This is a genomic window from Corynebacterium frankenforstense DSM 45800 (genome assembly GCF_001941485.1).
GTDB classification, from domain to species: domain Bacteria; phylum Actinomycetota; class Actinomycetes; order Mycobacteriales; family Mycobacteriaceae; genus Corynebacterium; species Corynebacterium frankenforstense.
The window spans coordinates 969,705-1,027,375 of record NZ_CP009247.1 but is presented as its reverse complement, the minus strand read 5'-3'; the positions used below and the strand labels follow the sequence as shown (position 1 = coordinate 1,027,375).

At 71.5% G+C, this 57,671-nt stretch carries 46 protein-coding genes and 4 pseudogenes (2 of these 50 cut by a window edge); 18 read left to right on the top strand and 32 right to left on the bottom strand.

The annotated features are described in order from the left end of the window. From CFRA_RS04500 to CFRA_RS04480, 5 genes and pseudogenes are all read right to left on the bottom strand, one after another. Positions 1-460: the 5' end (the start) of an ATP-binding cassette domain-containing protein gene (locus CFRA_RS04500; protein ID WP_075663641.1), read on the bottom strand. The gene continues 998 nt to the left of window position 1, outside the view; 460 of the gene's 1,458 nt are visible here — the first part of the coding sequence; its start codon is at positions 458-460; its stop codon lies beyond the left edge, outside the window. 56 nt (positions 461-516) lie between these two features. Continuing rightward, on the bottom strand, positions 517-1,242 hold the full coding sequence (locus tag CFRA_RS04495) for a hypothetical protein (protein ID WP_075663640.1): 726 nt from the start codon (positions 1,240-1,242) through the stop codon (positions 517-519). Then, entirely contained in the window at positions 1,229-2,125 is an 897-nt protein-coding gene (locus CFRA_RS04490) for a glycosyl transferase family 9 (protein ID WP_075663639.1), read from the bottom strand. The genes CFRA_RS04495 and CFRA_RS04490 overlap by 14 nt, the downstream gene beginning before the upstream one ends. Positions 2,126-2,259: 134 nt before the next feature. After that, positions 2,260-3,309, bottom strand: coding sequence for a nucleoside hydrolase (locus CFRA_RS04485; RefSeq protein ID WP_083666832.1), 1,050 nt, complete (start codon positions 3,307-3,309; stop codon positions 2,260-2,262). Positions 3,310-3,683: 374 nt separating this feature from the next. Then, positions 3,684-4,418: pseudogene (locus CFRA_RS04480) on the bottom strand (DNA primase); the annotation flags it as partial. A gap of 527 nt (positions 4,419-4,945) precedes the next feature. Between CFRA_RS04480 and CFRA_RS04475 the strand changes: the two are divergent. From CFRA_RS04475 to CFRA_RS04465, 3 genes are all read left to right on the top strand, one after another. Further along, entirely contained in the window at positions 4,946-5,776 is an 831-nt protein-coding gene (locus CFRA_RS04475) for a shikimate 5-dehydrogenase (RefSeq protein ID WP_075663637.1), read from the top strand. A gap of 246 nt (positions 5,777-6,022) precedes the next feature. After that, a complete protein-coding gene (locus CFRA_RS04470) occupies positions 6,023-6,889 on the top strand; it encodes a hypothetical protein (RefSeq protein ID WP_075663636.1) in 867 nt (288 codons plus the stop codon). 624 nt (positions 6,890-7,513) lie between these two features. Next, positions 7,514-11,284: a multifunctional oxoglutarate decarboxylase/oxoglutarate dehydrogenase thiamine pyrophosphate-binding subunit/dihydrolipoyllysine-residue succinyltransferase subunit gene (locus CFRA_RS04465; protein ID WP_245797683.1), complete on the top strand. Its 3,771-nt coding sequence runs from the start codon at positions 7,514-7,516 to the stop codon at positions 11,282-11,284. Between the two features lie 116 nt (positions 11,285-11,400). Here the strand turns inward: CFRA_RS04465 and CFRA_RS04460 are convergent, their stop codons facing one another. Then, the gene (locus tag CFRA_RS04460; RefSeq protein WP_075663634.1) at positions 11,401-12,159 is read right to left on the bottom strand and encodes a type 2 periplasmic-binding domain-containing protein; all 759 of its coding nucleotides are present in this window, start codon (positions 12,157-12,159) and stop codon (positions 11,401-11,403) included. Positions 12,160-12,185: 26 nt separating this feature from the next. After that, on the bottom strand, positions 12,186-13,022 hold the full coding sequence (locus tag CFRA_RS12005; RefSeq protein ID WP_342743173.1) for a general stress protein: 837 nt from the start codon (positions 13,020-13,022) through the stop codon (positions 12,186-12,188). Positions 13,023-13,402: 380 nt separating this feature from the next. Between CFRA_RS12005 and CFRA_RS04450 the strand changes: the two genes are divergently transcribed. From CFRA_RS04450 to CFRA_RS04440, 3 genes are read left to right on the top strand one after another with little or no spacing between them, the layout of a single operon-like run. Next, positions 13,403-14,860 carry a magnesium transporter MgtE N-terminal domain-containing protein gene (locus tag CFRA_RS04450; RefSeq protein ID WP_083666831.1) on the top strand — a complete coding sequence of 486 codons (1,458 nt, stop codon included), beginning with the start codon at positions 13,403-13,405 and terminating at the stop codon, positions 14,858-14,860. Beyond that, the gene (locus CFRA_RS04445; protein ID WP_075663633.1) at positions 14,853-15,395 is read left to right on the top strand and encodes a DUF1003 domain-containing protein; all 543 of its coding nucleotides are present in this window, start codon (positions 14,853-14,855) and stop codon (positions 15,393-15,395) included. The genes CFRA_RS04450 and CFRA_RS04445 overlap by 8 nt, the downstream gene beginning before the upstream one ends. A 53-nt stretch (positions 15,396-15,448) precedes the next feature. Beyond that, a complete protein-coding gene (locus tag CFRA_RS04440; RefSeq protein WP_075663632.1) occupies positions 15,449-16,579 on the top strand; it encodes an Mrp/NBP35 family ATP-binding protein in 1,131 nt (376 codons plus the stop codon). Positions 16,580-16,759: 180 nt separating this feature from the next. On the opposite strand, the gene CFRA_RS04435 is transcribed toward CFRA_RS04440, so the two are convergent. The 6 genes and pseudogenes from CFRA_RS04435 to sigE form a co-directional block, all read right to left on the bottom strand. Continuing rightward, positions 16,760-17,290 carry a NifU family protein gene (locus CFRA_RS04435; RefSeq protein ID WP_075663631.1) on the bottom strand — a complete coding sequence of 177 codons (531 nt, stop codon included), beginning with the start codon at positions 17,288-17,290 and terminating at the stop codon, positions 16,760-16,762. Between the two features lie 10 nt (positions 17,291-17,300). Continuing rightward, on the bottom strand, positions 17,301-19,424 hold the full coding sequence (feoB, locus tag CFRA_RS04430) for a ferrous iron transporter B (RefSeq protein WP_075663630.1): 2,124 nt from the start codon (positions 19,422-19,424) through the stop codon (positions 17,301-17,303). 3 nt (positions 19,425-19,427) lie between these two features. Beyond that, complete coding sequence (locus CFRA_RS04425) at positions 19,428-19,754, bottom strand: FeoA family protein (protein WP_169842165.1); 327 nt, start codon at positions 19,752-19,754, stop codon at positions 19,428-19,430. A 649-nt stretch (positions 19,755-20,403) separates the two neighbouring features. Further along, positions 20,404-20,743, bottom strand: a pseudogene (gene tatB, locus CFRA_RS11585) (Sec-independent protein translocase protein TatB); the annotation flags it as partial. A gap of 170 nt (positions 20,744-20,913) precedes the next feature. Continuing rightward, positions 20,914-21,324 carry an anti-sigma factor family protein gene (locus CFRA_RS04415; protein WP_075663628.1) on the bottom strand — a complete coding sequence of 137 codons (411 nt, stop codon included), beginning with the start codon at positions 21,322-21,324 and terminating at the stop codon, positions 20,914-20,916. Between the two features lie 114 nt (positions 21,325-21,438). Then, positions 21,439-22,089 (bottom strand): RNA polymerase sigma factor SigE, encoded by a 651-nt coding sequence (sigE, locus tag CFRA_RS04410; RefSeq protein ID WP_075663627.1) that lies wholly within the window; start codon positions 22,087-22,089, stop codon positions 21,439-21,441. A 260-nt stretch (positions 22,090-22,349) separates the two neighbouring features. Between sigE and CFRA_RS04405 the strand changes: the two genes are divergently transcribed. After that, positions 22,350-23,033: an O-methyltransferase gene (locus tag CFRA_RS04405; RefSeq protein ID WP_415684242.1), complete on the top strand. Its 684-nt coding sequence runs from the start codon at positions 22,350-22,352 to the stop codon at positions 23,031-23,033. A 223-nt stretch (positions 23,034-23,256) separates the two neighbouring features. Here CFRA_RS04405 and glgC read toward each other — a convergent pair whose 3' ends face one another. After that, the gene (gene glgC, locus CFRA_RS04400; RefSeq protein ID WP_075663625.1) at positions 23,257-24,483 is read right to left on the bottom strand and encodes a glucose-1-phosphate adenylyltransferase; all 1,227 of its coding nucleotides are present in this window, start codon (positions 24,481-24,483) and stop codon (positions 23,257-23,259) included. Positions 24,484-24,685: 202 nt separating this feature from the next. Between glgC and glgA the strand changes: the two genes are divergently transcribed. The 3 genes from glgA (at position 24,686) to CFRA_RS04385 (ending at position 28,509) form a co-directional block, all read left to right on the top strand. Then, a complete protein-coding gene (gene glgA, locus CFRA_RS04395; RefSeq protein ID WP_075663624.1) occupies positions 24,686-25,882 on the top strand; it encodes a glycogen synthase in 1,197 nt (398 codons plus the stop codon). Positions 25,883-26,048: 166 nt separating this feature from the next. After that, positions 26,049-26,789 carry an acetolactate decarboxylase gene (budA, locus tag CFRA_RS04390; protein ID WP_075663623.1) on the top strand — a complete coding sequence of 247 codons (741 nt, stop codon included), beginning with the start codon at positions 26,049-26,051 and terminating at the stop codon, positions 26,787-26,789. A gap of 217 nt (positions 26,790-27,006) precedes the next feature. Beyond that, positions 27,007-28,509: a GH32 C-terminal domain-containing protein gene (locus tag CFRA_RS04385; protein ID WP_075664866.1), complete on the top strand. Its 1,503-nt coding sequence runs from the start codon at positions 27,007-27,009 to the stop codon at positions 28,507-28,509. Positions 28,510-28,526: 17 nt separating this feature from the next. Here CFRA_RS04385 and CFRA_RS04380 read toward each other — a convergent pair whose 3' ends face one another. From CFRA_RS04380 to dapE, 7 genes and pseudogenes are all read right to left on the bottom strand, one after another. After that, on the bottom strand, positions 28,527-29,396 hold the full coding sequence (locus CFRA_RS04380; protein ID WP_075663622.1) for a methyltransferase domain-containing protein: 870 nt from the start codon (positions 29,394-29,396) through the stop codon (positions 28,527-28,529). Between the two features lie 341 nt (positions 29,397-29,737). After that, the gene (locus CFRA_RS04375; protein WP_075663621.1) at positions 29,738-29,905 is read right to left on the bottom strand and encodes a DUF3117 domain-containing protein; all 168 of its coding nucleotides are present in this window, start codon (positions 29,903-29,905) and stop codon (positions 29,738-29,740) included. Between the two features lie 126 nt (positions 29,906-30,031). After that, positions 30,032-30,493 (bottom strand): DivIVA domain-containing protein, encoded by a 462-nt coding sequence (locus CFRA_RS11845; protein ID WP_075663620.1) that lies wholly within the window; start codon positions 30,491-30,493, stop codon positions 30,032-30,034. Positions 30,494-30,496: 3 nt separating this feature from the next. Beyond that, complete coding sequence (locus CFRA_RS04365) at positions 30,497-31,246, bottom strand: glucosyl-3-phosphoglycerate synthase (protein ID WP_075663619.1); 750 nt, start codon at positions 31,244-31,246, stop codon at positions 30,497-30,499. After that, positions 31,243-32,055, bottom strand: a complete 813-nt coding sequence (gene folP, locus CFRA_RS04360) for a dihydropteroate synthase (RefSeq protein WP_075664865.1) — start codon at positions 32,053-32,055, stop codon at positions 31,243-31,245. The genes CFRA_RS04365 and folP overlap by 4 nt, the downstream gene beginning before the upstream one ends. Positions 32,056-32,342: 287 nt before the next feature. Then, positions 32,343-33,116, bottom strand: a pseudogene (locus CFRA_RS04355) (LOG family protein); the annotation flags it as partial. 17 nt (positions 33,117-33,133) lie between these two features. Further along, a complete protein-coding gene (gene dapE, locus CFRA_RS04350; protein ID WP_075663618.1) occupies positions 33,134-34,249 on the bottom strand; it encodes a succinyl-diaminopimelate desuccinylase in 1,116 nt (371 codons plus the stop codon). Positions 34,250-34,326: 77 nt separating this feature from the next. On the opposite strand from dapE, the gene CFRA_RS04345 reads away from it, so the two are divergent. The 4 genes and pseudogenes from CFRA_RS04345 to dapD all read left to right on the top strand — a co-directional run bounded on the left by CFRA_RS04345 (position 34,327) and on the right by dapD (position 39,907). After that, the gene (locus CFRA_RS04345) at positions 34,327-35,730 is read left to right on the top strand and encodes an amino acid permease (protein WP_075663617.1); all 1,404 of its coding nucleotides are present in this window, start codon (positions 34,327-34,329) and stop codon (positions 35,728-35,730) included. A 190-nt stretch (positions 35,731-35,920) separates the two neighbouring features. Then, positions 35,921-37,258: pseudogene (locus CFRA_RS04340) on the top strand (amino acid permease); the annotation flags it as partial. Positions 37,259-37,489: 231 nt separating this feature from the next. Next, on the top strand, positions 37,490-38,896 hold the full coding sequence (locus tag CFRA_RS04335; protein WP_075663616.1) for an amino acid permease: 1,407 nt from the start codon (positions 37,490-37,492) through the stop codon (positions 38,894-38,896). A 24-nt stretch (positions 38,897-38,920) separates the two neighbouring features. Continuing rightward, positions 38,921-39,907, top strand: coding sequence for a 2,3,4,5-tetrahydropyridine-2,6-dicarboxylate N-succinyltransferase (gene dapD / locus CFRA_RS04330; protein WP_075663615.1), 987 nt, complete (start codon positions 38,921-38,923; stop codon positions 39,905-39,907). A gap of 126 nt (positions 39,908-40,033) precedes the next feature. On the opposite strand, the gene CFRA_RS04325 is transcribed toward dapD, so the two are convergent. From CFRA_RS04325 to typA, 8 genes are all read right to left on the bottom strand, one after another. Continuing rightward, positions 40,034-40,360, bottom strand: a complete 327-nt coding sequence (locus CFRA_RS04325) for an SdpI family protein (protein ID WP_075663614.1) — start codon at positions 40,358-40,360, stop codon at positions 40,034-40,036. A gap of 76 nt (positions 40,361-40,436) precedes the next feature. After that, the gene (locus tag CFRA_RS04320; protein WP_075663613.1) at positions 40,437-41,003 is read right to left on the bottom strand and encodes a GtrA family protein; all 567 of its coding nucleotides are present in this window, start codon (positions 41,001-41,003) and stop codon (positions 40,437-40,439) included. Between the two features lie 288 nt (positions 41,004-41,291). Further along, positions 41,292-42,452: a succinyldiaminopimelate transaminase gene (gene dapC, locus CFRA_RS04315; protein ID WP_075663612.1), complete on the bottom strand. Its 1,161-nt coding sequence runs from the start codon at positions 42,450-42,452 to the stop codon at positions 41,292-41,294. 77 nt (positions 42,453-42,529) lie between these two features. Next, entirely contained in the window at positions 42,530-42,853 is a 324-nt protein-coding gene (gene fdxA / locus CFRA_RS04310; protein WP_075663611.1) for a ferredoxin, read from the bottom strand. 77 nt (positions 42,854-42,930) lie between these two features. Next, positions 42,931-43,455 (bottom strand): hypothetical protein, encoded by a 525-nt coding sequence (locus CFRA_RS04305; RefSeq protein WP_342743172.1) that lies wholly within the window; start codon positions 43,453-43,455, stop codon positions 42,931-42,933. Next, positions 43,452-44,345: an N-acetyl-1-D-myo-inositol-2-amino-2-deoxy-alpha-D-glucopyranoside deacetylase gene (gene mshB / locus CFRA_RS04300; protein ID WP_075664863.1), complete on the bottom strand. Its 894-nt coding sequence runs from the start codon at positions 44,343-44,345 to the stop codon at positions 43,452-43,454. Before mshB ends, CFRA_RS04305 begins: the two co-directional genes overlap by 4 nt. A gap of 32 nt (positions 44,346-44,377) precedes the next feature. Beyond that, positions 44,378-46,042, bottom strand: a complete 1,665-nt coding sequence (locus CFRA_RS04295) for an ABC transporter family substrate-binding protein (protein WP_169842163.1) — start codon at positions 46,040-46,042, stop codon at positions 44,378-44,380. A 199-nt stretch (positions 46,043-46,241) separates the two neighbouring features. After that, positions 46,242-48,155: a translational GTPase TypA gene (gene typA, locus CFRA_RS04290; protein WP_075663609.1), complete on the bottom strand. Its 1,914-nt coding sequence runs from the start codon at positions 48,153-48,155 to the stop codon at positions 46,242-46,244. A gap of 506 nt (positions 48,156-48,661) precedes the next feature. On the opposite strand from typA, the gene CFRA_RS04285 reads away from it, so the two are divergent. The 3 genes from CFRA_RS04285 to CFRA_RS04275 all read left to right on the top strand — a co-directional run bounded on the left by CFRA_RS04285 (position 48,662) and on the right by CFRA_RS04275 (position 51,829). Beyond that, the gene (locus tag CFRA_RS04285; protein ID WP_245797681.1) at positions 48,662-49,522 is read left to right on the top strand and encodes an Rv1157c family protein; all 861 of its coding nucleotides are present in this window, start codon (positions 48,662-48,664) and stop codon (positions 49,520-49,522) included. 6 nt (positions 49,523-49,528) lie between these two features. Next, the gene (locus tag CFRA_RS04280) at positions 49,529-50,062 is read left to right on the top strand and encodes a ribonuclease FAU-1 family protein (protein WP_075663608.1); all 534 of its coding nucleotides are present in this window, start codon (positions 49,529-49,531) and stop codon (positions 50,060-50,062) included. A gap of 198 nt (positions 50,063-50,260) precedes the next feature. Continuing rightward, a complete protein-coding gene (locus tag CFRA_RS04275) occupies positions 50,261-51,829 on the top strand; it encodes an alanine/glycine:cation symporter family protein (RefSeq protein WP_075663607.1) in 1,569 nt (522 codons plus the stop codon). 7 nt (positions 51,830-51,836) lie between these two features. Here CFRA_RS04275 and rraA read toward each other — a convergent pair whose 3' ends face one another. Next, the gene (gene rraA / locus CFRA_RS04270; protein ID WP_075663606.1) at positions 51,837-52,343 is read right to left on the bottom strand and encodes a ribonuclease E activity regulator RraA; all 507 of its coding nucleotides are present in this window, start codon (positions 52,341-52,343) and stop codon (positions 51,837-51,839) included. Between the two features lie 167 nt (positions 52,344-52,510). Next, a complete protein-coding gene (aceA, locus tag CFRA_RS04265; RefSeq protein ID WP_075663605.1) occupies positions 52,511-53,803 on the bottom strand; it encodes an isocitrate lyase in 1,293 nt (430 codons plus the stop codon). A gap of 509 nt (positions 53,804-54,312) precedes the next feature. On the opposite strand from aceA, the gene glcB reads away from it, so the two are divergent. Then, a complete protein-coding gene (glcB, locus tag CFRA_RS04260; RefSeq protein ID WP_075663604.1) occupies positions 54,313-56,523 on the top strand; it encodes a malate synthase G in 2,211 nt (736 codons plus the stop codon). Between the two features lie 166 nt (positions 56,524-56,689). Here the strand turns inward: glcB and CFRA_RS04255 are convergent, their stop codons facing one another. Further along, a protein-coding gene (locus tag CFRA_RS04255; protein WP_083666824.1) for a dipeptide ABC transporter ATP-binding protein crosses the window boundary here: on the bottom strand, positions 56,690-57,671 show its 3' portion. 779 nt of this gene lie beyond the right edge of the window; only the last 982 of its 1,761 coding nucleotides appear in the window; its start codon lies off the right edge, out of view; its stop codon occupies positions 56,690-56,692.

Sequence of the window (57,671 nt, the reverse complement as noted above, 5' to 3'; positions counted from 1 at the left end):
CCAACCCGGCGAACGAGTCGTCGAGGACCAGTACGTCCGGATCCGTGGCCAGCACGCAACCGACCGCGAGCCTGCGTGTCTGCCCGCCGGAGAGCCGCGCGGGGTCGCGCTCCGAAAGCCCGGAGAGCCCCAGGCCCTCCTCAGCCAGCAGCCCGGAGACACGCGCCTCCATCTCGGCGCGCTCCACGCCGCGCTGCTCGAGGGGGAAGGCCAGCTCCTCGGCCACGGTCGCTCTAAGCCCCGTGACGTGCAGGTGCGCGTCCTGCTCGACCAAACCAACCGCGCCCCACCCGGTCGGCGGCTGCGCGCGCAGCCGGGTGCCCAACCGGCTGAGCCCCGACCCGGACGGGGCGACCAGCTGCAGGACCTCCCCCGCCGCAAGCTCACCGGCCACGGCGTCCACGAGAGCGTCGACCCGCATGCCGTCCACGCCGTCGTCTGCCAGAGCGTCTCCAGCCACAGGGTCTCCTGCCGCAGCATCTCCCATCGCAGCATCTCCTGCCTCAGCATCTCCCATCACGGCAACCACCCCGCACGCGCCGCCCACACCGCGGCGACCACAAGCGCCGCGCACGGGACGGCGAACAGGCGCAGCACGCGCTCGCCCGGGACGTCGTCAATCGGGCGGAAGGTGGTGCGTTTTCCCGCGAGCCCCACGCCGGCGGCCTCCAGGGCGCCTGCGCGACCGACCGCCCGTGTCATCAGCAGCGAGACCAGCGGCACCACGGTCCACGGCAGCACGGTGCGCACGCCGACGCGGCGCCCGGCCAGGCGGTTGGCCTCGCCGACGGTGCGGGCGGCGTCGCGGGCCTCGGGCACGGTCTGCAGGGCGCCGGCGACCAGGTAGGCGGGCTTGCCGCCGAGACCGGCCTGCTGCATGGCCACGGCCAGGCGTGGAACGTCGGCGGCCGCAGCGGCGGCGATCACGACGGCCACCAGCGCGAGCACCCGCAGGCCCAGCACCCCGGCCACGGCCGCCCCGTCGAGGGTGATGCCGGGGGCCACGCGCTGCTCGCCGAAGGGGATGTGGATGATCGCGGCGCTGGCGGCGACCGGCACGGCGACCAGCAGGCTGCCCGGGATGACGGTGCGCGCCCGCCCACGCAGTACAGCGTGGGCGAAGACGAGCGTGACGACGGCCGCCGAGAACCACGCCCGGTTGACCCCGAGGACGAGCAGCCAGGCGGCCGCGGCGAGCGCGAACCCGGTCAGCGGGTTGCCGCCCGCCCTACGCGCCGGCACCACCGTCGACGGCACCCGCGGTACCCGAGGCACCGGCGGTACCGGCGGCACCGGCGGCATCCGCACCCCGGCCACGCACGGCCGGCACCGCGTCGGGGGCCCGGAAGGCGCGCAGCGTGCGCTTCGGCAGCGCCTTGACGGTGCCCCACACGGCGAGCATGACCAGCGCCTTGTCCAGCGGGTCGGACAGGATCGACTGCAGGGTGACCGAGCCGAGCAGCGAGTTGCCCATCTCGCGGAAGAGCGAGACGACCGCACCCGTTCCCAGCCCCGAGGTGCCGCCGTAGACGAAGGCGGCCACCGGGGCGGCGATCATCGCGGTGACCACGCCGATCAGCGCGCCGACCACGGCCGTGAGCACGATGTTGCGCAGCACCCCGCGGCGCACGGCCCAGCCGATGAGCAGGCCGGTCACCGCCGAGCCCGCGGCGAACGGCAGGGCCGAGGGGTTGAACACGCCCCAGACCACGGAGCTGAGCGCGCCGGTGGCCAGGCCCGCCACGGGCCCGCCGAGCGCGGCGACCAGCGCGGTGCCCAACGAGTCCAGGTAGAGCGGCAGCGGGGTCATGGTGCCGACGATCTGGCCGACGACGATGTTCAGCGCGATGGCCACCGGGATCACCGAGACGGTGCGCACGGGAAGTCGCGGCACGGTCGCGCACAGCAGCAGCACCGCCCCGCCCAGGTAGCCGAGCAGCGTGACCACGGCCTGCCAGGACCCACCGACGCTCTCCCAGTCGCCCGGGCGGGTGAGCACCAGGAAAAGCCAGGTGCCGGCGATCAGCAGTCCGCCGGCGATGGCCCCGGCGCGCTGCAGCGGCGTCCAGGCGGGAGTCGTCTTCGCGGAGTCGTCCGCGGCGTTGTGGGCGGTCTTCGGTGACATGGTGTTCCTCTGCGTCGGGCGGCGCGCGGTGCGCCGGCGTGGACGGGCCGCGGTGTGGCCCGCGGTACGCCCCGGCTATGTCACCTCGCCGGGACGGTCCCCTTCTACCCCGCGCATGCTACCTCGCGGGCGCTTCAACGCAGGAAACCAGCCAGCAGTGTCGCCGAGCGCAGCAGCTCGGCGCGCGCCCCGGCCACGTCGACGTCGTCGACGATCAGGGCGTTGCTTGCCGACGTCCCGCCCTCCGACGTGGCGTTTCCCTCCCGGTCGGCGGTGGTCCGGCCGCGGTGCTCGCCCTCGGTGTCGACGTGCACGCGGGCGGGCGTGGCGGTGAAGTCGACGGTTCCCAGGGCGATCATGCAGGTCACGGCGTCGTGGATCTGGGCGAGGTAGCCCTCGCCGACGGCGCGGTGGAACTCGAAGTACCAGCGCAGCATCTCGGGCAGGCGCTTCGCCACGGGCACCGGTCCTAAGGCGGCGATGAGCTCGCCCAGGAAGTCCGGGTCGACGGTGAAGCGTTCGGTGACCGCGAGCGAGCAGACGGTCACGGCGGTTCCGGAGTCGAAGAGCTCGGCGGCGGCGTGCGGGTCGACCCAGGAGTTCCACTCCGCGAACGGGGTTGTGTTTCCCGGGTAGTCGTAGGTCCCACCCATCAGGGTGGTCCGCGGCAGGCGGGCCCCGCTTCGGAGCCGGAAGGCGGCGTCGGTGGCCGGGCCGGTGACGATCAGCCGGTCAGCCTCGACGCGGCCCCACAGGTCGGTCAGGGCCTCCGGCCCCGCGGGCAGGCGCTGCGGGTCGACCTCGGCGCGCAGGTAGCCGGTGCCGGTGGGCCCGTGGGTGTCCGGGGTGGTGGTCAGCTCGACGTGCTCGGGTGCGGGGAGCCCCGCGACGACGGGAATGTCGCCGAGGCCGCACAGACGCAAAATCCAGGCGCTGTTGGCCGCGGCCTGGTGCGCGGTGGTGTTGCCGGCGGTGGCGCTGACGCCCGCCAGGGTGATCTCGCCTGCGACGTGCAGGCCGGCGAGATAGACGAGCGCGAGAGCGTCGTCGATGCCGGTGTCGCAGTCGAGGAGGACGCGCGGGGCCCCGCCGGAACCGGCGGCGGCATCGGCGCCATCGACGCGGCCGGCCTCGGCGCGACCGGGTCCGCCGGAGTCGACGCCGGCAGGGCGCTCGAGGGTCACCGGTCGGCCGGCTTCTCGGGCTTCCCAGTGGTGTCCCCCGCCGTCTTCCCGGCCTCGGCTCCGCTCACGCCGTCATCGGAGTCGTCGTCCGAGTCTTCGTCGTCTTCGTCGTCGATGAAGTCGTCCTCATCATCATCGTCGAAGTCGTCGTCATCGTCCTCGTCGTCGTCCTCATCATCGAGGTCGTCATCGTCGAGGTCTTCGTCGTCATCATCGTCGCCGTCGAGATCATCGTCGTCCTCGTCCTCGCCGTCGAGGTCGTCGTCGATGTCCCACTCGAGGTCGTCATCGTCGTCGAGGTCGCCGTCGTCCAGCTCACCGTGGCCGAGCAGCCCGGCGGCGGAGGTGGCCACCACATCATCGTGGTCGGCGCCGTAGAGGTCGTAGACGTCCGGCTCGAGGAGGTCGTCGTCGACGGGCATCAGCTGGCTCTCCCAGTTCTCGGCCTGCTCGGCGGCCAGCGCCAGCACGTCGAAGAGCTTGTCGAAGTCAGCGAAGGAGCCCAGCTCCAGGATCTCCTGGGAGGCCAGCGCGGCCTCGTCGGAGAGGTGCGCGAAGAGGCGCTGCCGGTCGGCCTCGGTGAGCACGGCGTCGTCCTCGGAGTTGCTCTCCCACAGCTCGTCGATGGCCTGGTCGACCATGTCCTCGTACTCGTCGCTGGTGGTCACGAAGCTGACGGAGGCGCGCGGGACGTCGTCGACCGCGGCGACGAGCACCTGCAGCTCGGAGGCGGCGCCCACCTCGGCGCGCACCAGGTTCGGGTCGGTCGGGTCCTGGAAGAACTCCAGGTCCCCGATCCGCTCGTCGGTGCCGTCGAGCAGGTCGCGCAGGACGGTGATCACCTGGTCCTCGGCCATGTGCGCGGCGACGGTGCGCACGGCGTCCGCCACGGAGAAGACGACCGAGACCAGGGCGGCCGAGAAGTCCTCGTCGTCCTCGTCGACGTCGGCGGCGGCGATGTAGACGTTCGCGGCCGGCAGGTGCGGGTCCACCTCGACGAACTGGATCTCCACGTCCGAGGTGATCGGCACGAAGAGCACCTCACCGCCGACCCTCGACTCGATGCCGTCGCTGTCCAGCGCCGTTGCGATGTCCTCGAAAAAGCTCATGTCCATTTACCTTCCACTGGGGAGAGATTCCGTCAGGAACGGTCCAAGAGAGTCCAACAGAACTGGGCGATCGAACACGGCCCGCACCGTCCGGGGCGGCACCCCGGGGACGAACCGCCGCCCAGCCTAGCGGCACCCGCCCCGTCCCGTCCCGCGCCGCGCACCACGGCACCGCCCCGCGCACACCCCGTCGCGCACCCCGGCACTACCCCGCGCGCACCACGGCACCGCCCCGCGCACACCCCGTCGCGCACCCCGGCACTACCCCGCGCACACCGCCACACAGCCCCGCGCACACCCGCCACGCACCCGGCCTCGCGCCTCGCAGCCCGCCCCGCGCACACCCGCACCAGTCCCCGCGGACGTCTCGTGCGCGACGTCGTCAATCGACTCCCGGCGGCGCCGGCACCGGCGCCGAGCCACCCCCAAGGCGCCGCACCGCACCCCCGAATGCGCCTGTGACCCGGCACACCGGCACCGCCCGGAGAGTTCGCGGGTGGCTCCCGGAATGTTCTACGGTGGGCCCCATGCTCACTTCCCGGCAACAGGTCAACCGTCTCGACCGCGAGACCGCACTGTGCATCTCCCTGGCCGCGCGCCCCTCGAACCACGGCGTGCGCTTCCACAACTACCTCTACGCCGAGCTCGGACTGAACTTCGTCTACAAGCCGATCGCGCCCGCGGACATCACCGCGGCCGTCGCCGGCATCCGCGGCCTCGGGATCCGCGGCGCCGGGGTCTCCATGCCGTACAAGCAGGAGGTCATCCCGCTGATCGACCACCTCGAGGACTCGGCGGCGCGCATCGACGCGGTCAACACCATCGTCAACGACGAAGGCGAGCTGACCGGCTACAACACCGACTACACGGCCGTGGCCTCGCTGCTGGAGCAGCACGGCGTGGACCAGACGCTGCCGGTGGCCGTGCGCGGCTCGGGCGGGATGGCCAACGCCGTCGTCGCCGCGCTGACCGACCACGGCATGCGCGGCACCGTCGTCGCCCGCAACCACGTCACGGGCACCTCGCTGGCCGGCCGCTACGACTGGGAGTTCTCCGGCGTGGTTCCCGAGGACGCCCGCCTGCTGGTCAACGTCACCCCGATCGGCATGGAGGGCGACCTGGCCGACGAGCTGTCCTTCTCCCCCGAGGAGATCGACCGCGCCGAGGTCGTCTTCGACGTCGTGGCCTCCCCGGTCAACACCCCGCTGATCCGCGCCGCCCGCGAGGCCGGCAAGCCGGTCATCTCGGGTGCCGAGGTCGCCGCCCTGCAGGCCGCCGAGCAGTTCGCCCTCTACACCGGCGTGCGCCCCACCGCCGAGCAGGTCGCCGCCGCCGAGGACTACGCCTCGCAGCGCTAGTTCGATTTCCGACGCCGCGCCGCTCCCCCGCCGCGGTTCCCGCGCGGGTGCTGCGTGTTGCCGCCGCCGCCCACGCCGTCGCTGTGTTGTCGCCCCGGCTCCCGCGCCGGCGCCGCGTTGTTACGCCGGCCTCCCCGCCCGGTGCGCGCGAACCGCCGGGCGTAGGCTGGCCTGCGTCCAATGCCCGGCACATGTCCTTACCCCGAGGAGCCGGGCGCCCCGACCGACTGACGAGGAGGCCCGCCCGTGGCCCTGTTCCGCCGCAAGAAAGACGAACCCGAGGTCCTCGACCCGGAGCCCGAGACCGATCTCGAGGCTCTCGCAGACGTCGAGGTCGACGGCTCGGCCAAGTGGCTCGTCGCCATCCTCGACCGCGCCGCGCGCGTGCAGACCTCCGTCGTCGAGAAGCACGTCGACCGGCTCAAGCGCAAGAACCCCGACGCCGACGCCGCCGAGCTGCAGGACAAGCTGGACACCCAGTTCCGCAACGCCGTGACGGGCACCGGCGCCTCCTCGGGCGGGGCGTCGGCCATCCCCGGCATCGGATTCGTCACCGGTGCGGTGGCCATCGGCGCGGAATCGGTCGTCTTCGTCGACTTCGTGGTCGCCTACACGATGGCCAGCGCCTACCTGCGCGGCATCGACATCCGTAACCCGCGCGAACGCCGCACCATCGTCCTGGTCAGCCTGCTGGGTTCCAAGGGCTCCGTGGTCATCGACACGCTGCTGCCCGAGGGCCTGTCCACCACCGGCCTGCCGGCCGTGGCCAGCCTGTCGCGGCTGAGCGGGCCGACCCTCAACGAGGTCAACAACCGGCTGGTGCGCACGGCACTGAAGAGCGTGAGCAAGCGCATCCGCCGCGCCTGGCTCGGCAAGCTGCTGCCGATGGGCGTCGGCGTGGTCGTCGGCTCGGTGGCCAACCGCAAGCTGGCCGCCCACGTCATCGAGCACACCAACGAGGCCCTCGGGCCCGCCCGCTTCGGCGAGGGCCTGCCGCGCGGCGGCGTCATCGACGCGGAGCCGAACACCCCGATCGGCGCGGGTGCGGAGAGCGCCGCGGGCGCCGACACCGCAGACGGCGGCACCACGGACAGCAAGGCGGACGCGCAGTAGCCGCGAAGTAGTCACCCGGCCTCGGCCGGGCACACCGCGGACCACGCGCGCCGAGCTGCCCTTGTGCTGAATGCGTGCTGAAGAGCCGTGCCGAAGCCTAGTTGGCGGTCAGTTGACGGACAGCTGACGCACACGACCCCGGAGCCTCGCGCTCCGGGGTCTCCTTATATCTCTTGTGTTCCTCCCCCGCCGCTGTCTCTTGTACCCCTCCCGCGCCGGCCTCTCCTGTGCCCCCGTCCGCACCGCTGTCACTTGTACCCCTCCCGCGCCAACCTCTCCTGTGCACCGCCCGGCCCGCTCACACCGTTCCGCCGCACCCCGCGACCTCGCATAGGCGGCGACCTTCCACCCCGCCGTGCGGGTGACAGGACAACAACCCACCCCGGGTGACGGCGACCACCCGCGCGCCCGCGTACCATAGCGGGCACGGATGCGGGCTGTATTGTCTGCCCGGCGATCGATCCACCCCCGGATGTGGATCCGACCCCGGGGAACAACCCCGGACAGGGGTCACCCCCGCCCGTCTCCCCCGGTCGGCGGCGGACGTGACCACTCACCGTGTACCGCGAACTACAGTTGAGACAAAGACGACAGACAGCAATCGAAATGAGGCGAGAAACTGCCGTGAGCAGCCCTAGCACTTTCGGCCAGAATCAGTGGCTGGTCGACGAGATGTTCCAGCAGTGGAAGGACGACCCCAACTCCGTCGACAAGGAGTGGGCCGCCCTCTTCGAGAAGAAGGGCGCCCCGGAGGCCCCGGACGCGCCGAAGGTCGGCGAGTCGGGCCACACCGGCACCGCTAAGAAGGGCGAGGGTGACGTGACCCGGCCCGACGCCACGGCCCGCGCGGCGGCCGGTGACGGCCCGGCCACCAACCTGACCGACAAGCGCGGCGGCGCCGGCAAGAACCCGGAGGCGACCCCGGGCGACGCCCCGGCGCGTCAGCCCCGCGTGCGCACCAAGCCGGAGTCCCCGCTCAGCGCCGTCAAGGAGCTGCCGGAGCCCGGCGAGAAGCAGCTCAAGGGCGCGTTCAAGGCGATTGCGAAGAACATGGAGGCCTCGCTGTCCATCCCGACGGCGACCACCGTGCGCGACATGCCGGCGCGCCTGATGTTCGAGAACCGGTCGATGATCAACGACCACCTCAAGCGCACGCGCGGCGGGAAGATCTCCTTTACCCACATCATCGGCTGGGCCATGATCAAGGCCGTCCAGATCCACCCGGCGATGAACGTCCGTTACGAGGAGATCGACGGCAAGCCGCACGTGGTCAACCCCGAGCACGTCAACCTCGGCCTGGCCATCGACCTGCCGAAGAAGGACGGCTCGCGCAGCCTGGTCGTCGCCGCGATCAAGGAGTGCGAGACCAAGACCTTCGACGGGTTCGTCGAGGCTTACGAGGACATCGTCGCCCGCTCCCGCAAGGGCAAGCTGACGATGGACGACTTCCAGGGTGTGACCATCCAGCTGACCAACCCGGGCGGCATCGGCACCCGCCACTCGATCCCGCGCCTGACCACCGGCCAGGGCACGATCATCGGCGTCGGCGCGATGGATTACCCGGCCGAGTTCGCCGGCGCGTCCACGGACCGCCTGGCCGAGCTGGGCGTCGGCAAGCTCGTCACCATGACCTCGACCTACGACCACCGCGTCATCCAGGGCGCGGAGTCCGGCGAGTTCCTGCGTGAGATGTCGCGCCTGCTCGTCGACGACGAGTTCTACGACGAGATCTTCGAGGCCATGGGCATCCCCTACTCGCCGATGCGCTGGGCCCAGGACCTGCCGAACACGGGCATCGACAAGAACACCCGCGTCATGCAGCTCATCGAGGCCTACCGCTCCCGCGGCCACCTCATCGCGGACATCAACCCGCTGAGCTGGCACCAGCCGGGCCTGCCGATGCCGGACCACTCGGATCTCTCCATCGAGAGCCACGGCCTGACCATCTGGGACCTGGACCGCACCTTCAACGTGGGCGGCTTCGGCGGCAAGGAGTCCATGACGCTGCGCGAGACGCTCAAGCGCCTGCGCGACGCCTACACCCTCAAGGTCGGCTCCGAGTACACGCACATCCTCGACAACGAGGAGCGCAACTGGCTGCAGGACCGCCTCGAGGCGGGCATGCCCAAGCCGACCAACGCCGAGCAGAAGTACATCCTGCAGAAGCTCAACGCCGCGGAGGCCTTCGAGAACTTCCTGCAGACCAAGTACGTCGGCCAGAAGCGCTTCTCGCTGGAGGGCGCCGAGGCGCTGATCCCGCTGATGGACGCCGCCATCGACACCGCCGCCGGCCAGGGCCTCGACGAGGTCGTCATCGGCATGCCGCACCGTGGCCGCCTCAACGTGCTGTTCAACATCGTGGGCAAGCCGCTGGCGACGATCTTCCACGAGTTCGAGGGCACCCAGGAGAACCCCGGCCAGACCGGCGGTTCCGGCGACGTCAAGTACCACCTGGGCATGACCGGCAAGCACATCCAGATGTTCGGCGACGGCGAGATCGACATCACCCTGGCCGCCAACCCCTCGCACCTCGAGGCGGTCGACCCGGTCATGGTGGGCATCGCGCGCGCCAAGCAGGACATCCTGGACAAGGGCGCCGAGGGCAAGACCGTCATGCCGCTGATGCTGCACGGCGACGCCTCCTTCACCGGCCTGGGCGTGGTCCAGGAGACCCTGAACCTTTCCCAGCTGCGCGGCTACACCGTCGGCGGCACCGTCCACATCGTGGTCAACAACCAGATCGGCTTCACCACCACGCCGGACTCGGGGCGTTCCTCCTACTACGCCACCGACATCGCCAAGGCGTACGGCTGCCCGGTCTTCCACGTCAACGGCGACGACCCGGAGGCCGTCGTGTGGGTCGGCCACCTGGCCACCGAGTACCGCCGCCGCTTCGGCAAGGACGTCTTCATCGACCTGGTCTGCTACCGCAAGCGCGGCCACAACGAGGCCGACGACCCGTCGATGACCCAGCCGGAGATGTACTCCCGCATCGACACCCGCGACTCCGTGCGCGCCAAGTACACCGAGGACCTCATCGGCCGCGGCGACCTCACCGAGGCCGACGCGGAGGCCGCCGCGCGCGACTTCCACGACCAGATGGAGGCCGTCTTCAACGACGTCAAGGAGTCCGAGGGCGAGCCGGAGCTCGAGCAGACCGGCATCACCTCCTCGCAGGAGCTCACCCGCGGGCTGGACACCTCCATCTCCAAGGAGGAGCTCTACGAGATCGGCCAGGCCTACTCGGACGCCGGCAGCGAGGACTTCGAGTTCCACCGCCGCGTGCGCCCGGTGGCCAAGCGTCGTCTACAGTCGGTCCGCGAGGGCGGCATCGACTGGGGCTGGGGCGAGCTGATCGCCCTGTCCTCGCTGGCCAACGGCGGCAAGACCGTCCGCATCGCCGGTGAGGACACCCGCCGCGGCACCTTCACCCAGCGCCACGGCATCGTCTTCGACCCGAAGACGGGCGAGGAGGCCAACCCGCTGGGCGACCTCGCCGAGGCCAAGGGCAACGGCGGCAAGGTCATGATCTACAACTCGGCGCTGACCGAGTACGCGGGCATGGGCTTCGAGTACGGCTACTCCGTGGGCAACCCGGACGCCTTCGTCGCCTGGGAGGCGCAGTTCGGCGACTTCGCCAACGGCGCCCAGACCATCATCGACGAGTACATCTCCTCCGGTGAGGCCAAGTGGGGCCAGCTGTCCAAGGTCGTGCTCCTCCTGCCGCACGGCTACGAGGGCCAGGGCCCGGACCACTCCTCCGCCCGCATCGAGCGCTACCTGCAGATGGCCGCCGAGGGCTCGATGACCATCGCCCAGCCGTCCACCCCGGCCAACCACTTCCACCTGCTGCGCCGCCACGCGCTGGGCACCATGTCGCGCCCGCTGGTCGTCTTCACCCCGAAGTCGATGCTGCGCAACAAGGCCGCCACCTCCTCGGTGGAGGACTTCACGGAGGTCACCAAGTTCCACTCGGTGATCAACGACCCGCGCCTGGTCGACCTGGACGGCAACGTCATCGGCGACGCCGACAAGGTCACCCGCATCCTGCTGGTCTCCGGCAAGCTCTACTGGGAGCTGGAGAAGCGCCGCGCGGAGGACGAGCGCGAGGACATCGCGATCATCCGCCAGGAGATGCTGCACCCGATCCCCTTCAACCGGCTGCGTGAGGCCTTCGAGTGCTTCCCGAACGCCGAGGAGGTCGTGTTCTGCCAGGACGAGCCGGCCAACCAGGGTCCGTGGCCGTTCCTGCACGAGCACCTGCCGGAGCTGATCCCGGACATGCCGCCGCTGCGTCGCGTCTCGCGTCGTGCGCAGTCCTCGACGGCGACCGGCATGGCCAAGGTGCACCACGCCGAGCAGGCCAAGCTCCTCGACGAGATCTTCGCCGACTGAGCGCCGCGTGACCGCCCCGGCCGCCCCGGGTGACACCGGGCGGTGGGGCTGACGCGCGAAGAAGCGGCCCCCGGGTTCTCCCGGGGGCCGCTTCTTCGTGTACTTCGGGCCGGGCCCTACTCGAGCATGTCGGAGTTGGACTCGCCGAGCCACTCGCCGACGACGTGGTCGGGCTCCCCGCCGTCCTCGACCTGCTCGGTCATCTCCTGCAGGTCATGCGTGGTCAGCAGGCGCGTCAGATCGTTGAGGCCCTTCTTGCCCCAGCGGTTGACGGACGTCTTGCGGTAGATGGGCACGATGTTCTGCGGCAGCGCCTCCCCCGCGCTTTCCGACGTCGCGCCCTCCCCCGATGCGTCCTTGTCCACCTTGGCGTCGGGCACCGCGCCCTGCGAACAGCCCTCGGCGGGCGAGGGATCGGGCACGTCGTAATCGCCGGGCAGCGCGCCCAGCAGGGCGTCATAGGTGCGCTGGCCGGCGTCGCCGGCGGTGGGGTTGTCGGAGTCCTCTTCGGCGTTGAACTCCTCGTCGAGCGTCTCGGCGGCCTCGGGCTGGGCGTCGGCGAGCAGCTGGCCGGTGCAGCCGATGACGAGGTCGGCGCCGCCGTCGGCGAGCCACTCGAGCTGGCCGGCCTTCCCACGCTCGGAGTCGGGGTCGACGGTCTCGACGACGCCGTGGACGTCGCCGCTTGCCAGCGCCCGGCGGTAGATCTCCGCGAGCACCCGGTTCTCGGGGTCGGCGGCGGAGACCTGGATGACCACCTCGCCGTCGTCGTCGCCGACGAGGTAGGTGGGGGTGGCCTCGTTCGTGCAGCCGGCCAGGCCTGCCATGGTGGCCAGGCCGGCCAGGACCGCGGTGGTCTTCCGGGCAGCGCGCATGCGCCTCATCCTAGCCGGGGCGGGTCTCAGTCCCGCCGACCCGCCTCGGGGTCGCCGCCCACCGTGTCGTCCCCCACGACACCTTCACGCGCAGCCTCGTCACGCGCGACGTCGTCAATCGGGGCGTCACCACGGACGGCGTCGCCACGCACGGTCTCGCCGCCCACGGCGTCGGTACGCGGGACGTCGTCACGCGCGACGTCGTCAATCGGGGCGTCGTCGTGCACGGGGCGGGCGGTGGTGCCGGACTCTCCGGCCCAACCGCCCGTGTTCTGCGCGCCCGGCGCCGGGGTCTGGGGCGCGGCGGGCTCGGTCGGTCCGGCGGTGGCGGCCGGGGCCGGGGTCTGCGGCAGGCCGGCGCGGCCACGGTGGCCCAGGTTCATCCCGGCGATGGCGTCGCGGGCCTGCGGGGCCAGCTGCGGGTCGCAGAGGATGTCGTAGCGGCCGGCGACGATCTGGGTCTGCGAGGTGAAGTCGCGCGCGCCCTGGCTCATCCCGTAGGGCACGGCGGCGAGCACCATGCCGAAGATCGCGCCGACGACGATTCCCGCCAGGATCGGCAGGAAGAAGGCGTTCGGCGTGAACAGCCCGAAGAGCAGGCCGAAGAAGATACCCATCCACGCGCCGGAGGCGGCACCACCGGCGAGCACGCGGCCCCAGGTCAGGCGCCCGGTCACGCTCTCGACCTCCATGAGGTCGACGCCGACGATGACCAGCTTGTCCACCGGGAACTCGCGGTCGGAGAGGTTGTCCACCGCCTCCTGGGCGTCGGCGTAGCTGTCGAAGCTGCCCACCGGCCAGCCGGCGGGGCGCTCGCGCAGGGGCCGGCGGCCGGCGCCGGTGGTGCCTCGGGGATTCGTCATCTGTTCTTCTCCTTCATCGTCTGTGTCCGCTCTCGCGTCTTCGTCCGGGGCAGGGCCGGCGGTCGGCGGCCACGGCAGGCAGCCACGGCTGCGACCGGTCATCGTGACCGGCGGTCGTGACTTGGCCGGTGGCTCCGGCGACCGGCGGCCACGCGCCTGCGTCGGGTGCCGTGGCCACGTGGCTGCGTCGGGTGTCACGACCACGTGGCTGCGTCCGGATGTCGCGGCCGCACGCCTGCGGTGGCCGGGAAACCCTGCGGTGTGACCGCAGATTCCCGTGGGGCCCGCTGTGGCACGGGTCCTCATCGGCCCTGCATCCACCTGATACAACGCGCGGCCGACCCCGAAAAGTTCCCGGTCGACGGCTAGCATCAGGTCGCATGAGTGCCATTTCCCGCGTCTACGCCGGCCGTCTGGCGGGCATGACCGTGCGCGGCCCCGACATGGACGCCATCGGCCGCGTTCGAGACGTCGTGGTCACAGTGCGTCCCCAGCCGCAGCCCTCCCGTGCCCTCGGCCTGGTCATCGAGCTGGTGACCAAGCGTCGCGTCTTCGTGCCGATGCTGCGCGTCGCCGCCATCGAGCCCGGCGAGATCACCCTGACCTCCGGCTCGGTGTCCATGCGCGTCTTCCAGGTCCGCGCCGGCGAGCTGACCGTCCAGGGCGACCTGGTCGGCGCCAAGGTGCACACCGACGACCCGGACGCCGAGCAGCTGCACGGCCGCGCCGTGGAGATCGCCGACGTCGAGTTCGAGCGCAGCCGCACCCGCGACTGGGTAATCTCGCGCATCGCGCTGGTGCCGGGGCGTTCCCGCTTCGGCCGCGCCCGCGAGCCCGTCGTCGTGGAGTGGTCGCACGTGCACGGTGTCAGCGCCGGCGGCGTCGGTCAGACGGACACGCTGGCCGAGACGATCGCGGCCTTCCGCGACATGCGCCCGGCCGACGTGGCCAACTACCTGCACAACCTCGCCCCGGCCGCGCGCCACCAGCTCGCCGAGCAGATCAACGACGAACGCCTGGCGGACATCCTCCAGGAGCTGCCCGAGGACTACCAGGCCGAGATGCTCGAGGCCCTCGACATCGAGCGCGCCGCGGACGTCCTCGAGGAGATGGACCCCGACGACGCCGCCGACATCCTCCAGGAGCTGCCCGACACCACCGCCGAAGTGCTGCTGGACCTGATGGACCCCGAGGAGTCCGCCCCGGTCCGTCGCCTGATGAGCTTCTCGCCGGACACGGTCGGCGCCCTGATGACCTCGGAGCCGCTGATCCTGCCGCCGCAGACCACCGTGGCCGAGGCGCTCGCCCTGGCGCGCGACCCGGAGCTGACGACCTCGCTGGCCTCGCTGGTCTTCGTCGTGCGCCCGCCGACGGCCACGCCGACCGGGCGGTACCTCGGCTGCGTGCACCTGCAGCGGATGCTGCGCGAGCCGCCGTCGACGCTGATCTCGGGCATCCTCTCCCCCGACCTGCCGCCGCTGTACGCCGACGACTCCCAGGAGACCGCCGCGCGCTACTTCGCCACCTACAACCTGGTGTGCGGCCCGGTCCTCGACGACGACAAGCACCTGCTGGGTGCCGTGGCCGTCGACGACCTGCTCGACCACCTGCTGCCCGAGGACTGGCGCGAGACGGGCCTGCGCCCGGAGTCCGCCCGCCCCGCCTCGCAGGCCGAGCCGACCGCCCAGGCCGGGCAGACCACGCAGTCCGGCCAGGCCACCCAGGCCGGCCAGAGCACCCGGCCCGGTCAGGCCACCCAGCCCGGCCAGGAGACCCAGCCCGGCCAGGCCACGCAGTCCACCCCCACCGAGCCGCAGAAGGAGGACCACGATGGCTGAGTCCGAGCGCAACGCACTGGACACCCCGGTCGCCGCCGGGCGCCGCAGGCTGTTCAACATCACCGACGACTCGGTGGGCGCCGTCGCCGAGAAGGTCGCCCGCTTCTTCGGCACGGGCCGCTACCTGATGTGGCAGACCGTCGTCGTGGTCGTCTGGATCGCCCTGAACATCGGCGGCTTCGCCTGGAACTGGGACCCCTACCCGTTCATCCTGCTCAACCTGGCGTTCTCCACCCAGGCCGCCTACGCCGCCCCGCTGATCCTGCTCGCGCAGAACCGCCAGGAGGACCGCGACAAGGTCACGCTGCAGAACGACCGGCGCCGCGCCGAGCAGACGAAGGCCGACACCGAGTTCCTCGCCCGCGAGCTCGCCGGCGTGCGCCTCGCCGTCGGCGACATGGTCTCGCGTGACTACCTGCGCGGCGAGCTCGAGGAGCTGCACGACGTCCTCGGCCGCATCGAGGCCAAGATTGACGACGCCGCGGCCGACGACCAGGAGCACCCCTCCGAGCTGTCCGAGCCGACCAAGGGCTGAGCGCGCCCCGGGCATGGTCTCCGCCGGTGCGCGCGGCTAGAGTCGTGGGCGTTATGTCTACTGTCACCGAAGATCAGGTCCGCGAGGCGCTCTCCCGCGTCGAGGACCCCGAGCTGGGTCGCCCGATCACCGAGCTGGGCATGGTCAAGTCCGTCGACGTCGACGGCTCCTCCGTCGCGGTGGAGATCTACCTGACCATCGCCGGCTGCCCGATGCGCGACACGCTCCAGCAGAACACGTACGCGGCCGTCGCCGAGCTCGACGGCGTCGACGACGTCACCGTCACCACCGACGTGATGGACGACGCCCAACGCAAGGCGCTGCGCGACCAGCTGCGCGGCGGCGCCGAGCCGGTCATCCCCTTCGCCCAGCCGGGCACCACCACCCGCGTCTTCGCGATCGCGTCCGGCAAGGGCGGCGTGGGCAAGTCCTCGGTGACGGTCAACCTGGCCGCCGCCCTGGCGGCCAAGGGCCTGCGCGTGGGCATCGTCGACGCGGACATCTACGGCCACTCGGTGCCGACCCTGATGGGCTCGGACCAGCAGCCCAGCGTGATGGAGGAGGACATGATCCTCCCGCCGATCGCGCACGGGGTCAAGATCATCTCCATCGGCCACTTCATCGAGGGCAACGCGCCGGTGGTCTGGCGCGGGCCGATGCTGCACCGCGCCCTGCAGCAGTTCCTCACCGACGTCTTCTGGGGCGACCTCGACGTGCTCCTGCTCGACCTGCCGCCCGGCACCGGCGACGTGGCCATCTCGGTCGCGCAGCTGATCCCGAACGCGGAGCTGATCGTGGTGACCACCCCGCAGCACGCGGCGGCCGAGGTCGCCGAGCGCGCGGGCACGATCGCCCAGCAGACCCGCCAGCGCGTCGCCGGCGTGGTGGAGAACATGTCCGCGATGGTCATGCCGGACGGCAGCACCATGGAGATCTTCGGCTCCGGCGGCGGCGAGCGCGTCAGCGAGCGCCTGACCGCCCTGACCGGCGGCGAGGTGCCGCTGCTCGGCCAGATCCCGCTGGACCCGGCCCTGCGCACCCACGGCGACGAGGGCACCCCGGTCGTCCTCGCCGAGCCCGAGACCCCGTCGGCCGAGGCGTTCGCCGCGATCGCCGACAAGCTGGCGGTGCGCCGCGACTCCCTGGCGGGCAAGCCGCTGGGCCTGGGCGTCACGCCCAACTAGCCGGCGCGGACCACCCGGATACCCGCCGGCCCACCCGGGCACCGCCGGCCCACCCGGGTACCCGTCGACCCACCCGGGTACCCGTCACACGGGTCCCGCGCACGGACACGTGCACAGACGACAGAGCAAGGGGCGGAAGGCTTGTCAGCCTTCCGCCCCTTCTCTCATGCCCTCCGACGCCTACGCGGCCCGGCGGACCTCCTTGAGCCACGGGCAGCGCCTGCGCAGCAGGTGCTCGAAGCGGGCGTGCATCGTCACCACGGCGGCCGCGCAGTCGGAGCACTCTCCGCGCAGGGCGACGTCGACCACGCCGTCGCGCACGCCGACGACCTCGAAGCGCCCACCGTGGGAGGCGATGTAGCGCCCGAGGCGCACGTCGGCGACGTCGCGCGCGGCGTTCCGGAGCACCTCGTCCGGGCCCGTCGCACGGGCGTCGGACGCAGGGCGCCACCTGCGCGGCGTCGTCAATGCGTCCGTGACCGCGCGGCGCACGGCCGCACCTCTCCCCGCCCAGTCGTTCCCGGGCGCGAGCGTCGTCAGGACGGCGTCGGTGCGCACCTCGACGCGGGCGAGCGTGCCGTCGTCGAGCAGGGCCTGCAGGAGGCCCGGCACCCCGGCGACGTCGCCGGCGAAGCCGAGGTGGCCGTCCGGGATGACCCAGCGCAGTGTCGCCGGGTCGGCGGTCGCCTCGGGGTGGGTCGGGACCAGCATGGCCGCGAGCCTACATCGACAGCGCGACGACGGTGTGCGTCAGCGCGCCGAGTCCCCAGGCCAGGGCGAACATGTAGCCGTAGGCGACCAGCGGCCACTTCCAGGTGCCGGTCTCGCGGCGCATCGCGCCGGCGGTGGCCATGCACTGCATCGCGAACATGAAGAACACGAGCACGGCGGAGATGGTCGCCGGGTTGAAGACGTTGTCGCCGGCGGCGTGCAGGACGGTGTCGTGCTGGTAGGTCATCGACTCCATCTGCGCGACCGGCTCCTCCGGGTCCTCGGCCGCGGCGATCTGGCCCAGGGTGGCCACGAAGGTCTCGCGGGCCGCCAGCGAGGAGACGACGCCGACGTTGAGGCGCCAGTCGAAGCCCAGCGGAGCGAAGACGGGCTCGAGGAAGCGACCGACGGCGGCGGCCGCGGAGTTGTCCATCGTGTAGGCGGTGCGCTGGGCGTCCAGCAGCGCCTCGAGCTCCTCCGGGTCGTCGACCACTGCGCCGTCCTCGTCGTCGGTGACCGTGGAGTTGGCCGGGTCCTCGACGGCGGCGGCCACGGCGGTGCACGCGGTGTCCTGGGCGCAGAAGGCGTCGAACTCGTCGTCACTGCGCATCGGCACGTTGAGCAGCACCCACAGCACGACGGTGGTCGTCAGGATGATGGTGCCGGCCTTGCGCAGGAAGCCCTTGCAGGAGTCCCAGACCATGATGCCGATGGTCTTGGGCCGCGGCAGGCGGTAGGGCGGGATCTCCATGTAGAACGGCAGCAGCATGCCGCCGCGGTCGGTGATCTTCTTGACCACCCACGCGACGATCATCGCCGCGAGCGTGCCGCCCAGGTAGAGCAGGAACATCGCGAAGCCGGCCGCCGAGAACGGGCCCACGCGAGCGCCGTCGGGCACGAGCAGGCCGACCATGATGATGTAGACGGGCAGGCGCGCCGAGCAGGTCATCAGCGGCGCGGCCATGATCGTGGCCAGGCGGTCCTTGGCGTTGGGCAGGGTGCGGGTGGCCATGACACCCGGGATGGCGCAGGCCACCGAGGAGAGCATGGCCACGAAGGCGCGGCCCTCGAGGCCGGCCTTGGACATCACCTTGTCCATCAGGAACGCCGCGCGCGCCATGTAGCCCACGCCCTCGAGCAGGGAGATGAGCAGGAACATGATGACGATCTGCGGGAAGAAGCTCAGCACGGCGCCCACACCGCCGATCACGCCGTCGGCGAGCAGCCCCGCCAGCAGCGGCGCCGAGCCGTCGAGGGCGTCGTGCACGCTCGATCCGGCCCAGCCGAAGAAGTCCTCGAGCCAGCCCTTGAAGGGCTCGGCCCAGACGAAGATGGCCTGGAAGAACAGGAACATCACGCCGAGGAAGACCAGGGTGCCCCACAGCGGGTGCAGGAAGACGGCGTCCAGGCGGCGGGTGACCGGGTCCTCGTGCGGCGGGCGGTAGTCGGCGGCCTCGAGGATGGAGTCGCTCCAGGCGGCCAGCTCGACCGGGTCGCTCGGCGGGGTCAGCGGCGTGCGCCGCCAGTCCTCGATGTCGATGAGCTGCTCGCGCAGCTCGTCGATGCCGATGCCGCGGTGGCCGATGACGCGCACCGCCGGCACGCCGACGGCCTCGCCGAAGGCCTCGATGTCCAGGCCGCCGCCGCGGCGGGTCAGCTCGTCGGTCATGGTCACGGCCAGGCAGGTCGGCAGGCCCACGGAGAGCACCTCGGCCAGCAGGTTCATCGAGCGGCGCAGCGTCGTCGAGTCGATGACGAGCACGACGGCCTGGGGGCGCTCGACGCCGTACTGCTCACCGGCGAGCACGTCGTGGACGATCTCCTCGTCCGGGCTGATCGGCTGCAGCGAGTAGGTGCCGGGCAGATCCTCGACGGTGACCTCGTGGGTCTCGACCACGCAGGTGCCCCGCGAGCGCGAGACGGTCACGCCCGGGTAGTTGCCGGTCTTGGCGTGCAGGCCGGTCAGCGCGTTGTAGACGGAGGTCTTGCCGGCGTTCGGGCTGCCGACGAGGGCGACGGTCGGCGCCTCCGGGTTGACCGCGCCGTCGCCGCCGCCGCAGTGGCAGTCGGCGCCGGAGTGGCAGTCGTGGTCCGGGTGCACGCCCGCGTGCACGGGCTTGTTCGCGGTGGTCATCTCTCAGTCCTCCCCCGCCGGTTCGTCGGCGAGCCGGGTGACGGTGATGGTGGCGGCGTCGCGGCCGCGCAGGGCGAGTTCGTAGTCGGCGATGCGGTAGACCGTGGGGTCCTTCATCGGGGCCCTGCGGTGCGGTTCGACGACCGCGCCCGGCACGAAGCCGAGGTTCTGCAGGCGGGCGAGCAGCCTGCGGTGCTGCTCGTCGGCGGCGGTGTCGTCGGTGGCGACGATCCGGCCGCGTTCTCCGGGGCGCAGCTCATTGAGCGCGCAGGTACTGCTTTCGCCGTCCCTCCGGGGGTCGGCTTCGGAATGATGGGATCTTGTCCTCATGTTGTTCCTCGAGCCCGTACGTCCACAATCGCAGACATACGATAAACCTATCCTTACGAAGGACATCTTACAACTGGCATATCCCGGAACCTATATCCCCGACCGCCCCGGTGGGCAAGTTCACAAATTGACCCACGCCTGCCCTAAGTGAACAGCATTCAAAATATGTGCCGCGCAGGATTGACGACGCCGCGCGTGCTGCGCCGGGTGCGCCCCGTGCGCGCAGGCGGCCACGGTCGTACCCGTGACGGTCACATGATGTCGTCCCAGGAGAACCCGCCGTCGAGGCCGGAGCTCCCGGGGTTCGGCGAGGCCGCCCCGCCCGCGGCCCCGGGACGCCCGGAGCCGTTCGTGTTGTTCGCGCCGCCTGCCCCGGCCGCGCCGTGCGCGCCGTTGGCCGCCGCGCCTCCGGCACCGGCAGCGCCCCCGGCGTGGCCCGCCGTGCCGTGCGTGCCGGCGCCGGCCGAACCGGGGCCAGCCGCTCGGGCGGCACCCGCCCCCGACGCGCCGTGGCCGGTTGCTCCCCCGGCACCGTCGCCGGCGTTCCCGGCCGCTCCCGTGCCGGCGTTCCCGGCCGCACCCGTAGCGCCCGACTTCCGCGAGTCGCGCGGGGCGCGCGTGGTCGGAGGCTCCTCGCCGCGGGCCAGCGCCTCGCGGTAGGCCTGCCCGGCGGTGTCCTCGGACATGATCTTCTTCGGGTCGAAGGAGTCGAGGAACTTCTCGTCGTCGTCGAACAGGGCGTGGGTCAGCGCGGCCTTGGGCCCCATGGAGCGCCACTTGGCCACCTCGGCGATCGGCTTGCGGATCTCGTCGAACTCCGCGCCGAACTCGCCGTCCATCTCCTTCTTGGCGTTGTTGATCGCCTTGCGGGCGGCGAAGAGCGCCGCGCGCACGTCAGTGATCAGCCCCGGCAGGCGCTCGGGGCCGATGATGATCAGGCCGACGACCACAATGAGGAAGATTTCTCCCCAACCGATGTTCTGGAACACATGACCAGCCTACCCAGCCGGGCCCGCCGGTCCGCAGCCCGGCGCTCCGGCCGAGCGCACGGGCGCTGACGGCGCCGACGCCTACGTGAGCCCCCGCCGGCGGGGCCACCGCCGACGCCACCGCTGGCGCCGCGCGAGCATCAGCGGACGTCAGCGGGCGTCAGCGAGCGTCAGTCGGCGCGTCCGCCGCGGCGCACGGCACGCAGCAGCGTCTCGACGCGGTCGAGCACGCCCTCGGGCCGCGGCGTCGGGGTCGCGGCGGCGTCGGGGCCGTCGGGGCAGCCGGTCTCCGCCATGCTCTTGAGCCGGGCGAAGAGATCCGCCGGCATGCTGACCTCGGAGGTGAAGTTCGAGTCGTGGACGACCTCGGAGGTGCGCCGCTGGGCGCGGACCTCCGCGCGGCACTCCGGGCAGTGCACGAGGTGCACGCGGGCGCGGTGCAGCGCCGACGCCGTGAGCTCGCCGTCGACGAAGGAGACGACGGCCTCGGGGCCCAGGTGGTCCACTGAGGCGAAGCGGCGCCGGCGCGGGGTGCGCCGCGCGCCGAAGGTGCGCGCCTCGCCGTCAGCCGTTTCTCTCATGCCCCCAACCTACCCGCGCCCGGGCGACGGGGACCACGGCCCGCCGCACGGGAGGGCACGCGGGCGAGGTGCGCGGCGTCGTCAATCGACGGCGCGGGCTGCGCAGATGCGGTCTCAGCGCGCGGACTGCGGCAGCAGGAGGCGGGCCTCCTCGTCGTCGCGTGCGGCGGCCATGAGCGCCTCGCGCAGCTGCGAGCGGCCGCGGTGGATGCGCGAGCGCACGGTGCCCATCTTCAGGCCCAGGGTCTCGGCGATCTCGTCGTAGGTCATGTCCGCGACGTCACAGAGCACGACCACGACGCGGAACTCGGGGCTGAGCTGGTCGAGCGCGTCCTGCAGCGCCGGCGTCAGGTGGTTGACCTGGTAGGCCTGCTCGGGTGTCAGCTCGGAGCCGGGCACCCGCTCGTAGTCCTCGGGCAGGGCCTCCATGCGCACCGTGGCGCGGTGGCGGACCATGTCGAGGAAGAGGTTGGTGGTGATGCGGTGCAGCCAGCCGCGGAAACCGCCGGGGCGGTAGTCCTTCAGCGAGCGGAAGACGCGCATGAAGGTCTCCTGGGTCAGGTCCTCCGCGTCGTGCTTGTTGCCGGAGAGGCGGAAGGCCAGGCGGTAGACGCTGTCGGCGTGCTCGGCGACGAGCTCGGACCAGCTGGGCATCTCGGCGACGCCGGCGTCGAAGGCCGCCGTGCCCGTCAGATCCGCCGCATCCGGCTCCCGCCCCTCGGGGGCGTCCGGTGCGGAAACGGTCTCGGGCCGACGTGCTTTCATGGGGATTATCATTCCAAAGATCCATGACAAACTCCACATGGAAGCCTGCTCACCTGCTGTGAACCCGTGGGCGGTTTCCCGGGTGATAGGTATTCGCCCACCGCACGGCCCCGCAGCCGCCGCACAGCGCCCCGATCCACCGCACCGGGCACCGGGTGCCCCTACCCCGCGGGCCGGGCACCGGCACATCCGCGGGCCGGGCGCCGGCCGTCCCGCGAGCCTGGCACCGGCGCGTGGGTCGCCCCCGTACACTCGGGGGCGTGAGTGAGACTACGAACACCTCCCGCGACCCGTTGGTCGAGTTCATCGAGTCCGCCTCGGCGCCGCTGAGCCCCGCCCCCGAGGCGGTTACGCACGCCCGCCGTGACGCCGCCGAGTACGAGCTGCCCGCCCCCGACGAGGCGACCGGCCGGCTCGTCGCGGCGCTCGCGGCCTCGGGTGCCGGGGAGGAGCCCGCCGGGGCGATCGTCGCCAGCCCGGCGGCCGCCGTCGTGGGCCTCTACGTGCTCGAGGGCCTGACCGAGCAGGCCGCGGTGACCTGCATCGACCCCGAGGCCGAGCACACCCGGCGCGCCCGGGAGTCCTTCCGCGAGGCCGGCTACCCCGCCGCCCGCGGCCGCTTCCTCACCGCGCGCCCGCTCGAGGTGCTCGGCCGCATGGCGCCGGGCGCCTACCAGCTCGTCTTCGCCCAGGTCTCCCCCATGGACCTCAAGGCCTTCATCGACGCGGCCTGGCCGCTGCTCGCCCCGGGCGGCTCCCTGGTGCTCGCCGACGCGCTGCTCGACGCCACCATCGCCGACGACTCGCGCACCGACCGCTCCACCGCCGCCGCCCGCGAGGCGCACGCCCGCGTCGCCGAGCTCGCCGCCGACCCCGAGGCCGGCGCCCTGGTCACCCACCTGCCGCTCGGTGCGGGCCTGACGGTGCTCACCCGCCGGCGCTGAGCGCCCCATTGACGACGGGTGCGTGCCACGCGCCCGGGCGCGGGACCCGCGCCGTCCGTGCGCGCCGTGCCTTCCGCACCTGCGCGCGACCGCACGTTCCGCACCTGCGCGCGCCGCGCGAGCGTCGTCAATCAATACACGGAGAGGGCGCCTCCCCCACCCCGGGGAGGCGCCCTCTCCGCGCCCTGTCCGTGGCCGCCGCAGCGGGCGGCCGGACCGGCGGCTAGACGACCGTGTTCTTGCCGACGACCACGACGCCGCCGGCCGAGATCGTGAAGCGCTCCTCGTCGCGCTTGCGGTCGACGCCGATGATCTCGCCCTCGCGGACCTGGACGTTCTTGTCCAGGATCGCGTGGCGGACCACGGCGCCCTTGCCCACGCGCACGCCGGGCATGAGCACGGAGCCCTCCACCGTCGCGCCCTCGGAGACGTGCACGTCGCTCGAGAGCACGGAGTTGCGCACCGTGCCGCCGGAGATGATCGACCCGGAGGCGACCATCGACGACTGCGCGATGCCGCCCTGCACGAACTTCGCCGGGGGCAGGTTCGAGCGCTCGGTCGAGTGGATCGGCCAGGCGTGGTTGTACAGGTTGAACACCGGGTGGATGGAGATGAGGTCCATGTGCGCCTCGTAGAAGGCGTCGATGGTGCCGACGTCACGCCAGTAGCCGCGGTCGCGGTCGGTGGCGCCGGGGACCTCGTTGCCCGAGAAGTCGTAGACGTGGGCCTCGTTGCGCGAGACGAAGGCGGGGATGATGTCGCCGCCCATGTCGTGGTCCGAGCCCTCGTTGTCCTCGTCGGCACGCAGGGCCTCCACCAGCGCGTCGGCGGTGAAGATGTAGTTGCCCATCGAGGCGTAGGTGACCTCCGGGTCGTCCGGGGTGCCGGGCGGGTCGGCCGGCTTCTCCAGGAACTCGGTGATCGTGCCGTCGTCGTCGGCCTCGATGCAGCCGAAGGCGGTGGCCTCGCGGCGCGGCACGCGGATGCCGGCGACGGTGCAGGCCTTGCCCGAGGCGATGTGGTCATCGAGCATCTGCCCGACGTCCATGCGGTAGACGTGGTCGGCGCCGAGGACGATGACGTACTCGGGGTTCTCGTCGAAGATCAGGTTCAGCGACTGCAGGATGGCGTCCGCGGAACCCATGTACCACCGCTTGCCCAGGCGCTGCTGGGCGGGCACGGAAGCGATGTACTGGTCGATGGGACCGGACAGCTGCCACGCCTGCGAGATGTGGCGGTCCAGCGAGTGCGACTTGTACTGGGTCAGCACCGCGATCTTCATGAAGCCGGCGTTGACGAGGTTCGACAGCACGAAGTCGATGAGACGGTAGGTGCCGCCGAACGGAACCGCGGGCTTCGCTCGGTCTTCGGTCAGGGGATAAAGGCGCTTGCCCTCGCCTCCGGCGAGGACAATGCTCAGGACATTTGGTTGGCTCCTCACAAGAACCAATCTATTGAAAATCACCGCACGATGCCGCCCGGGCGGCCAATTCGGTCACAGCCCACACCCTTCACGCCCCCGCCCGCCACCCCCGTCTGACGTCGGCTCAGCCCGTTCGGGCAGGCGCCGGCGCCGCGTTCCGGCCCGCGCCGGCGGCGCGATCGCGCCGTCGCCCCTGCAGGATGGCGGGGACACGAATACGCTGGTAGTCATGACGAAACTGAACCGAGTCGGGATGATGACCCGCGAGTACCCGCCGGAGGTCTACGGCGGCGCCGGCGTGCACGTGACCGAGCTGACCCGCTTCATGCGCGAGATCGTTCCGGTCGACGTCCACTGCATGGGCGCCGAGCGTGACATGCCGGACACCTACGTCCACGGCGTGGACCCGGAGCTGGCCGAGGCCAACCCCGCCATCAAGACCCTGTCGACCGGCCTGCGCATGGCCAACGCGGCCGGCGGCGTCGACGTGGTGCACTCGCACACCTGGTACGCGGGCCTCGGCGGCCACCTGGCCGCCCGCCTCTACGACATCCCCCACGTGGCCACGGCACACTCCCTGGAGCCGGACCGCCCGTGGAAGCGCGAGCAGCTCGGCGGCGGCTACGACGTCTCCTCCTGGTCGGAGAAGAACGCCATGGAGAACGCCGACGCGCTCATCGCCGTCTCGAATAAGATGAAGGGCTCGATCCTCGAGGCCTACCCGGCCATCGACCCGGACAAGATCCACGTGGTGCTCAACGGCATCGACACCGAGCTGTGGCAGCCGCGGCCCACCTTCGACGAGGCCGAGGCCGAGAACGGCTCCTCGGTGCTCAAGGAGCTCGGCGTGGACCCGACCCGCCCGATCGTCTCCTTCGTCGGCCGCATCACCCGTCAGAAGGGCGTCGAGCACCTGGTCAAGGCCGCCCGCGAGTTCGACCCGGCCATCCAGCTGGTGCTCTGCGCCGGCGCCCCGGACACCCCGGAGATCGCCGAGCGCACCCAGAAGCTCGTCGACGAGCTGCGCGCCGGCCGCGACGGCGTGCACTGGGTCTCCGAGATGCTGTCCAAGGACAAGATCCAGGAGATCGAGTCGGCCTCGGACATCTTCGTCTGCCCGTCGATCTACGAGCCGCTGGGCATCGTCAACCTCGAGGCCATGGCCTGCGGCACCGCCGTGGTCGCCTCCAACGTCGGCGGCATCCCGGAGGTCGTCGTCGACGGCGAGACCGGCACCCTGGTGCCCTACGACGAGAACGACGCCGCCGCCTTCGAGCACGGCATCGCCGAGGCCGTCAACGCCCTGGCCGCCGACGAGCAGAAGGTGAAGGCCTACGGCGAGGCCGGCCGCAAGCGCGCCATCGAGGAGTTCTCCTGGGCCACCATCGCCCGCCAGACCGTCGACGTCTACGAGTCGCTGCTCTAGCACCCACCGCACGGCGCCCACCAGGCGTCGCAGCGTGGCGACGCCGCGCGCGTCGTCAAGCATCCGGGGTTCAATTGACGACGTCGCGCCCCTCGCCCGCCCCGGGCACCGTCCGCGTGGACGGTGCCCGGGGCGCCGTCGTGTCCGGCCCGGATAGATTGGGGGCATGGAACCAGACAAGCGGCTGCCGACCCAGCGGCACACCATCTTCCAGAATTCCCTGATGTCCGCGCTGCTCGACGGCATCTACGACGGCGAGATGACCGTCGGTGAGCTGCTCGGCCACGGCAACTTCGGCATCGGCACCTTCGACGCCCTCGACGGCGAGATGATCGTCCTCGACGGGGTCTGCTACCAGGTGCGCGGCGACGGCACCGCCGAGCGCGCCGACCTGATGCAGCGCTCCCCCTTCACGGTGATGACCAACTTCGTGCCCCTGATCAGCGCCACCCCGCCGGAGGGGCTGCGCCGCAGCGAGCTGGCCGAGTTCATCGACTCGGTGCAGCCGAGCGAGAACTACATGTACGCCGTGCGCATCTCCGGCCGGTTCAGCGACGTCACGGTGCGCACGGTGACCAGGCAGGACAAGCCCTACCGGCCGATGACGGAGGCCACCGGCGACGACGCCGAGCTGCACTTCACCGACGTCGACGGCGTCCTCGGCGGCTTCCGCACGCCCGTCTACGAGAAGGGCATCGGCGTGCCCGGCTGCCACGTGCACTTCGTCGACGACGCGCGCACCTCCGGCGGCCACGTCCTGGACTTCACGCTCGCCCGCGGCACCGTCGAGCTGTGCCCGGGCACCGACCTCAACCTGCGGCTGCCGCTGACCACGCAGTTCTCCGACGCGGAACTCAGCCCCGAGGACCTCGACCGCCAGATCCACCAGACCGAGGTCAAGGACTGATCCGCGGCTGAACTATCCGGCCGGCGGCGGCCCGGCCGGACGTGCGGCGGCGGCCCGGCCGGACGCGCGCCGGCCGCCACCCCCGGGCGCCGGGGCGGGGACGTGCCGGGCGCTTTTCGGGTAGAACGGGGGCCAGAACCCGCCCCGGGAGAGACCCGGCGGCGCCCCGGGGAGCCGGGACGAGCGAGGAGACCGAGGAAAGGACACCGTGACCGACATGGCCGAGCCCACCGGAGCCGAGACGACCGGGGGCAGCGACATCCACCGCCCCGAGCTGCACGTGACCGCCGACGCCGGCGTGCTCATGGCGCCGGCCGCCGTGATGCTCGACGGCCAGACCTGGCACCTCTTCCACCAGTACCGCCCGTCGCTGGACGCGCCGGCGCGCTGGGGCCACCAGTTCTCCGAGGACAACCCCTACGAGTGGGAGACCTGCGACGACGTGCTGGCCGCCGAGGGCGACGAGACGCTCGTGCGCGCCGGCTCCGTGGTCGCCGCCGACGGCGGCTTCAACGTGTACTTCACCTCCGTGACCGAGTCCGGCACCGCCGTGCACCTGGCGCGCATCGACGACCCGGCCGCGACCACCGCGGACATCTCCGACGACCCGCTCTCCCTCGATTCGCAGGTGGTCCGCCGCGGCGAGGTCGTCGGTGACGCGCAGGGCGAGGCCGCCGGGCTCTTCGACTTCCGCTCGCCGTGCGTGGTCCCGGACTGGGCCAGCGACGAGGACCGCGACGAGGGCCTGGCCGGCTGGCTGATGCTCTCGGTGACCGGCGCGCAGGACTCGCCGCAGCTGGCGGTGCTGCGCTCGGCCGACGGCGTGGACTGGCACCTCGACGGCCCGCTGGTTCTCGACGGCGACTCGGGCCTGGAGGCCGAGACCCAGGTGGTCTCCCCCAGGATCATCCGCCTGCGCGACGAGGTCGACGGCGAGATCTACGACATCATCCTGGTCACCATCGAGCACGACGGCATCGACATCTCCGGCTACCTGGTCGGCCGGCTGACCGGCGCGACCTTCACGGTCACCCGCCCGTTCCACCGCATCGACTTCGGCCACGACTTCACCCGGCCGCGCAACACGAACCTCTCCGAGCCGGCGGACCCGCGCTGGCGCCGCGGCGCGATCGTCGGCGTGCTCAACGGGGTGGGCCGCTTCGACGACCCGGCCAAGCACCTGTCCTGGACCGAGTCCGGTTGGGCGAACGTGGTCTCCGTGCCGCGCGTGGTCAGCCTGCAGGGCGGCATGCTCTTCCAGACCCCGGCGGCCGGCCTCGTCGACGCGGTCACCCGCACCGACCACGCCCGCATGTGGACCGCGCTGTGCGAGATCCCGGTCGGCTCCGAGCTCTCCGTCGACATCCTCGACGCCGCCGGCGAGACCGCCGCGCGGGTGACCCACCAGGGCGACGTGCTCGAGCTGGATCGCTCGATGAACCCCCACCACGCCGGCGACGGGGTGGCCCAGGCCCCGCTGGCCGAGGGCGACTCGGACTCGCTGACCATCCTGGTCGACGGCTCCACCGTCGAGGTCTTCGCCGACGGCGGCGCGGTGGCCATGGCCAGCCGCGTCTACATCGACGGCGGTGTGCAGGACTTCCGGGTGAACCTCGAGGGCGAGGCCACGGTGGAGAAGCACTTCACCCGCGGCCCGGAGACGATCTCCCCGGTCATCCCCGAGTGGGCGGCCCCGCGCCTGGACACCGAGTTCCGGTAGCCGCCGGTGCTCGAGCCCTACGCGACCGGGGTCAGCCGGGTGACCGTCGCCTTGGCGGTGACGGTCATGGTCGCGGGCAGCCGCGAGATGCGCTCGGCGAGCACGTCGGGGGCGATGTGGCGCGCCGAGGGGCTCATGCCGATCTGCGAGGCGATCGACTCCTGGTCGAGGTCCATCTTGAACTCGATGTGCTCGAGCTCGCCGACCTGCTCGAGGTGGCCCTTCGACTGCTCGAGCAGGCGGTCGACCTTGCCCTCCTCGACGCCGATGATGCCGAGCGGCTCGCGCAGCTCGTCGAGGTGGCCCGGGTCGGCGGTGAGCACGACGGCCTGGCCGCCCGGGGTGAGCACGCGGGCGAACTCCCCGGGGTTGCGCGGGGCGAAGAGCACGGTGATCACGTCGACGGAGTGGTCGCGGACCGGCATGCCGGCCCAGACGTCGGCGACGACGGCACCGAGGCGCGGGTGCGCCTTGGCGAGGTGCTTGGCGGCGGCCGCCGAGACGTCGATGCCCACGCCGCGCGCACCGGCGACGGTGTCGAGGGTGTGCGCCAGGTAGTAGCCGGTGCCGGCACCGACCTCGCAGATGACGGGGTGGGCGTCCTCGGGCACGCCGGCGGCTTCGAGAGCGTCCTCGACGGTGTCGGTGACGGACTCGACGAAGGGCGCGAAGTGGCCGCGGCCCAGGAAGGTCTCCCGGGCGGCGACCATCTCCGGGCCGTCGCCCTTGTGCTTCAGGCCCGCTCCCCCGGCCAGGGTCACGTAGCCCTGACGGGCGACGTCGTAGGAGTGTCCGGTCTCCGAGACGAGCCGACGGAAGTCGTCGGCCCCCTCGAGCGCGGAGCCGTCCACCGGGTCGGCGAGAACATCGATCACATCAGCCAGCATCTTGGCTACGGTTCCTTTCCGTGGCGGCGTCCTTGGCGATGTTCCAAGCCTAACCGGATCCGGCGGCACACATCACACCAGCCCCGCCCGCGGCGCGCCGAGGCACTCAGCTGTGCCGCCGCTCAGCACCCCCGGCCCCTCCCCGGGTGCAGCCACGCGCCTCCTCCGGTGCCCCGCCGACAGCGCGCCGCGGCGCCCCGGACACGCGGAAAACCCCGCGGCCGGGGCGTCGGGCCGGATCTTCCGGTCCGCACGACTCCGGTCCACGGGGTCTGTCACGGCGCCGCCCCGTCGCGGGGCGGAAACGGGCCTCGGGGCCCGGTGGCGTGAGTGGCGCGAGGCTACTCGGCGGCCTCGGTCAGCAGGCCACCCAGCTCGGCGGCCTCCTCCTTGTTCAGCTCGATGACGAGGCGCCCACCGCCGTCCGAGGGGATGCGCATGACGATCTTGCGATTCTCCTCCACGGCCTCCATGGGTCCGCTTCCGGTACGGGGCTTCATCGCTGCCATGTTTCAGGGCTCCTTTTCGTGCACACGACGGTTACTTTCGCTATGATAGTCGATTTTTCCGCCGCGCGGACGGCGTGAGTCCGCCCACCGCCCCGAAACTACAGCACCCGAAACGGCGCTTACCTGCTACTTCGAGCCCGAATTCCCGCCGCGCTCCTGCGCCCAGCCGAGCGGTCGAGACCCGGCCGCCCGGTCCCCGGAAAGCGTCGCGCGGTCGTCCTCCCGCACCTCTCCGTCCCCGAGGCGAGCCCGTTCCGCCCCGCGCGCCGGATCCTCCTGACGCACCGCCGCGCGGTCGCCGGAACGCTCGGCGCCCCGGGCCGCACCGCGCCCGGCGCCGCGCCCCTCTCCCCCGGCGAGCTGATCGAGCACGGCCTCGACCTGTTCGGGCCGGTAGCCGCGCGGCACGAGCTCGAAGCGCACCGCGTCCAGGTCGCCTGCGGCCACGGCACGCGCGTTGGCGGCGGCGACCTCCTGCGGGTCGGCGGCGGGCTCGGGCTCGCCGCGGCCGAGCAGCCGGCCGGCGGCCCAGGTGCCCACGATCACCAGCAGGACCAGGACGACGATGAGGAAGATCCAGGAGAGCATGGCTCAGAGGATAGTGGACAGCGCCGGGCGCTCGGGCACCGCGACTCCGTCCACGCCGGCGCGGGCGAGGATCGTGGCGGCGACGGTCTCCGCCATCGGCCCCAGCTGGGCCAGCGGCCGGTTGCGGTGGGCGCGGCGCCCCAGGTCCACCTCGGCGATCGCGCCGCGGCCCCAGCGACGCGCCACGTCGATGAGCAGGCCGGACTCCACGCCGTAGCCCTCGACGAAGGGCAGCTCCAGCGCCGCCGCGCGGCGCAGGGCGTACTCGCCGCCGAGGGGCTGCGCGACGTCGGAAAGCTCGGGCAGCAGCAGCCGCAGCAACGGGCGCGCCGTCAGCTCGGTCACGCGCCCGCCGTCGCCGGGCCGGCCCCGGTAGTCGCGCACGTAGTCGGCCTTGACCAGCTGCACACTGTCATCCGCGAACGGCGCGACGAGCTCGGCGACCATGCCGGGGCGCGCGGTGTGCAGGTCGGCGTCGACGAAGACGACGAACTCGCCCTCGGCGGCGGCGACCCCGCGCCACAGCGACTCGCCCTTGCCGGGGCGCGGCTCGACACCCGGCAGCACCTCGCGCCAGTTGAGCACGCGCGCACCGGCGGCCGCGGCGCGCTCGGCGGTGCGGTCCGTGGAGTCGGCGTCGACGACGATCGTCTCCAGCGGGGTGTCGGCACGCACGGCGGCGACCACGTCGGCGACGGTCGCCTCCTCGTTGAGCGCCGGGATGACCACACTCGCGCGCGCGACGGCGCTCACGCCAGGCCCCGGATCGTGTCCAGGGGGCCGACGGTCCCGGCGATCGCCGCGGTCATGCGGATCACGTCGACGGTCTCGCCGACCTCGTGCACGCGGAAGGCGGCCACGCCGTGCGCGGCGGCCCAGGCGGTGGCGGCCAGGGTGCCGGCCACGCGCCCGCCGACGGGGCGCGCGCAGGTCTCGCCGATGAAGTCCTTGTTGGACAGCGCCATGAGCACCGGCCAGCCGGTCGCGACGACCTCGTCGATGCGGCGCAGCAGCTCGAGGCCGTGGAAGGTGTTCTTGCCGAAGTCGTGCGTGGGGTCCAGCAGCACCCTGTCCTCGGGCACGCCGCAGTCGACGGCGCGCTCGGCGAGCCGGGTGGTCTCGGCGATCACGTCGGCGACCACGTCGTCGTAGTGCACGCGGTGCGGGCGGGTGCGCGGCACGGCCCCGCCGGTGTGCGAACAGACGTAGCCGACCCCGTGGTGGCCGGCGACCTCGACGAGCTCGGGGTCGACCCCGGCCCAGGTGTCGTTGACCAGCCCGGCGCCGGCGGCGATGGCCCGCTCGGCGACCTCGGCGCGCCACGTGTCCACGGAGACGGTCACCTCGGGGTGGCGCTCGTGGACCGCGGCGATGACGGGCACCACGCGGTCGATCTCCTCGGCGGCGTCGACCGCGTCGCCGGGGCCGGCCTTGACCCCGCCGATGTCCACGATCGCCGCGCCCTGCGCGACGACCTCGTCGGCCCGTGCGAGCGCGAGCGTGTCGGTGAAGGTCGCGCCCTTGTCGTAGAAGGAGTCGGGCGTGCGGTTGACGATGCCCATCACCTTCGCCAGGCCTGGCGCGCCGGCGCCCTCACGCCGGATGGCGCGCTGGCGTTCGTCACCCTCGACCGCGGCCCTGTCCTGAGCTGCGGCCAAGGTCAGCGCTCCCCTTCCGCGCCGGAATTGCCGAAGCCGCGCCCGTCACCGTCGCCGGTACCGGCACCGTCGGTACCGGCGCCGTCGGTACCGGCGCCGCCGGCGTCGGTGGCAGCCTCGGCACCGCGGGCGCCATTCCCGCCGACCCCGGTGCCGCGCCGGCCGCGGCGCTGCCGGGCCTGCAGGTGGCCGTCGTCGGTGGCGATGTGGCGCCGCCGCGTCGGCGCGCTGCGGATGTGCTCGACGGCCTCCTCGGCGGAGTCGGTCACCAGGAAGAGGTCGAGGTCCTCCTCCGCGATCATGCCGCGGGTGACCACCTGCTCGCGCAGCCAGCCGACCAGCGGGCCCCAGTAGTCGCTGCCGATGAGCGCGATCGGGTAGTTGGTGACCTTCTTGGTCTGCACCATGCACAGCACCTCGAAGAGCTCGTCGAGGGTGCCGAATCCGCCGGGCAGACAGACGAAGCCCTCCGAGTACTTCAGGAACATGGTCTTGCGCACGAAGAAGTAGCGGAAGTTCAGCCCCAGGTCGACCCAGTCGTTGAGCACCTGCTCGTGGGGCAGCTCGATACCGAGGCCCACGGAGAGCCCGTCGGCCTCGAAGGCGCCGCGGTTGGGCGCCTCCATCAGGCCCGGTCCCCCGCCGGTGATCACGGCGTAGCCGGCCTCGGCCAGCTTCTCGCCGACCTCGCGGCCCTGGGCGTAGAGCGGGTCGTCCTCGGGCACGCGGGCGGAGCCGAAGACGGTCACCGCGGGCGGCAGGGAGGACAGCGCGTCGAACCCGGAGACGAATTCGCTCTGGATGCGCAGCACGCGCCAGGGGTCGGCGTGGATCCAGTCGTGGTCCGCCGTCATCTCCAGCAGCCGCTGGTCGTAGGTGGACGGCTGGTCGGCCTCGAACCGCATGAGCACGGGCCCACGCAGCATCCGCCGCTTCTCCTCGCTCGGGGTGATGTTCGGTGTCATGTGCTCGAAAATACCGCTCAGGCGCGCTCTCCGCCGAGCAGGTAGCCGTCGAGGGCGGCCGCGAGCTGCGTGATGTGCTCGACCGGGCAGTGTTCCTCCGGCTTGTGCGCCTGACCGGGGTCGCCGCAGCCGAGGTTGACGGCGGGGACGCCGAGCTCGGCGAAGCGGGCGACGTCGGTCCAGCCGTACTTGGCGCGCACGCGCCCGCCCAGGGCGTCCACCAGTTCGGCTGCCGCGGGGGCGTTCAGCCCCGGGGCGGCCGGCGGCGCGACGTCGTCGACGGTGATATCCACGCCCTCGTGCTCGCCGAGGACCTCGCGCAGGTGCGCCATGGCCTCGTCGGCGGTGCGGTCGGGCGCGAAACGGAAGTTCACGGCGCACACGGCCTCGTCGGGGATGGTGTTGTTGGCCACCCCGGCCTCGAGGCGCACGACGTTGAGGCCCTCGCGGTAGATGCAGCCGTCGACGTCGACCCGGTCGCGCGGGGTGTAGTCGGCCACCCGCGCCAGCAGGGGCACCAGGCGGTGCACGGCGTTGTCGCCGAGCCAGGCGCGCGCGGAGTGCGCGCGGGTGCCGCGGGCGGTGCAGATGACGCGGATGGAGCCCTGGCAGCCGGCCTCGATCATCCCGCCGGTCGGCTCGCCCAGCAGGGCGACGTCGCCGGCCAGCCACTCGGGGTGGTCGCGCTCGACGTGGCCCAGGCCGTTGTACTCGGTGGCGACCTCCTCGCCCTCGTAGGCGATGAAGGTCATGTCGCGGGCCAGGTCGGGGTGTGCGGCCAGGCGGGCGAAGGCGGAGAGGTAGACGGCCAGGCCGGACTTCATGTCCACCGACCCGCAGCCGTGCAGCACGCCGTCGGCCAGCCGGTGCGGGGTGTTGTCGGCCAGCGGCACGGTGTCCAGGTGGCCGGCGAGCACCACGCGCTGGGAGAGCCCCCGGTCGGTGCGGGCGACCAACGTGTTGCCGCCGTCGCCGGTGCGCTCGACGCTCACCCCGTCGAGGCCGCGGAGCACCGCCTCGACGGCGTCGGCGATCGCGCCCTCGTGGTGGGAGGGGCTCTCGATGTCGATGAGGAGCCCGGTCAGCTTGACCGGGTCGTGAAGGGCTGCGGCGAGTTCGGCGTGCGCGTTCATGCCATCAGAGGCTACCCGCGCGCTACACCCGTGCCCTGAACCGCCGGTGTGCACCCCGTGGGAATACGATGTAACCCATGTCGCAATCAGCAACCCGGGAAGGCTCCGCGGTGCTCAGCCGCGGGCTGCGCACCCGCCACCTGACCATGATGGGGCTCGGCTCCGCCATCGGCGCCGGGCTCTTCCTCGGCACCGGGGTGGGCATCCGCGCCGCCGGGCCGGCCGTCGTGCTCGCCTACCTGATCACCGGTGTGATCACCGTGTTGATCATGCGCATGCTCGGCGAGATGGTCGCCGCCCGCCCGTCGGCCGGCTCCTTCTCCTCCTACGCCGAGCAGGCCTACGGCCCGTGGGCCGGCTTCTCGGTGGGCTGGCTGTACTGGTTCATGATGGTGATGATCATGGGCGCCGAGATGACCGGCGCCGCCGCGATCATGGGCGCCTGGTTCGACGTCGCGCCCTGGATCCCGGCCGCGGTGTGCGTGGCCGTGCTCGCGGTGGTCAACCTGACGGCCGTGCGCGGCTTCGGCGAGTTCGAGTTCTGGTTCGCCTTCATCAAGGTCGCCGTCATCATCGCCTTCCTGGTCATCGGCATCGCGCTGATCTTCGGCTGGCTGCCGGGCCACTCGTTCGTGGGCACCGGCAACCTCGCCGCCGAGGGCCTGATGCCCAACGGTGTCTCCGGCGTGGCCGCCGGCCTGCTGGCCGTGGCCTTCGCCTTCGGCGGCATCGAGCTGGTCACCATCGCCGCCGCCGAGTCCGAGGACCCGGAGCGCTCCGTGCAGACCGCCGTGAACTCGATCATCTGGCGCATCGGCGTCTTCTACATCGGCTCGGTGCTCGTGATCGCCTTCCTGCTGCCCTTCGACCAGATCCAGGGCGCGGAGACCGCCGCCGAGAGCCCGTTCACCATGGTGCTCGAGATGGCGAACATCCCGGGCATCGTCGGCATCATGGAGCTGGTCATCGTCATCGCGCTGCTCTCGGCGTTCAACGCCCAGCTCTACGGCTCCTCGCGCCTGTGCTACTCGCTGGCCACCCGCGGCGACGCCCCGCGCGTCTTCGCCCGCGTCTCCGAGAACAAGGTGCCGGTGCCGGCGGTGCTGCTCTCCGTCTTCTTCGGCGTGCTCTCCGTGGGCCTGCAGTGGTGGAACCCGCCGGGACTGCTGGACTTCCTGCTCAGCGCCATCGGCGGCTGCCTGGTCGTCATCTGGCTGACCGTCATCGCCTCCTACCTGCGCCTGCACCCGCGCCTGGAGGCCCGCGGCGAGATCACGCGCGTGCGCATGTGGGGCTACCCGTGGCTCGCGTGGCTGACGCTGGCCGCCGTGATCGCCATCGTCGGCCTGATGCTCGCCGACGAGCAGGCGCGCGGCCAGGTCATCGCGGTGTGCGTCGTGTGCGCCGTGGTGCTCGCCGCCGCCGGGCTGACCACCCTCATCCGCGGGCGGCGTGCGCCCGAGGACGGCTACGTGCGCTAACCTCCCCCTCAATTGCCGACGTCGCGCCCCGCGCCGTCGGCGGTTCCCGCCCGGCACCGCGCAGCGCGGCGTCGGCAGGCACCGTCCGGCGCCCCGGCGCCGGCAAGCACCACCCGGCGCCCCGGCGCCGAAAAGCACCACCTGAAACAGCCGGTGAACCCGGCCTCGACATAGTTGGATCGGATCTTCGATGACCCAGAACGCACCGCTGAGCCAGGGGCTCAAGACACGGCACCTGACCATGATGGGACTCGGCTCCGCCATCGGCGCCGGCCTCTTCCTCGGAACGGGGGTGGGCATCCGCGCCGCCGGGCCCGCCGTCATCCTCGCCTACGTCGCCGCCGGCGTCGTGGTCATGTGCGTGATGCAGATGCTCGGCGAGATGGCCGCCGCCAAGCCCGCTCCCGGGTCCTTCGCCAGCTACGCACGCTTCGCCTTCGGCCACTGGGCCGGCTTCTCGATCGGCTGGCTGTTCTGGATCAACATGGTGCTCGTCCTCGGCGCGGAGATGACCGGTGCGGCGGCGATCATGGCCTCCTGGTTCGGGGTGCCCCAGTGGGTGCCCGCCCTGGTCTGCGTCACCTTCTTCGCCGTGGTGAACCTCGCGCGCGTGCGCGGTTTCGGCGAGTTCGAGTTCTGGTTCTCCTTCATCAAGGTCGCCGTGATCATCGGCTTCCTGCTCATCGGCGTCGCGCTGATCTTCGGGCTACTGCCGGGCCACTCCTTCGTGGGCACCTCGCACTTTTTGGGCGACGGCTTCATGCCCAACGGCTGGCCGGGCGTGGCCGCGGGTCTGCTCGCCGTGGCCTTCGCCTTCGGCGGCATCGAGATCGTGACCATCGCGGCGGCCGAGTCCGAGGACCCCGAGACCTCCATCCGGCGGGCCACCCGCTCGGTGATCTGGCGCATCGGCCTGTTCTACATCGGCTCGGTGCTCGTGATCACCTTCCTGCTGCCCTTCTCCGAGATCCAGGGTGCCGAGACCGCCGCCGAGAGTCCCTTCACCATGGTGCTGGGTATGGCCGACATCCCGGCCGTGGTCGGATTCATGGAGGTCGTCATCGTGCTCAGCCTGCTCTCCGCGTTCAACGCGCAGATCTACGCCAGCTCGCGGATGGTCTTCTCGCTGGCCACCCAGCACGACGCCCCGGCGCTGCTGGGCCGGGTCAACCGGCAGAACGTGCCGATCAACGCCGTGGTCCTGTCGATGATCTTCGCCTTCCTCTCCGTCGGCCTGCAGTGGTGGAACCCCACCGGGTTGCTGGACTTCCTGCTCAACTCCGTCGGCGGCATCCTCATCCTGATCTGGATCATGGTCGCCGCCAGCTTCCTCCGGCTGCACCCGGTGCTCGTGCGCAGCGGGTCCATCGCCTCGGTGCGCATGGCCGGCTACCCCTGGGTGCCCGTCGCCGCGATCGCCGCCCTGCTCGGCTTCGTGCTGCTGATGCTCTTCGATGAGGGCTCGCGCGGCCAGGTCACCTCGGTGTCGATCGTCTTCGCCGTGCTCGTCGTGCTCTCCGTCATCGTCGCCCGCTCCCAGGGGCGCTCGTCGACCGACGGTCGCCTGCTCGCCGACGCCGCGTCCGGCACCGCCGGCGCGGACGCGCGGCGTGCCCCGGGCGAGGCGGGCGCGCAGGCGCCCGCCGCCGAAACGCACACCGCGAGGGAACCGCACGGGGGCGACGGCACGACGTCGTCAAGCACGGATTAAAGTGACCCACATCTACTTTCTGTTCACGCAGCGAAAGAGCCACACACCATGACCTCGACCTCCCCCGCCGACGCGGGAACCGCCGCCCCGAGCCACACCGGCCTGGGCCAGGGCCTGAAGACCCGCCACCTGACCATGATGGGGCTCGGCTCCGCCATCGGCGCGGGCCTCTTCCTCGGCACCGGCGTGGGCATCCGCGCCGCCGGCCCCGCCGTGCTGCTCGCCTACGCCGTCGCCGGCGTGGTGGTCATGTGCGTGATGCAGATGCTCGGCGAGATGGCCGCCGCGCGCCCGGCCTCGGGAGCCTTCTCCGACTACGCCCGTCAGGCCTTCGGCCACTGGGCCGGGTTCACCATGGGCTGGCTGTACTGGTTCATGCTCATCATGGTCCTCGGCGCGGAGATGACCGGTGCGGCGGCGATCATGTCCGCCTGGTTCGGGGTGCCGCCCTGGATCCCGGCGCTGGTGTGCGTGACCTTCTTCGCCGTGGTCAACCTCGCCCGCGTGCGCGGCTTCGGCGAGTTCGAGTTCTGGTTCGCCTTCATCAAGGTCGCCGTCATCGTCGGCTTCCTGATCATCGGCGTCGCGCTGATCTTCGGGCTGCTGCCCGGCCACACGTTCGTGGGCACCGAGCACTTCCTCGGCGACGGCTTCATGCCCAACGGCTGGCCGGGCGTTGCCGCGGGCCTCCTGGCCGTGGCCTTCGCCTTCGGCGGCATCGAGATCGTGACCATCGCGGCGGCCGAGTCCGAGGAGCCGGCCCACTCGATCCGCACCGCGGTGCGCTCGGTGATCTGGCGCATCGGCCTGTTCTACATCGGCTCGGTGCTCGTGATCACCTTCCTGCTGCCCTACGCCGACATCCAGGGCGCCGAGACCGCCGCCGAGAGCCCGTTCACCATGGTCCTCGAGATCGCCGACATCCCCGGCGTCGTCGGCATCATGGAGCTGGTCATCGTGCTCAGCCTGCTCTCCGCCTTCAACGCGCAGATCTACGCCAGCTCCCGGCTGTGCCACGCGCTGGCCCGCGAGGGCGACGCCCCACGCATCTTCGCGGTGACCAACCGCGAGGACGTGCCCGTCAACTCCGTGGTGCTCTCCATGGTCTTCGCGTTCGTCTCCGTCGGCCTGCAGTGGTGGAACCCCACCGGGCTGCTGGACTTCCTGCTCAACGCCGTCGGCGGCGTGATGATCGTCGTCTGGCTGCTCATCGCCGCCAGCTACCTGAAGCTGCACCCGCAGCTGGAGCGCTCCGGCGAGATCTCAACGGTGCGCATGTGGGGCTACCCCTGGCTGGCCTGGGCGGTCGTGGCCGCCGTGCTGGGCCTGGTGGTGCTCATGCTCTTCGACGCGGGCTCGCGCTCCCAGGTCTTCTCCGTGGGCGCCGTCTTCGTCTTCCTCGCGCTGCTCTCGCTGACCACCCGCGGACGTGCCACCGCCGCCACGCGCGGCTAGGCGGACCTTGTAGTCTCGGGAGTCATGACCGACTACTCCACCAGTTCCGCCCACGCCGTCGGCGTGGCCACCGTCACCGCCAACGGCACCGTCCTCGACGCCTGGTACCCGGCGCCGCGTCTCGACGTCGCCGGTTCCGAGCCCGGCACCCACCGCCTCGAGGAGGCCCCGCAGCAGATCGCCCCGCTGATCGGGCCCGACGAGGTCCGCGGTGTCGCGCGCGTGGCCGTGGAGACGACCATCGCCTCGCTGGCCGAGCCGCCGGCCGACACCTACGACGCCTGGCTGCGCCTGCAGCTGCTCTCCCACCGCCTGATCCGCCCGCACGAGGCGAACATGGAGGGCGTCTTCGGCAAGCTGACCAACGTCGTGTGGACCAACCACGGCCCCTGCGAGGTCGCCGACTTCCAGATGGTGCGCGCCCGCCTGCAGGCCGAGCGCGGCCCCGTGACCGTCTACTCCGTGGACAAGTTCCCCCGCATGGTCGACTACGTGCTGCCCGAGGGCGTGCGCATCGGCGACGCCGACCGCGTGCGCCTGGGCGCCCACCTGGCCGCCGGGACGACCGTCATGCACGAGGGATTCGTCAACTTCAACGCCGGCACCCTGGGCAACTCCATGGTCGAGGGCCGTGTCTCCGCGGGCGTGGTCGTCGGTGACGGCTCCGACGTCGGCGGCGGCGCCTCCATCATGGGCACCCTCTCCGGCGGCGGCAAGGAGGTCATCTCCATCGGCGAGCGCTGCCTGCTCGGCGCGAACGCCGGCGTGGGCATCTCGCTCGGCGACGACTGCGTGGTCGAGGCCGGCCTCTACGTCACCGCCGGCACCAAGGTCACCGCCCGCGGCGCCGTGGCCGAGGCCGCCGGTGTCTCCGACGGCGACACCGTCAAGGCCGCCACGCTCTCCGGCGCCTCCGGTGTGCTCTTCCGCCGCAACTCGATCACCGGCGCCGTGGAGGCCACCCCGTACAAGTCCTCCGTCGCGCTCAACGAGGAGCTGCACGCGAACTAGGGGGTCGTGCCGGGGCACTCCCCCGGCGCCACGCCCCGTGAAGCCGAGAAAGGGCGCCCGGGCCGTCATATGACGGTCCGGGCGCCCTTCTTGTCGTTTGTGCCGGGCTGTGTCGGCTGCTGCGGCTCAGTCCGCGTACGGCTCGGCGGCCTTGCGCGCGGCGACGGCAGCGGCGACGGTGCAGACCAGCGCCCAGCCCAGGCCGACGACGAGCAGCACGATGTGCAGGTCCTCGGTGAGGAAGCACAGGGCCAGCGCGGCCAGGGCCCCGGCGGAGCCCGCCGCGAGCCGCCCGGCCGCGGCGGTGTGGCCGGCCGCCCAGGCGTCCTCGTTCGCCGTCACCGGGGAGATGCGCAGGCCCAGCCAGGAGTTGAACTTCAGCGAACGGTTCGAGGCCAGCAGGGCGGGCACGCCCATGAGCACGGCGACGACGAGCAGCAGGAACGGGATCATGCGCCTACCTTCCGGGGGCTTGTGCGCCGCGGCGCGGGCTTGTACGCGGGCTCAGGCGGCGGGCCTGTGCGCGGCCTCAGACGCGCGGCGCGGGTTCGGACTGGTGGACGACGGAGACCTTCGGCCCGCGGAAGGTCCACAGTTTGTTGATCACGAAGTTGACGGGCATCGCCACCAGGATAGAGATCGCGGAGGCCCAGTAGAACTTGGTGCGCAGCCCCGAGGAGTCGTCGAGGATGTCGGTGGGCAACGAGATGGGGCTGCCCGGGTTCATGAACAGCGTCATGAGCACCAGGCGGATCAGGAAGGCGCCGAGGCCGGCGAGCAGGAACGGGAAGAAGCCGCGCCACCAGCTGCGCGGGTTGGCGCCCTTGAAGGTCCACATCCGGTTGAGCTGGTAGTTCCAGGTGTTGGCGACCAGGAAGCCGAGGGTGACAAAGACGTGGTACCAGCGGATGTTGAACTGCGTGCCCAGCAGGTTGATGAAGGCGTCGTGCTCGGAGATGCCGGCGAACTCGGCGATCTTCTTGGACACGTAGTTGACGGCCAGGTCGACGACGACCCCGGAGCCGCCGACGATGCCGAACTGGATGAACTGACGCAGGTTGCCCAGCATGCGGGCGACGGTGGGGCTGGCCGTCATGGATCTCCTCAACCTCGGCTACTCGTCGTCGCACCCGCGCCGGCACCGGGCGACGGGTTCGCCGTCCGGGCGCGGGGCGCGCAGGGCCCGGTCCTCGACGTGCGTCCGGACGCGGACCTGATCGGTACAGTTTATCGCCCGGATAGCCGGAAATACATTTGCGCGCGACGCCGTGTCGGCGGTCTCACGCCCGTGGCGGTCCCGCCGGGGCGCCGGCGACAGTCACCGTCCGACAGCGGGCGCCCCGGCGACAGCCGCTGCCCGGCCGCTGCCACCGCCCGGCGGACGCTACTTCCCCGCGACGGCGCGCAGCTCGGCGGAGGCCGCGCGCAGCCGCTGGGCGGCCTCGTCGACGTGAGCGTCGTCGGCGGTCATGCCGACGCGCACGAAGTTCTCGCCGGCCGGGCCGTAGAACTCGCCCGGGGCGACCAGGATGCCCAGCTCCGCGAGCCGGTCGACGGTCGCGCGCCCGTTCTCGCCGAGGGTGGCCCACAGGTAGAGACCCGCCTCGGAGTGCTCGACGGTGAAGCCGGCGCCGATCAGCGCCTCGAGCAGCTTGGCGCGGCGCACCGCGTAGCGCAGCTTCTGCACGTGCTCGGCGTCGTCGTCGCCGAAGGCGGCCGTCATGGCCGCCTGGATCGGGTAGGGCACCATCAACCCGGCGTGCTTGCGCACCTGGGTCAGCTCGGCGATCAGCTGCGGGTCGCCGGCGAAGAAGCCGCCGCGGTAGCCGGCGAAGTTCGCCGTCTTGGACAGCGAGTGGATGGCCAGCAGGCCGGTGTGGTCGCCGTCGCAGACGCGGTCGTCGAGAATCGAGACCGGTTCGTTGTCGTCGTCCCAGCCCAGGCCGAGGTAGCACTCGTCGGAGGCGACGATGACGTCGTGCTCGCGGGCCCAGGCCACCACGCGGCGCAGGTGGTCCACGCCGAGAACGCGGCCGGTCGGGTTCGACGGCGAGTTGAGGAAGAACAGCGCGGCGGAGTCCGCGTCGACGTCCGCCGGGTCGTCGGCACGCACCATCTCTGTACCGGCCAGGCACGCGCCGACCTCGTAGGTCGGGTAGGCCAGCTCGGGGATGACGACGGTGTCCCCGGCACCGAGACCGAGCAGGGTCGGCAGCCAGGCGATGGCCTCCTTGGTGCCCACGACGGGCAGCACGGAGGACTCCCCCGGTGTCGTCGAGGCGTCCAGGCCCGTCATCGCGTAACGGCGCGCGGAGGCGCTGACGATGGCCTCGCGCAGCTCGGGCGTGCCCACGGTGGCCGGGTAACCGGGAAAGCCGGCGGCCTCGGCCAGCGCGAGCTGGATGCCGGGCGCCGGCGGGTCGATCGGCGAGCCGACCGAGAGGTTGACCATGCCGTCGGGGTGGGCCGCGGCGGTGGCCTTGGCCTCGGCGATGGTGTCCCAGGGGAACTCGGGCAGGGTCTCGACCAGTGGCGTGCGTGTCATGCCGGTTACTCTACCCGCGCGCCGTCGGCCTCCGGAGAGCACTTCGGCCGACTGCCCGGGTCACCGGCGGGCCGGGCTCAGTCCTGGTTCTGCGGCGGCAGGTCGGCGACGAACTTCGGGTCGAAGTCTTGCGCGCCGAGGGCGGCCGCGCCGCCGGGCGAGCCGAGGTCATCGAAGAAGGCGACGTTGGCGTCGTAGTAGCCCTCCCACTCGTCGGGGAGGTCGTCCTCGTAGAAGATCGCCTCGGTCGGGCACGCCGGTTCGCAGGCGCCGCAGTCGACGCACTCGTCGGGGTGGATGTAGAGGCTGCGCTTGCCCTCGTAGATGCAGTCGACCGGGCACTCCTCCACGCAGGAGCGGTCCATGACGTCAACGCAGGGCTGGGCGATGATGTAGGTCATCAGTGATCGGGAACTCCAGGACAGAAACGGAACTGAAATAAAACGGGAAATCACGTGGACGTGACCAACCCAGTATGTCACTTCCCCGCCACGAGGGGCCAACCGCCGCCGGCCACCCCGGCGCCCAGCAGCACGAGGCTGCGCACGTTGGCGCCGACGAGCTGGTCGCCGGTGACGGTCACCCAGAATGTGAGCAGCACGAACCCGCCGATCCACACCCACAGCGGCATCCCGGCCGCCCAGGTGCGCGGCGTCCACAGCAGCGCGGTGCGCGAGAGCACCAGGTTGAATAGAAACGCGACCACCACGGTCCAGGGCACGGCCAGGCTGGCCCCGCCCGGGAGGGTGACCCAGGCGTCGAGGTAGACGACCTCGAGCAGCACCGAGACCAGCGCGCCCAGGCAGAGCCAGAAGATGCCGCCCACGGCCTCCCCGCGCGAGAAGTCGTCGCGGATGAGGCGTCGGCGCGGCGTCTGCGCCTCGATTTCCGACGCCGCGTCGTGCGCGCCGTCGGCGCCGACGGTGCCGTGGGCGCCCACGGCACCGTGCGCGACGTCGTCAATCGCGCTGCCGTCGCCCGGCCGCTCGCGCGCGGGGCTCACGGCAGCAGCCCGTCGGCCGGGCCACCGCCGGCCGGGACCGGGGCGCCGGCGGCGAGGTGGAAGTACTCGCGGCGCAGCACCGGCTGGGCGATGAGGTTGGACAGGCAGTACACCGCCGCGACGGTGTCGTGGTCGCTCACGTCCGCCGCGGCGGCGACCGGGTTGGTGCGGCTGACCGAGCCGTCGGCGACGTGCAGCTGGGTCGCGTGCGCACGGAAACCGGCGAGCTTGGCGGCGACATCGGCGTCGGAGAGCTCGGTGCAGCAGTCGACCTGGTCGTCGGAGACGGCGGCCAGCTCGCCGTCGTCGGCGCGCCGCCAGCCGGCGGGGATCTCCGCGATGGCGGCCAGGCCGGCGTCCTGCGCGCCGGTCGGGGTGACGTGCCAGAGCAGGCGGTCGACCTCGACGCGCTCGAGGGCGGCGTGGGTGATCTCGTGGGCGTGGATGTGGTCCGGGTGGCCGTAGCCGCCGTTGGGGTCGTAGGTGAGCACCAGCTGCGGGCGCAGGCGCTCGAGGATCGCGACCAGGTCGTCGACGGCGCGGCCGCCGTCGTTGACGAAGGCCCGCGGGTTGGCCGCCGACGGCGTGCCGGCCATGCCGGAGTCGCGGTAGGCGCCGGCGCCGCCGAGGAACTCGCCGTGCACCCCGATCGCCGCCAGCGCCGCGGAAAGTTCCGCGATGCGGTAGCCGCCGAGCTGGTCGGCCTCGTCGGCGATGAGGTTCTGCCAGGTCGGCCCGATGACCTCGCCCTCCTCGCCGAGGGTGCAGGTGACCACGGTGCAGTCCGCACCGCGGGCGGCCAGCTGGTGCAGGGTGCCGCCCATCGTGATCGTCTCGTCGTCCGGGTGGGCGTGGACCGCCACCACCCGCAGTCCGGTCAGGTCGCGCACGTTCGCGTTCGGGTCGTTCACCGTCATGGTCTTCAGTTCAGCCTCTCCGTGGTCGGCTCGGTCTCGTCGATGCGCCAGCCCGGCACCGTGGGGATGCCCGCGGGCCAGTCCGCCAGCTCGGCGGCCGGCCCGGTGATGCCGTGGCCGAGGACCTGCAGGCGCGTCTCGTCGAGGAGGCCCACGCTCAGGTGCTCGAGCTCCTCCAGCGAGCGCAGCCGCGCGCGCAGCTCCTCGCCGCCCACGCCCCCGGCCAGCGCCTCGTCGAGCATCTCCTGGGTGTAGGAGGTGCAGTACCCGGACAGGTTACTCCCGCGCGGGCCCTCCGGGTCGCGTCCGCAGCCGTAGTAGCCGGCCGCGGTGGCGGTGCCGGGGCTCTCCACGCCCCAGGCGATGACGGCGTCGACCGTGCCCTCCGGGAGCCGGTCGGTGGTCAGGGTCGCCATGTCGGTGGCGGTGACCTCGGCGTGCACGCCCTTGGCGCGCAGCAGGTCCACGATCACGCGGGCGGCCGCCGAGGCCTGCCGGTCGGCGGGGTCGGCCCCGATGCGCACGGGGCGCTCGGCGGTGGCCGCCTCCCGCAGGCGCTCCGGCTCGCGCGGGCCGGTCGGGTTCTCGGGCACGCGCACGTCGACGCTGCGCCCGGCGGTCAGGCGGGCGACGGTGGCGGTGTCGATCTGGGCGGCCAGCTCCCCGCGCACCGCGGCCTCGGACAAGAGCGGCGAGGCGGTGTTCATCGTCAGGTTCAGCCGGCGGCCCGTGGCCTTCTTCTCGGTCTGGGTGCCGGCGACCAGGCCGAGGGCCTGGGTGGTCGTCTCTGCCGGGGTGAGGTCCATGAAGGCGACCTGGCCGGTGCGCAGCTGGTCGCTGGCCTCGGCGGTGCCGCTGACCGGGCGGAAGGTCACCAGGTCGATCGCGGCGGGGTCCTCGCCCCAGAAGCGGTCGTTGCGCTGCAGCTCGACGGTTCCGCGGGCCTGGTCCAGGTCGCGCATGAGGTAGCGCCCGGCGGAGGCCGGGATCCCCTCGGCCAGCGCCTTGTCGAAGGACCGGCCGCGCAGCAGGTGGGCGGGCAGCAGGTCGGAGAAGAGCTCCTTCCAGTGCGCGTTGGGCCGGGAGAAGTCGACGTCGACGGTGCGCCCGCCGCCGGTGACGCGCACCGCGGAGACGGTGTCGTAGGCACCCCGGCCGAGCACGCCGGGGGTCGCGGTGATCCCGCGCCACAGGTACTCGAAGTCGCCGCCGGAGACCGGGGTGCCGTCGGACCACTGGGCGGCCGGCGCGATGACGTAGCGCACCGTCTGCGCGGCGCCGGCGGCCGGGGTGATCTCCTCGGCGGAGAGCAGGAGGTCGGTGTTGAGCTCGCCGTCGTCGAAGGCGGAGGGCAGCACGAGGCCGGCGATCGCGTCGACGATGGCCGAGGTGTCGGCCAGCAGGTGCGGGTTGACCCCGCCGCGCAGCGGGTCGATGCCGACGGTGACCCGGGTCCGCGCGTCCTCGGGGCTCTTCTTCTCGTCGGCCTTCTGCGTGGTCGAGGTGGTCGTCTCCTCGTCCTCGACGATGGGCGCCGGGCCGGGCGAGGCGGCGCAGGAGGCGAGCAGCATCGTCGTGGCCAGGACCCCCAGGGCCCCGGCGACGCGGGGAGCCCCGCGCCCCCGGCGGTTCGCGCGGCGGGCTGCGGGGTTGAGGAGTCGACGGTTCACGTCATCCATTTAACCCGATGCCCCCTTTCACAGACATAACGAGAAGGCGCGCGTCGGATTCACCGACGCGCGCCTCACTGCGACTTCCGGGCGGCGGACCGCTCCCCCGGCCACACCGACCTCGTCCCCCGCCGGCGCGGGCCTTGTCCCCCGCCGGCGCCGCCCTTATCTCCGGGGCGCGGGCGCCAGCCCGCGGCCCCTACTTGTTGCGGGCCTTCTCGCGGGCGCGGGCGCGGCCGCGCTCGGTGGCGGAGAGGACGAGCTTGCGCACGCGCAGCACGTCGGGGCAGACCTCGACGCACTCGTCGTTGCCGCAGAACTCCATGGCCTCGTCAAGGGAGAGGGTGTGCGCCTTGGAGAGGGTGACCGTGGCGTCGGCGGTGGCCGAGCGCATGTTGGTCAGCTTCTTCTCCTTGGTGATGTTGACGTCCATGTCTTCGTCGCGGTTGTTCGCGCCGACGACCATGCCCTCGTAGGTCTCCGCGCCGGGCTCGACGAAGAAGCTGCCGCGGTCGGCCAGCTGCTGCAGGGCGTAGGCGGTGACCTGGCCGCTGCGGTCGGCGACCAGCGAGCCGGACGGGCGGCCCTTGATCTCGCCGGCCCAGACGTCGAAGCCGTCGGAGTAGGAGTTGACGATGCCGGTGCCGCGGGTCTCCGTCATGAAGGTGGTGCGGAAGCCGATCAGGCCGCGGGCGGGCACGCGGTACTCCATGCGGATCCAGTTGGAGCCGGGGTTGGTGTCCATCGCCAGCATCTGGCCCTTGCGGCCGGCCATCAGCTGGGTGACCGGGCCCTGGTAGTCCGAGGGGATGTCGATGACGGTGTGCTCGTAGGGCTCGTTGAGCTTGCCGTCGACGGTCTTGGTGACCACCTGCGGCTTGCCGACGGTCAGCTCGAAGCCCTCGCGGCGCATGGTCTCGACGAGCACGGACAGCGCCATCTCGCCGCGGCCCTGGACCTCCCAGGTGTCGGGGCGCTCGGTCGGGTTGACGCGCAGGGAGACGTTGCCGATCAGCTCCTGCTCGAGGCGGGACTTGACCAGGCGGGCGGTCAGCTTGTCGCCGCCGCCGCGGCCGGCCATCGGGGAGGTGTTGACGCCGATGGTCATGGAGATGGCGGGCTCGTCGACGGTGATGCGCGGCAGGGCGACCGGGTTCTCGACGTCGGCGAGGGTGTCGCCGATCATGATCTCGTCGATGCCGGAGACGGCGGCGATGTCACCGGCGATGACCTCCTCGGCCGGCACGCGGTCGACGCCGTCGGTGCGCAGCAGCTCGGCGATCTTGACGGTCTTGACGTGCTCGCCGCCCTCGGGGTCGTAGTGGATCCAGGCGACCTGCTGGCCCTTGCGCAGGGTGCCGGCGTGGACGCGGACCAGGCCGAGGCGGCCGAGGAAGGAGCTGGAGTCCAGGTTGGTCACGTGGGCCTGCAGCGGCGCGTCGATGGTGGCGGTCGGCTCGGGCAGCACGTTGTAGATGACGTCGAAGAGGGGCTGCAGGTCCGCGGAGTCCGGGGCGTTGCCGTTGCCCGGGTTCTCGGTGGAGGCCTTGCCCTCGCGGCCGGAGGCGTAGAGCACCGGCAGGTCGAGCAGCTGCTCGGCGGCCTCGGCGGCCTCGGGGTCCTCCAGGCCGGAGGCGAGCTCGAGCAGGAGGTCCTGGGACTCCTCGACGACCTCGTCGATGCGGGCGTCGGGGCGGTCGGTCTTGTTGACCAGGATGATCACCGGCAGCTTGGCGGCCAGGGCCTTGCCCAGCACGAAGCGGGTCTGCGGCAGCGGGCCCTCGGCGGCGTCGACGAGGAGGACCACGCCGTCGACCATGGACAGGCCGCGCTCGACCTCGCCGCCGAAGTCGGCGTGGCCGGGGGTGTCGATGACGTTGATGATGAGGTCGGTGCCGTCCTTGCCCAGGCCCTTGCGGTGGATGGCCGTGTTCTTGGCGAGGATGGTGATGCCCTTCTCCTTCTCCAGGTCTCCGGAGTCCATCACTCGGTCGGCGACCTCGCCGTGGTCGCCGAACGCGCCCGACTGCTCGAGCATGGCGTTGACGAGGGTGGTCTTGCCGTGGTCGACGTGGGCGACGATGGCGACATTGCGGAACTCAGGGTGCGACACTGACGGAGTGCTCCTAAAAGAATTGGAAAAGGGGGACTTGATCGGCTTGATACCCTACTCCCCTTTGCCCCGTTGACGCATGTCGCTTGCCGACGCCCCGCCGGCTCGACGTCGCCGAGACCCTTCCGGCGGGTGCGTCCCCGGCCGCTGCGCGGCCGCTTTCCGACGCCGCGCGGAACGCCCGTGGCGGTCCCCTCCCGCGCGGCGCGCACGGCGCCGTGCGCGCCATGACCGGCGTCCGGTCCCGCCTCCCGGGACGACTCTCCCGCCCTTTGCGGGGTAACGCCTCGCCCGGGGAGGGCGACGGTAGGGGTACAGGCGGTCACCGCTAGCGAACTTTTGACCGCGAGAACGGTTGACTCGCCGGGAAATGTGAATATTGTTAGAGAAGTTACTGCTGTTATCTGAGTTGTCGCTGTGGCCCGTTTCCGGGGCCTCTCCCCCCGTCGAGACGCGCCGCAGCCGAGAGCCGGATGACTCCGCCGACCGTCGAAGGATCTGAAGGTTTGACCGCGTCGAACGCATCCGCACGCCGCACGCCCCGCACCACGGGCCGCGCCCGCCACGCCCGCCTGCCCCGGGCCGCGCGGGCCTCCCGCGGCGTGCTCGCCGCCGTCGCCGCGCTCACCGTGGCGGGCGCCGGGCTGGTCGCCCCCGCCGCGCAGGCCCTGCCGACCCTGCCGGGCTCCTCCGCCCCGGCCCCGGCGCTGCCAGGTTCCTCCGCCCCCGCGCACCTGCTGCCCACCGGCCCCGCCGGCGTCGAGCTGCCGGTCATCTCCTCCGGTCCGGGCCTGCAGTTCGCCAACCCGCTCGACGAGCTGGGCCGGCCCCGCCCGGAGATCCTGGAGCAGGTCCGCGAGTTCGCCCGCCAGCCGTGGATCCCGCCGGAGGTTCGCGACGTGCTACTCAGTGCGGTCGCCTACTTCGCCGGCGAGGGCAGCGGCGGGGTGGCCATGCCGGCCGACGCCCCGCCGTTCAAGCAGTTCTACTGGCCCACGGTGTCGGGCAACTGCATCGGCGGTCAGCTCGACTCCGTCGGCAGTGCGCTGGCCGTGCGCGGCCCGGCGCACATCCCCGCCCCGGGCGCGGCGGCGGGCCAAACGACGTTCCTCTTCACCGCAATGGGCACCGCCCCGGCGGCACCGGAACAGGGCGGCATGCAGGTGCGCTGGGCGAACCTGGCCACCCTGGCCCACGGCGTGACCCCGCTGGACAACCACGGCATCAACCCTGAGGGGCCGGCGACGGTCTCCGGGGTGGCGGACACCGGCGAGGGCCCGGTCGTCGCCGTCCTCGACGGGACCGTGCACACCGGCGACGGCCCCTGCACGTTCCAGCCCACCGCAGCGTTCCTCCCGGGAAAGTGACCGATCATGGCTGACCTGCACCCCGTCAAGCGCGAGACCTTCGACACGGACTCGCGCACGAACACCGACCCGAAGGGCTTCCTCCGCGAGGTGGACACCTACCGGGTCACGGACTTCGGCCTCTACATGGCCCGCGGCGCGGACCACCCGAAGTTCGGCTACCTGGAGTCGTGGTTGCTGCCGGAGCTGAACCTGCGCGCCAACATCTTCCACTTCCGCCCCGGCGTGCCCGCCGACCAGGAGTACTACTTCGACGTCGCGGCCATCGAGGCCGAGGGCGGGGTGTGGTCCACCCGGGACCTCTACGTCGACCTGATCTCGACGGCCGGTCGCCCGGTCGACGTCCAGGACATCGACGAGCTCGCCGCCGCGACCTCCGCCGGCTTCATCTCCTGCGAGGAGGCCGAGCAGGCGATCACGACCACCCTGGAGGCCGTCGAGGGCATCACCCGCCACTCCGACGACCCGATGGCCTGGCTGGCCGACCGCGGCATCGAGCTCGACTGGGCCGACGACGTCGTGCTCACCCCCGCCAGCTGATTCCGGCCTGCCGCCACCACACCGGAGCCCCACCACCGCGCCGGAGATGACCGCCCCCGTCTGACGCTGCGGCGGCCACCGGCCCACCCCGACACACCGGAAATACCCGGATACGGCCCCCTGCCCCTGCCCCGGGGCGACATACACGTTAACGTTTATGTGACCGTATTCTCAGAATTTATTTCCGGTGATTTTCAAATGCCAGATATTGACGAGCTAGTCGAGTCAGTCGTCGGCCCGGTGGCCGACGTCCTCTCCGCGATCGTCTTCGCGGAGATCCCCGTCTTCGGCGGGGTCCCCCTGATCGTGCTGTGGCTGATGGTCGCGGCGGTCTTCTTCACGGTGTGGCTGAAGTTCCAGCCGGTCACCGGCATCAAGCATTCACTCCAGGTCATCCACGGCCGATTCAACGCCAAGACCGACCCCGGCGAGATCTCCAGCTTCCAGGCGCTGGCCACCGAGCTGTCCTCCACTGTCGGCCTGGGCAATATCGCCGGCGTGGCCGTCGCGGTCTCCGTCGGCGGGCCGGGCTCCGCGCTGTGGATCGCCGCCTTCGGGCTGGTCGGCATGAGCGTGAAGATGGCCGAGGCCACCCTGTCGGTGAAGTACCGCGGCATCCGCGAGGACGGCGTGGTCATCGGCGGGCCGATGTACTACCTGCGCGACGGCCTGCGCGACATCGGCTGGCCGCGCCTGGGCGCGGCGCTGGCCTGGCTCTACGCGCTGTTCACCCTCCTCGGCCTCTACGGGGCGGACCTCTTCCAGTCCAACCAGGTCGCCGCGATCGTCGCCAGCAGCTCGGGCAGTGATCTGCTGCAGAACCACAACTGGATCCTCGGCGTGGTCATCGCCGTCCTGATGGGCTCGGTGCTCGTCGGCGGCGCGACCTCCGTGGGCCGCTGGACCGGCCGGATCACCCCGGCGATGGCCGCGGTGTACCTGGTCAGTGTCCTGGCCGTCCTCGGCGCGAACATCTCGGCTGTGCCGGCGGCGCTGTCCGCGATGGTCAGCAACGTCTTCACCGGTGAGGGCGTGGCCGGCGGCGTCGTCGGCGTGGCCGTCATCGGCATCCAGCGCGCGCTGTTCTCCAACGCCGCGGGTGTGGGCACCGCCGGCTACGCCCACGCGGCGTCGAAGACGAAGAAGCCGGCCAGCGAGGGCTACGTCGCGATGTGGGAGCCCTTCATCGACTCGGTGTTCGTGTGCATGCTCACCGCCACCGCGATCGTGGTCACCGGCGTCCACGAGGGCGCCGGGGCCGACGCCGAGGGCGTGGAGCTGACCGCCACCGCCTTCGCCACGGTGGCCTCCTGGTTCCCCTACCTGCTCTCCGTGGCCGTCGCCCTCTTCGGGTTCTCCACGGTGCTGGCCTACGGCTACTACGGCGAGCAGGCGGCGGTCTACCTGATGGGCGACCGCCCGGCCGTGCGCGGCGGCTTCAAGGCCGTCTGGCTGATCGGCCCGGTGCTCGGCGCGGCGGCCTCGCTCGACGCGGTGATCACCTTCGCCGACGCCTCGTTCTTCCTGATGGCGATCCCGAACCTGCTGGGCCTCTACTTCCTCGCGCGCGTGCTGCGCGCGGAGATCCTGGGCTACCGCTACAAGGTCGACTCGGGCCGCATCAACGTGATCCCGGACGAGGACCTGCAGGTCGGCATGAGCGGTGACCACGAGCCGACCCCCGAGCAGGTCCGCGCGGCCGAGGCCGCCGAGGCCCGGGAGGCCGCGGAATCCGGGGAGGCCGCAGAGGGCGACGGACGGGGCTGACGGCCCCCTACTCCTGCGGCTCGACCGGCTCCTCGGTGACGACGATGCCGTCGGCGTCGGCGTAGAGGTAGTGGCCGGGCACGAAGTCGACGCCGCCGAAGCCGACGGTGACGTCCTTCTCGCCCTCACCGGTCTTGCCGGACTTGCGCGGGTTGGTGCCCAGGGCCTTGAGGCCGAAGTCCATCTCGGCGATGACCGCGGAGTCACGGCAGGCGCCGTGGGCGATCACGCCGGCCCAGCCGTGGTCGCGGCCGGCGGCGGCGATCATGTCGCCGATCAGGGCGGTGTGCAGCGATCCCCCGCCGTCGATGACGAGGACGCCGCCGGGGTTGTCGGTGTTGAGGATCTTCTTGACCAGGCCGTTGTCCTGGTGGCAGCGCACCGTGGTGATGCGCCCGCAGAACTCCCTGCGCCCGCCGATGAGGCGGAACTGGGTGTCGCAGCTGCGCACCTCCTCGGCGCCGATGATGTCGACGAGGTCGGCGGTGGGGATGAAGGTGATGTTCTCGGTCATGGTGACGCTCCTCTACTTCAGATGCTTCAGGTGATTCAGATGTCTCGGGGACGGACCCCGCCAACGGCGAAGGACCGGCCCGCCTGCCGCATCTCGCGGGGCGGGCCGGTCCTCAGGCCGGGTGGCGCACTGTCGTGCGGCCGGTCAGGCGGCGGTTCCAGGGGATCCTAGAACTGGCCCTCCTCGGTGGAGCCCTTCAGGGCGGTGGTCGAGGAGTTCGGGTCGACGGTGGTGGCCACGGCGTCGAAGTAGCCGGCGCCGACCTCGCGCTGGTGCTTGACGGCGGTGAAGCCACGCTCCTCGGCGGCCTTGAACTCGCGGTTCTGCAGGTCGACGAAGGAGGTCATGCCGTCGCGGGCGTAGCCGTAGGCCAGGTCGAACATGCCGTAGTTGAGGGCGTGGAAGCCGGCCAGGGTGATGAACTGGAAGGCGAAGCCCATCTTGCCCAGCTCCTTCTGGAAGCGGGCGATGTCCTCCTCGGAGAGGTGCTTCGACCAGTTGAAGGACGGCGAGCAGTTGTAGGCCAGGAGCTGGTCCGGGTACTCGGCCTTGACGGCCTCGGCGAACTGCTTGGCCAGGCCCAGGTCCGGGGTGCCGGTCTCCATCCAGATGATGTCCGCGTAGGGGGCGAAGGACTTGGCGCGGGCGATGCAGGGCTCGATGCCGTTCTTCACGTAGTAGTAGCCCTCGGCGGAACGCTCACCGGTGAGGAACTCGTGGTCGCGCTCGTCGACATCGGAGGTCAGCAGGGTGGCGGCCTCGGCGTCGGTGCGGGCGACGATCACGGTCGGGGTGTTCTCGACGTCGGCGGCCAGGCGGGCCGAGTTCAGGGTGCGGATGTGCTGCTGGGTCGGGATCAGGACCTTGCCGCCCAGGTGGCCGCACTTCTTCTCGGAGGCCAGCTGGTCCTCCCAGTGGGTGCCGGCGGCGCCGGCGTTGATCATGGCCTTCTGCAGCTCGAAGACGTTCAGGGCGCCACCGAAGCCGGCCTCGGCGTCGGCGACGATCGGGCGCAGCCAGTTGTCCACGGAGTCGTCGCCCTCGAGGCGGGCGACCTGGTCCGCACGCGACAGCGCGTTGTTGATGCGGCGGACGACGTTCGGCACGGAGTTGGCCGGGTACAGCGACTGGTCCGGGTAGGTGTGGCCCGCCAGGTTGGCGTCGCCGGCGACCTGCCAGCCGGAGAGGTACACGGCGCGCAGGCCGGCGCGGACCTGCTGGACGGCCTGGTTACCGGTCAGCGCACCGAGGGCGTTGATGTAGTGGCCGTCGCCCTTGTTGATCTCGTCCCAGAGGATCTCGGCGCCGCGGCGGGCGAGGGTGTGCTCCTCGACGACGGTGCCCTGGAGGGCCTCCACCTGCTCGGCGGTGTAGTCGCGGGTCACCTGCGCCCAGCGGGGGTTGGTGTCCCAGTCCTTCTGGATCTCTGCAGCGGTGCGGGCCTTGCCGGTTTCGGTCATCTTCCGATCACGTCCTTACTTGTGATGTTCCGGGACACCTTCAGTCCCTGTGGAGCGAAGGTGGTGGGTCTCGGTGAGCCCCGTCCTGCGGGGCCGTCACGCTCTCCGCGTGGCGTGGTTCACAGATTGGCAGGAGGCGAGACCCACGTCAACCTCCCGGCCGGGTGAATCGATGTGCGGGGGTAGCCCACCCAGATGCAAAGTCTGCGAAGTTTTTGGTATTACCCTTCGCGCCGCCCCCGTACTACCAAAGTTCCAGCCTGCACCGATCATCGAAATCCGAGCTGAAAAGGCATCGCCGCAGCACGCCGACCTCACCCGATCCCCGTCCCCCGACCCACCGACTCAACGGGGGTGCCAACGCTGCGAATCACCCCCGCCCTTTTGTTAGTGACCTGCTTCACTTATCATCCTGAACCAGGCACTCGGACACAGACACCCGGCTATGGTGTCCTACCATCCAGCCTTCCCCCACCGAACTGACCCCGTCCCTCTTTAAGGAGTGCGAGATGTCCCAGAATCAGCCGTCCCCCACGACGGACAGCTACGACTACGTCGAAGTGGCAGGCCTCCAGGTCGATCGTGTGCTGCGCGACTTCATCGACGGCGAGGTGCTGCCGGAGATCGGTAGCGACCGGGAGAAGTTCTGGGAGGGTTTCGCCGCCATCATCCGCGACCTGACCCCGCGCAACAAGGAGCTGCTGGCCCGCCGCGACGAGCTGCAGCGCGCCTTCGACGACTACTACCGCGAGAACCCGGGCCAGCCCGACCCCTCCGAGCACGAGCAGTTCCTGCACAAGATCGGCTACCTCGAGGACGCCCCGGCCGAGGGCGTGGAGATCCGCACCGCGGACCTCGACGACGAGTTCGCCCGCGTCGCCGGCCCGCAGCTGGTCGTCCCGATCCTCAACGCCCGCTTCGCCATCAACGCCGCGAACGCGCGCTGGGGCTCCCTCTACGACGCCCTCTACGGCACCGACGCGATCCCGGAGACCCCGGGCGCGGAGAAGGGCAAGGGCTACAACCCGGAGCGCGGCAAGAAGGTCATCGCCTGGGGCCGCAAGTTCCTCGACGACGTCCTGCCCCTGGTCGGCGCGAGCCACTCGGAGGTCGAGCGCTACGATGTCCTCGAGGGCCACCTGTGCGGCCGCATCAAGGGCGAGTGCTACCCGCTCGTCGACAAGTCCGCCTACCGCGGCTTCACCGGCGACATCTCCGACCCGGCCTCGATCGTGCTGCGCAACAACGGCCTGCACGTCATCCTGATGATCAACCCGACCTCGCAGATCGGCAAGGACGACAAGGCCGGCGTCGAGGACATCATCATGGAGTCCGCGGTCTCCACGATCATGGACTTCGAGGACTCCGTAGCCGCCGTCGACGGCACCGACAAGACCCTGGGCTACCGCAACTGGTTCGGCCTGAATAAGGGCGACCTGGCCGAGGAGATCACCAAGAACGGCCGCACCTTCACCCGCAGGCTCAACGACGACCGCGAGTACTTCTCGCGCAACGGCTCGACCGTGCGCCTGCACGGCCGCTCGATGCTGCTGGTGCGCAACGTCGGCCACCTGATGACCAACCCGGCCATCCTCGTCGACGGCGAGGAGGTCTTCGAGGGCATCATGGACGCCGTCATCACCGCCGCCTGCGCGATCCCGGGCGCCCGCAAGGACAACCCGCACCGCAACTCGCGCACCGGCTCGATCTACATCGTCAAGCCGAAGCAGCACGGCCCGGACGAGGTCGCCTTCACCGACCAGCTCTTCGCCCGCGTCGAGGAGCTGCTCGAGCTGCCGGCGAACACGCTGAAGGTCGGTGTCATGGACGAGGAGCGTCGCACCTCGGTCAACCTCGACGCCTGCATCGCCGCCACCCCGGACCGCGTCGCCTTCATCAACACCGGCTTCCTGGACCGCACCGGCGACGAGATCCACACCTCGATGCACGCGGGCGCCATGGTGCGCAAGCCGGACCTGCAGACCGCGCCCTGGAAGATCGCCTACGAGGACAACAACGTCGACGCCGGCCTGGCCCGCGGCCTCTTCGGCCGCGCGCAGATCGGCAAGGGCATGTGGGCCAAGACCGAGCTGATGGCCGACATGCTCAAGGAGAAGATCGGCCAGCCGCGCGAGGGTGCGAACACCGCGTGGGTGCCCTCCCCCACCGGCGCGACGCTGCACGCCACGCACTACCACCGCGTGGACGTCAAGGAGGTGCAGAAGGAGCTGCTGGCCGCCGGCCGCCGCGACACGCTGCGTGACCTGCTGACCGTCCCGGTCGCCGCTGACACCGGCTGGAGCGACGAGGAGAAGCGCCAGGAGATGGACAACAACTGCCAGTCCATCCTCGGCTACGTCGTCCGCTGGGTCGAGCAGGGCGTGGGCTGCTCCAAGGTCCCGGACATCCACGACATCGACCTGATGGAGGACCGCGCCACGCTGCGCATCTCCTCGCAGCTGCTGTGCAACTGGATCGTCAACGGCGTGGTCACCGAGGACGAGGTCGTCGAGTCGCTCAAGCGGATGGCCGCCGTCGTCGACAAGCAGAACGAGGGCGACCCGGAGTACCGCGAGATGGCCGCCGACTTCGACTACTCGATCGCCTTCCAGGCCGCCAAGGACCTGATCCTCAAGGGCACCGAGTCGCCGTCCGGTTACACCGAGCCGATCCTGCACGCCCGCCGCCGCGAGTTCAAGCGCCGCGAGGGTATCGCCTAGCCCGGCCACGCGCGGCGTCGGAAATTCACCTGCCGACGCCGTGCGTGCCCCGCCGTCGCAGCCGACCTGCGACGTGGCGCACGTAAATTCACGTGAATTGACGACGTCGCGCACGACCAAGCGCCCGCCTCCCCTTCCGGGAGGCGGGCGCTTTACGCTGCCGGGGCTAGAGGTGCTCGCCGGTGCCCAGCTCGATGCCGAGGCCGGGGACGGCCTCGATGAGGTTGAGCGTGTAGTCGTGGGCGGGGGCGTCGAAGATCTGGTCCACCCCGCCCTTCTCCACGAGGCGGCCCTTCTCCATGACCACCACGTCGTCGGCGGTCTGGCGGACCACGCCGAGGTCGTGGGTGATGAACAGGTAGCTCAGGCCCAGGTCACGCTGGAGGCCGGCCAGGAGCGTGAGGATCTGGTTCTGCACCAGCACGTCGAGGGCGCTGACGGCCTCGTCGAGGACGAGGACCTCCGGGTCGAGCGCCAGCGCACGCGCGATGGCGACGCGCTGGCGCTGGCCGCCGGAGAGCTCGTTGGGGTAGCGGCGCATCGCCGAGCGCGGCAGCGAGACCTTGTCGAGCAGCTCGGCGACCTTCTGCTCGCGCTCCCTGCGGCTGCCCACCTTGTGCGTGGTCAGCGGCTCCTCGATGCAGCGGTAGACCGAGAACATCGGGTCCAGGGAGCCGTAGGGGTTCTGGAAGACGACCTGCATGCGGCGGCGCACGGCGAACTTCTCCTTCGGGGACAGTTCGTCGAGGTCACGCCCGCCGAGGTAGACCTTCCCGGCGGTCGGCTGCAGCAGGCCGAGGACCATGTTGGCCACGGTCGACTTGCCCGAGCCGGACTCGCCGACGAGTGCGGTGGTGGTGCCGCGGCGCACGTAGAAGGAGACGTCGTCGACGGCGCGCAGGGTCTTCTTCTCGCCCTTGCGCCCGCGCACGTCGAACTCCTTGGTCAGGCCCTTGACCTCGATGACCTTGTCGACCTCGCCGTCGTCGGCGGCGACGGTCTTGGCCAGCATCTCGTCGGTGACCTTGCCCTGTTCGCGGGCGGTCTGGATGCGGGCGGAGGCCAGCGAGGGCGCGGCCTTGACCAGGCGACGCGTGTAGGGGTGCTGCGGGTCGCGCAGGATGTCCAGGCTGGGCCCGGACTCGACG

What these genes read in the sequence shown, in the direction of transcription:
- CFRA_RS04490 (WP_075663639.1), bottom strand. Translation starts at nt 2,125, where the DNA reads ATGTCACCGAAGACCGCCCACAACGCCGCGGACGACTCCGCGAAGACG.
- CFRA_RS04475 (WP_075663637.1), top strand. Translation starts at nt 4,946, where the DNA reads ATGCTCACTTCCCGGCAACAGGTCAACCGTCTCGACCGCGAGACCGCA.
- CFRA_RS04460 (WP_075663634.1), bottom strand. Translation starts at nt 12,159, where the DNA reads ATGCGCGCTGCCCGGAAGACCACCGCGGTCCTGGCCGGCCTGGCCACC.
- CFRA_RS12005 (WP_342743173.1), bottom strand. Translation starts at nt 13,022, where the DNA reads ATGACGAATCCCCGAGGCACCACCGGCGCCGGCCGCCGGCCCCTGCGC.
- CFRA_RS04450 (WP_083666831.1), top strand. Translation starts at nt 13,403, where the DNA reads ATGAGTGCCATTTCCCGCGTCTACGCCGGCCGTCTGGCGGGCATGACC.
- CFRA_RS04445 (WP_075663633.1), top strand. Translation starts at nt 14,853, where the DNA reads ATGGCTGAGTCCGAGCGCAACGCACTGGACACCCCGGTCGCCGCCGGG.
- CFRA_RS04440 (WP_075663632.1), top strand. Translation starts at nt 15,449, where the DNA reads ATGTCTACTGTCACCGAAGATCAGGTCCGCGAGGCGCTCTCCCGCGTC.
- CFRA_RS04435 (WP_075663631.1), bottom strand. Translation starts at nt 17,290, where the DNA reads ATGCTGGTCCCGACCCACCCCGAGGCGACCGCCGACCCGGCGACACTG.
- feoB (WP_075663630.1), bottom strand. Translation starts at nt 19,424, where the DNA reads ATGACCACCGCGAACAAGCCCGTGCACGCGGGCGTGCACCCGGACCAC.
- CFRA_RS04425 (WP_169842165.1), bottom strand. Translation starts at nt 19,754, where the DNA reads ATGAGGACAAGATCCCATCATTCCGAAGCCGACCCCCGGAGGGACGGC.
- CFRA_RS04415 (WP_075663628.1), bottom strand. Translation starts at nt 21,324, where the DNA reads ATGAGAGAAACGGCTGACGGCGAGGCGCGCACCTTCGGCGCGCGGCGC.
- sigE (WP_075663627.1), bottom strand. Translation starts at nt 22,089, where the DNA reads ATGAAAGCACGTCGGCCCGAGACCGTTTCCGCACCGGACGCCCCCGAG.
- glgA (WP_075663624.1), top strand. Translation starts at nt 24,686, where the DNA reads ATGACGAAACTGAACCGAGTCGGGATGATGACCCGCGAGTACCCGCCG.
- budA (WP_075663623.1), top strand. Translation starts at nt 26,049, where the DNA reads ATGGAACCAGACAAGCGGCTGCCGACCCAGCGGCACACCATCTTCCAG.
- CFRA_RS04385 (WP_075664866.1), top strand. Translation starts at nt 27,007, where the DNA reads ATGGCCGAGCCCACCGGAGCCGAGACGACCGGGGGCAGCGACATCCAC.
- CFRA_RS04380 (WP_075663622.1), bottom strand. Translation starts at nt 29,396, where the DNA reads ATGCTGGCTGATGTGATCGATGTTCTCGCCGACCCGGTGGACGGCTCC.
- CFRA_RS04375 (WP_075663621.1), bottom strand. Translation starts at nt 29,905, where the DNA reads ATGGCAGCGATGAAGCCCCGTACCGGAAGCGGACCCATGGAGGCCGTG.
- CFRA_RS11845 (WP_075663620.1), bottom strand. Translation starts at nt 30,493, where the DNA reads ATGCTCTCCTGGATCTTCCTCATCGTCGTCCTGGTCCTGCTGGTGATC.
- folP (WP_075664865.1), bottom strand. Translation starts at nt 32,055, where the DNA reads ATGGGCATCGTCAACCGCACGCCCGACTCCTTCTACGACAAGGGCGCG.
- dapE (WP_075663618.1), bottom strand. Translation starts at nt 34,249, where the DNA reads ATGAACGCGCACGCCGAACTCGCCGCAGCCCTTCACGACCCGGTCAAG.
- CFRA_RS04345 (WP_075663617.1), top strand. Translation starts at nt 34,327, where the DNA reads ATGTCGCAATCAGCAACCCGGGAAGGCTCCGCGGTGCTCAGCCGCGGG.
- CFRA_RS04335 (WP_075663616.1), top strand. Translation starts at nt 37,490, where the DNA reads ATGACCTCGACCTCCCCCGCCGACGCGGGAACCGCCGCCCCGAGCCAC.
- dapD (WP_075663615.1), top strand. Translation starts at nt 38,921, where the DNA reads ATGACCGACTACTCCACCAGTTCCGCCCACGCCGTCGGCGTGGCCACC.
- CFRA_RS04325 (WP_075663614.1), bottom strand. Translation starts at nt 40,360, where the DNA reads ATGATCCCGTTCCTGCTGCTCGTCGTCGCCGTGCTCATGGGCGTGCCC.
- CFRA_RS04320 (WP_075663613.1), bottom strand. Translation starts at nt 41,003, where the DNA reads ATGACGGCCAGCCCCACCGTCGCCCGCATGCTGGGCAACCTGCGTCAG.
- dapC (WP_075663612.1), bottom strand. Translation starts at nt 42,452, where the DNA reads ATGACACGCACGCCACTGGTCGAGACCCTGCCCGAGTTCCCCTGGGAC.
- fdxA (WP_075663611.1), bottom strand. Translation starts at nt 42,853, where the DNA reads ATGACCTACATCATCGCCCAGCCCTGCGTTGACGTCATGGACCGCTCC.
- CFRA_RS04280 (WP_075663608.1), top strand. Translation starts at nt 49,529, where the DNA reads ATGGCTGACCTGCACCCCGTCAAGCGCGAGACCTTCGACACGGACTCG.
- CFRA_RS04275 (WP_075663607.1), top strand. Translation starts at nt 50,261, where the DNA reads ATGCCAGATATTGACGAGCTAGTCGAGTCAGTCGTCGGCCCGGTGGCC.
- rraA (WP_075663606.1), bottom strand. Translation starts at nt 52,343, where the DNA reads ATGACCGAGAACATCACCTTCATCCCCACCGCCGACCTCGTCGACATC.
- aceA (WP_075663605.1), bottom strand. Translation starts at nt 53,803, where the DNA reads ATGACCGAAACCGGCAAGGCCCGCACCGCTGCAGAGATCCAGAAGGAC.
- glcB (WP_075663604.1), top strand. Translation starts at nt 54,313, where the DNA reads ATGTCCCAGAATCAGCCGTCCCCCACGACGGACAGCTACGACTACGTC.